This is a genomic window from Cohnella terricola (assembly GCF_007786475.1).
GTDB classification, from domain to species: domain Bacteria; phylum Bacillota; class Bacilli; order Paenibacillales; family Paenibacillaceae; genus Cohnella; species Cohnella terricola.
In genome coordinates this window covers 64,042-121,634 of the sequence record NZ_VNJJ01000007.1, presented here as the reverse complement: position 1 = coordinate 121,634, position 57,593 = coordinate 64,042, and the positions used below count along the sequence as shown (strand labels likewise).

Genomic DNA, 57,593 nt, shown 5'->3' with positions numbered 1-57,593 from the left:
GTCAGCGCGGAAGTCAGGAGTTCAATCCTCCTTGGGACCGCCATATAGGGACGTAGTTCAGTAGGTAGAGCACTCGACTGATATTCGAGAGGTCGCCGGTTCGATTCCGGCTGTCCCTACCATAAGGGTATAGTTCAACGGTAGAATAACGGTCTCCAAAACCGCCGATGCAGGTTCGAATCCTGTTGCCCTTGCCAACTCTATTATGAAAGGAAGAAGCCAACCTTGCGTTACAGGTGACACTCATGAAAAGACGACAATTCCCTACGATTCACGAAAAAGTATTCCGCAACGTCTCCGAGAAAGGCATGACGCTGGATGTTGTGTTCGGCCGCGTTCAGCACTTCATGGAGAGCGATCCGCGCGCAGCTTACCAACTGGTCATCGGAACGGATGCCCAAGTGCATGCCGGTCATACAAAGTTCATCACATCTATTGCGATCCTTCGCCTTGGACGCGGCGCATGGTTCTGCTATCGTCAGGTCATCATCCCGCGTGAGATCAAATCGCTGCAAGAGAAGCTCAGTCTGGAGACGACGTTCAGTCAAGAGATCGCGATGTACTTTGATGCTAAGAAACGGGCATTGCTGGAGGACATTATCCTGCCGCATGTGTACCATGGCGCGGAGCTGCAACTGTTCATCGATATCGATGCGGGGACGGATGCCAAGCGAAACCGCACCTCGGCGTTCGTAGCAGATATGGTCGGAAGAATCGAAGCGATGGGATTATCGGCCAGGGTGAAACCGGAGGCGATTGTGGCTTCGTCCGTATCGAACCGTTATACGAAGACGCCTTACCGTGAACCTACAGTTGCGTCTTCGACTGCGGCATTTGGATAAAATTTCTCTATCGTCATACTTCCGCCATGTTCGGATGGATGTAGATGAGCGAAGATAAGAGCATAAAGCCGATGCCTCTGGGCAAAGGCGAAACAATCGTTGAGGCGCATGGAAGGGTTACTTCGACTTTTAATCGGCGTGTCGTTGGTTCGAGTCCAACTCCCGCCATAAGGCGGGATAGCTCAGATGGTAGAGCAGCATATGTACCTTTCCGACATTTTCCTCAACGATCTTGCAAGCTTTCAAAAGAGCGAGGCGAACGAGAGGGCTGCTTCGTCAAAAGTATGGGGCGGTAATGAGCGGTTATCCGCTGTGCCGCGTGCCTTCTCAACCTTATTCCTCGCTCTACCACAATATCGACTTAACCGGCGAAGCGCCGGGGAGGAGGCTACAAAGATGAGTTTCGCGAAAAAACTGTTTGCGGCCATACGGCCGACGATTGTGAACAAAGACGGCTATCCGGCCTACACTCGCTCCGCTGAAGAGCAGTATGTGCAGACGCTGGTGACTAATACATTCGGCAATACGTTCTATGCGGATCAAAACGAGCTGTTGTCCGAAGCGGAACAACTGCATCACGAGATGGCGCAGCATAATCCGCAGTTCATGGCCAAAGCGCTTGTCTATGCCAGGAATGATGGATACATGCGCCTGCAGCCGCTGTTCGGCTTGGCGATCCTGTCGGCCTATCGTCCGGATCTGTTTGCTAAAGTTTTCATGAAAGTAGTGCGCATCCCTTCGGACCTTACCGACTTCCTGACGATTCTGAAAGGCATGGGTCGGGGCGAAGGCGGCCGGGCGGTGAAACGGCAGGTCAATCGGTTTCTTGGAGGCGTATCCGAATACTGGGCGATCAAGTACAACGGCCGCGGTCGCGGCTATAGCTTGGGCGATGCCATCGCGACGGCTCACCCGAAGCCTGCGGATCTGAAGCAGCAAGCACTGTTCCGTTACTTGCGCGGTCAAGAGGCGAACCTGTCGTTGCTGCCGCAAGTAGAGGCGCTCGAGCAGTTGAAACGAGCCGCTAACGAAGCGGAACAGCTTCACTGGATCGAGACGGGCAAGCTGCCGCACGAAGTCGTGACGGGTGCAGTGAAGCCTTCGAAAGCGGTCTGGGAAGCGTTGATTGACCAGATGCCGACGTTCGCGCTGCTGCGTCACTTGAATACACTCGAACGTGCAGGTGTGCTGGATAACCGTTATAACTTGGAGACGATTGTCGCCCGGTTGACGAATCAGCATGCGCTGCAAAAAGCAAAAATACTGCCTTTCCGCTTTGCCAAAGCGTTCCGTCAGGTTCAGCATCCTGTTCTGCGCGATGCGCTACGGGATGCGGTCGAGTATACGTTCGCAAACTTGCCGGAGCTTGAGGATCGGAAGGCCATCTTCCTCGATATATCGGGATCGATGAACGGGGAGTACTTGCAGATCGGTTCGGTGTTCGCGCTAGCATTGTACAAGAAGACGCAGGGAAACTCTCTGTTCTGGCTGTTCGATACTGAGGTGGAAGATGCGAAGCCGTCCCGTCGGGACAGCATTCTGTCGCAGGCGGACCGAATTCAGGCGCGTGGCGGCACGGATACCGGCGCTCCGGTGCGGAAGCTGCTTGCTGAGCGGCGTAAGGTTGATCAGATCGTCATCATTACGGATGAACAACAGAACAGCGGCAGCCCGTTCTATGAAGCGCTTCTGAAATACCGCGCCAAAGTGAACCCGAACGTCAAAGCGTTCATCATCGACATCGCGCCTTACCGCAGCGCCATGGTTCCGCCGCAGGATCAGAACACATTCTACATCTACGGATGGAGCGATACTGTACTGAGTTACATTGCGCAGACGGCCAAAGGATACGATTCGATGGTGCAGCAAATTGAGGCGATGGATTTGGAAGACGTGCAATAACAGTCGGATGGTCATGGATGCTGCGCATTCATGACCATGTGGCTGGATTGGAGAATTCAAACATGGTTGATATACATATTACGAATTAGGTGATCCTAGATGTTTTCATTTTTCAATAAAGAAGTGTTATATCCTTGGAAGGAAGGCGCTTCGATCTACGAAACGATCCGATCGAAAATCGACGAGCATGGCCGGCTGCAGGACGACAAACTGCCCGACGATGAATCGTATTGGGAGGGCCAGCCCTTTCGCTGGGTAGCCGGGGGACTCGATGGCGCTTTTGGTCATCATGCGGGTGGGGGTAAGGATGAAGCTAATGTAAAAGAGACGATTCATTTACTCACCCAGTTGAGCAGGAAACCAAATCATAAAACAAGACGTTCGGCGTATTTGAAGCTCATGAAGGCAGACGTACTTAGCGTCATTGACCCTTTGTTGGAAGAGGTGCGTAACCATCCAGGGCTAAACGCGCAAAGCTTATACAATGAAGCGCTTTGGTTAGCCGAAAAAGGAGCTCACCGCAATGTGATTAAGTTCGGCATTGCGCTGCTGGGCCAGTTTGATACGGAACACCACCGTGAGCTGATCTTAACACTGGGCAGGCATGACGAGTTTACGCTCTACGCGGCTGTTGCGATTCAAAATAGCTTGAATGCGCCGAATGCCGCGCTATTCGAGCTTGCTCAAGCGGTAGACGGATGGGGTAAAATTCAACTGGTGGAGCGGTTGGATCCTGAAACGCAGGAAATGAAAGACTGGTTGCTTCGTAAAGGGTGCCAAAACAGCGTGATGAATGAATATTTGGCCTACACCTGTGCGCAGAAAGGAGAGCTGCATGCTGCGCTGACGGCAGATGAAGTGGATGAAGCGCTGTATAACGGAGCAGGAGACATCCTCTCGGCTTTGACTCATGGCGGGCCGGAGGAAGATATGGATGATTACGAGCACGCCCCCGTCGTGATCGGAGATTACTTGCGGTTGTCTCGTGCGATGTGCCAGGATGTTTCTCAACTGACCGGTATTCTTGATCTCTTGGATTGGTTGAATCATGAAGCCGAGCAATGGGAGGAACGGTTGTCTAAAGGCTGGACGGAGGAAATGCGTTCCCAATACCGGGAGATCGCCGATAGCATCCTTGCCACGGACGGCTGGGAGGAAAAAGTGTGGACTGCGCTTCGCTCCAGAGACGCTCGGCAGCAGCATTTCTCCATTCGCGTGGCTAAGGCGTTGAGGCTCGAAATATGGGAAGAGCTGTTCGAACAACTTCGGCTCTCTCCGCTTAACGGATCGCTGATCTTTGAGTTGATGAATGCGGTTGATGAACAGCGCGTGCAGACACTGGTGTCTTTTGCGGAGGAGTCGCTGCCTTTAACAGATATCGCATCCGGTCCTGCCGATGAGATGGGGCTTGGTCTGAACTACGAGGCACACAGTGCATTGGATTTATTGGTGCAAGAATTGGATCGTTATCCGGGCGTCGGAAGGAAGTTAATCGCGACGGCTTTGCAGAGCCCGGTCGTTCGTAACCGCAACATGGCACTAAAGGCGCTGGAAGCTTGGCCGCTAGCCGAATGGGAGGAATCGCTGGTATCGGCAGTTAAAAGATTGGCCGAGATAGAACCGGTTCCGGATGTAAAAGAAAGAATTTCGGAAGTGATGGAGGGCAAGAAGATCTAAATCGTTATCCGTAAGCAGAACAGGAGTGTTGGGGAAAATGACTTACCAAACAATAGACGGCGTACGCGTCTGGGGCAATCCCGATCCGGGCGCACTGTCCCAAGCCAAGACGTGCGCGGAGCATGGGAATGTGGTACAGACGCTGCTGATGGCCGATCATCATAAGGGATATAGCCAACCGATCGGCGGCGTAGTGGCGTACGAGGGGCAAATCTCGCCTTCGGGCGTCGGCTACGACATTGCGTGCGGCAACAAGGCGGTACGGACGAACTTGATGGCGGCGGATATCAAGCCACGGTTGTCTGCGATCATGGATCAAGTTGCGCGCAAAGTTTCTTTCGGCATAGGACGTGTGAACAGTGAGAAAGTCGACCATGAGCTGTTCGACGATCCGGACTGGAGCGTCTATGCTGCGATTGGTCGGCAGGAGCACGATAAGCTGAAGGCGCTGGCCCGCGATCAACTCGGGACGGTAGGCAGCGGCAACCATTTTGTCGACCTGTTCGAAGAAGTGGGAACCGGGCGGCTTTGGGTGGGGAACCACTTCGGTAGCCGGGGCTTTGGCCATAAGACGGCCAGCGGATTCATCAACTTGACGGCAGGACGCGAATTTCTGGCGAACGCGCCAGGCGAGAAGATGGATCAGCCACCTGTACTGCTCGATCTGGACAGCGAGCTGGGCGATATGTACTTCCGCGCGATGAAGCTGGCTGGTCGTTATGCTTATGCCGGTCGGGACTATGTCATTGCGCAGGTGCTGTTGATGATCGGAGCGGCAGCGGACTTTGAAGTGCACAACCATCACAATTACGCGTGGTTGGAGTCGCATGGAGGCAAGGATACGGTTGTCGTTCGTAAAGGCGCGACACCATCTGCTCCGGGGCAAGTCGGTTTCATCGGCGGAAGCATGGGTGATATCTCGGTCATCGTACGGGGCAAGGATACGGAAGAAAACCGCGATTCGTTCTACAGTACCGTGCATGGGGCTGGTCGAATCATGAGCCGTACGCAAGCCGCTGGTAAAATGAATTGGAGAACCCGCACGCGTACCGGCGGGCAAATCGCTCCAGAACAAATGCTGCAAGCGGTCCACAACTACGGTGTCGAACTGCGCGGAGCCGGAACGGATGAAAGCCCGTTCGTCTATCGAAAGCTCCAAGAGGTGCTAGACGCGCATTCGGAAACGATTGATGTGTTGCATGTGCTGAAGCCGATCGGAGTGTGCATGGCGGGAGCGGATGAGTTCGATCCATATAAGGACTGAAGAGTAGGGGCCGTCTTGTTGACGGTCTCTATTTGTATTTTTTGTCTAATTATAAAGGTGTACGTGCCCTATAAAGCAGATCCTCAGTTTCTTGCCTATAAATCGTTAGAAGCTTTGGGGGAAATATCAAAAGGACAGGCGACAACCCTTTTCGTTCCGACTGATGCGGTAAACGTATTTTCTGATTCTATGCGTATATTGCTCAAATCAGCTCGTACTACTTTAGTAGGATTACAATCTCCATGATTCTCTCTATAATGCCTTGTAGAGTCGAATAATAGGAGATTTTTTGTCGTGGAGGACGGATTAAATTGCGGAATTTCATGAATTTCGGTGCAAGAAAGTGGCTATACGCGAAGAGTTTTCTACTTCTTGTAATTATTGCGCATGGGTTAAGTTTTTTTTCGGGCGAGGCTTATGCGGCAAATCCTGTAAGCGTATCTCTGACAGGGGATGCGGTCACGATTGCTTATGGACAAAGCGTGACATTAAGTTCAACGGTTACAGATACTTCGAATAGCAGCAATTCCCCTGTGGGCTCTGTTACGTTTACTGATAATGGGATTCCGATTCAAACGGCTCAGACTTTGATCGAGCAAACACCTGTGATTATTACATTAGCTTCGCCTCCAGGCAGTATTCCAAGCGGATACAAACAAGCATGCATGATTGATGGCAGAGATACTAATCCGGTTGGGTCTCCAACCTGTCCAGTTTTGAAATGGGGAGAGTATACGTTCTGGGGATACAGCGATACAAACAATATGGGTTATTTCAATATTGTGCAATACAATAAGGAAGGAGATATCGTCAATCAGAATATCTCCCAAACAGGAGCTCGATATTTGTATAAAATCGAGCTAGACAACACGAACCATACGGTTTCTTTTGTTGGGCAATCGGATCAGAAGGTAACATCAAACTTAAACTCGCTGAAAGCAGCCAACGGTATCGCTTCAATAACGACTCCTCCACTATCGGTTGGCGTTCATGAGTTTAAAGCAGAATTTAATTCAAGCGATGGCAACCATAATCATAATGAGTCATCAATCTTTAGGGTAAACGTTCCCAAAATCACGTCTTCGGTTTCATTGACGAGCAGCGTTGCATCGTCGGTTTATGGGGAGAGGGTGTCATTTGCGGCAGAAGTCCCTTCCGTAAGCGGCCTTGTTTCTAGCGGGGATGTCATTTTTTACGATGGGAACGTAGAGCTAGGGACCGTAACGTTAGGGCAAAGCATCGTAAATTCGGCTGTCTATGAGACGGCAAGTCTTACACCGGGCGTTCATACGATTACTGCGAGATACTCCGGTGATAATAACTTTGAATCTCTCGCATCCTCGTCTTTTACGTATACGGTTAATACCATTGCGCCGAATTTAAGCCTGACCTCTAGTTCGAGCCAAGTAACTTACGGCTTAGACGTAACGTTCACGGCACAAGTGCCTGTCGTAAATGCGGTCCCTGTCACAGGAACCGTAACGTTTAATGATGGAGCTACCCAATTAGGTTTTGTCACTATAGGGACAAACGGCACCGCACAATGGTCAGCCACCGGTTTATCAGTAGGCAGCCATACCATTACCGCGAGCTACAGCGGTGATAATCACTATTTGGCTTCCTCGCAGAGCGTGCTTCTAACCGTGGTTGGAATCAGCGGCGGTTCATCATCAACGCCCTCAAGCGATACAGTTACCTCGACAGTCGGTACGCTAAAGCTTCCCGTTGGTAAACCGGGTCAGGTTAGCTTTGGGGATGCAGTCAAGATCTCGATTCCTGCTAATGCTACAGACAAAGAGCTGCTATTAACGATTGAGAAATTGACGGACTCGATAAATTTGATTACGAAAAACGATGTTCTGGCTAGCCCGATATTCGAAATTCTGAAGAACTTCTCGGAGAATTTCAGCAAAGAGATTACGATGACCTTAACCTTCGATCCGAAAAGCTTGAAGGGCGATCAAGAGCCTTGCGTATTCTACTATGACGAATCGAAACAGGTCTGGGTAAAAATCGGCGGCGAGGTAAACGGCAATACGATCACCGTAAAAGTTAATCACTTCACGAAGTTCGCGGTACTCGGTGTAGGGCAAGATTCAGATTCTACGTCAAACCCGAAGCAGCCGACAAGCTTCAGTGATATCTCCGGACACTGGGCAGAGGATAACATCAAACAAGCAGCTAGCGCCGGCATCGTTAGCGGCTATCAGGATGGCACATTTAAGCCAGATCGTACCGTAACGCGAGCGGAATTTGCGGTCATGCTGATGAATGCCCTCAAATCGCAAGGGGATGAAGTGGCGCTGACGTTCACCGATAAGTCGAAGATCGGCGCCTGGGCGCAGAAATCGATAATGCAGGCGGTATATGCAGGTATCATAACAGGCTATGAGGACAGCACGTTCCGTCCGAATGCCGAAATTACACGCTCTGAGATGACAGCGATGATCGCCAAAGCTTTGGCTCAGACGCTCAATGAGAAGACAGCAACGGGCTTCTCGGACGACAAGTACATTCCGGACTGGGCGAAAGGCGCAGTGGCGGCCATGAAAAAGCTGGGTATTGTCGAAGGTAAAGGCACGAACCAATTTGCTCCGAACGATAAAACGACAAGAGCAGAAGCGGTAACGGTACTGCTGAGAATGCTGGCGCAAAAGAGCAAAAATGAGTAAGTAAAAGATTCACCAAACCGGTTTCTCAAATGCAAAAGTCGAGAATCCGACATGAAATAGTCGGATTCGATTGGGAAAGTAAACGACAACAAACCGAGAAGGCTACCGAGAATACAAATCTGATCCAAAGGATTGCAAAGATTGCCCGCTGCTGGAAACTTGCACACGCTCCCGAAAGTCATTACCCGTCATGTCTGGGAGGATAGCAAGGAGTGGGTTCGGCTGAATCGACTAAGTCGTTCGGGCAAATACCTTTACCGCTTGCGTTATCAAATGATAGAGCGAAGCTTCGCGGATGCCAAAGAGCTCCACGGGCTTCGCTATTGCCGGTTTCGCGGCAAGGAAACAGCATTGGCTTTTCTGTGTCGGTGGAGAAGTTAGGGGGGGGAGCCATAGAGCTCCCATAAAGCTTATTATCCTTTATAAGCTACGTGTTTAAGCACGAAACAATTTCATGTTTTCCCTTGTATTTTACTAATAGATAGGATATGATTCGTCTAGGTGATTTTGAGAATCATTATCAGTGTAATATCAGGGGGTCAAGTCAGACGTGTTAAAGAAGGTTAAAAGTTCCCGGGCAGTCATCATACTAACGCTCATTTTTTCCATTATGATTGCCGGTTGTTCGTCCAATAACAAGAGCAACGATTCATCTGTTCCGGCTCCATCATCAGCTTCCGCATCTCCTATTTCTTCGAATGGAACGGCAGAAGACAAGACGCTTACAATCGCTTGGCCCAAGGATATCGGACCATTGAACCCTCATCAATATGCGCCAAACGAGTTCTTTGCCCAAGGTATGTACTATGAACCGTTGATCGATTATGGCGAGGGCGGCCAGCTTGTTCCTAAACTCGCAGAATCTTGGGACATCTCGGAAGACGGCAAAACATACACGTTCCATCTTCGCAAGAACGTGAAATTTACCGACGGATCGGACTTCAATGCCGACGTCGTAGAGAAGAACTTCGATACGATTCTGGCAAATCGTGATATGCATTCTTGGCTTGGGGTCATCAGCCAGATCGACAAGACGGAGGTCGTCGATGCCGATACATATCGGATTACGCTAAAGAACCAATACTATCCGGCGCTTCAAGAGTTCGCCGTCGTTCGTCCCTTGCGATTCCTTGGAGCTGCAGGTTTCCCGGACGACGGGAATACGGCAAACGAGATCAAGGACCCGGTCACGACAGGACCTTGGGTTTTGACCGAATACAAGAAAGACGAGATCGCCGTCTTTACCCGCAACGAGAACTACTGGGGAACTAAACCGAAAATTAATAAGCTCGTCGTGAAAGTCATTCCCGATCCGGAAGCGCGGGTTCTTACCTTGGAGAAAGGCAATATCGACATGATCTACGGCGAAGGCAACATTAGCCTGGATTCATTCGTTAACCTAAGAGATTCCGGCAAGTTCGAGACGGCCGTGTCCGATGCGCTTGCCAGCCGTGCGCTTATCGTCAATACGTCATCTGGACCGTTCTCCGATCTCAATGTCAGACTGGCGTTGCAACATGCGATTAATAAACAAGCGCTTGTCGACGGGGTCACCAACGGCGTAGAGAAGGTAGCGGATACGATTATTGCTTCCAACTTCCCATATGCAAACGTTGGATTGAACCCTTACGATTACAGTCTAGAAACGGCAAAGTCGCTTCTCGATCAAGCAGGCTGGAAACTGGCCGGAGGAAAGACGATTCGCGAGAAAGACGGCAAACCGCTGCAGATCGAATTGGTTTACATGGGCGACGATGAAGTCGAGAAGCCGATGGCTACGGCGATCCAATCCGATCTTAAGCAAATCGGAATCGATCTGAAGCTCACCGGCTTGGAGAGACAGTTGCGTAATAAGCGAATGGAAGCCGCAGATTCCGACCTTATCTTCTGGAGCACTTACGGGGCGCCTTACGACCCGCATAACTTCGTATCGACCAATTACGAGCCCGGATATGGCATTTTCGAATCGCAACAAGGTTTGCCAATGGCCAACGAACTGCATCAGCAAATGAAGGATGTCCTGCTTACGACCGACGAGACGAAACGTCAGGAGTTCTACACGTCCATCTTCACGACACTACATGAGCAGGGCGTGTACTTGCCGATCTCCTACCTGACCAGTATTGCCGTCTATCCGAAATACGTGACCGGATTAAAGTTCCCGGCACATCGCGACGAGACGCCGTTCGACACGTTGGACATCCAAAAATAAGTTAGGTGTCTCCTCAATGAAAATATCGACATATCTTTGGAAACGAATATGGATGACGGTCCCCGTTTTATTGGGGGCCTCATTCGTTTCTTTTTTGATCTTACGGTTGACGCCCGTCGACCCGGCGAAAGCTTACTTGGCTGTTTCGAATATTAGGCCAACGGAAGAAGCGGTGAGCGCCATTCGCGCGCAATTGGGATTGAATGAACCTTTCTGGTCCCAATATGCGGGGTGGATTTGGAATCTATGCAGATTCGACTTCGGAGCCTCTTTCTATAGCAAGCTTCCAGTCACTAGCGAATTCTATCATCGCCTGCCTATTACGGCTGCATTGGCGTTATCCAGCTTGTTGCTTGCCATCCTTGTCAGCATCCCTTTGGGAATTGCGTCGGCATTGAAAAAGAATCGGATCATCGACCATGCTTGCAGGCTTCTCGCTTTTCTCGGAGCTTCGATCCCCCAGTTCTGGCTTGCCTACTTACTTATCTATTTTTTATCTGTCAAATTGGATTGGTTCCCGTTGCAAGGAGCGGATTCTTGGCGGAATTACATATTGCCGTCGATCACGTTAGCCTTGTCTTTGATCTCCACTTATTCCAGGTTGCTCAGGTCTGAATTATTGAAGAGTTTAGATGAGCCTTACGTGTTATACGCCAAAGCGAGAGGCTTCGGGATGTTCGCCATCTTGACGAGGCATGTGCTTCGTCATGCCATTCGTCCTGTCGTCACCGCCGCGGGTATGAATTTAGGGAAGCTGTTCGCTGGCAGCGTCATCGTGGAACAGATCTTCGGAATGCCGGGCATGGGCGGGTTCTTCCTTGAATCGGTATTTCACCGTGATTATCCGGTCATTCAAGGCTATGTTTTCATCATGGCACTTGTTTTCGTATTCGGAAATTTGCTTGCGGACTTGATACAAGCGTTGTTGGATCCGCGATTAACCCTAAGCAACGAAAAGGGGGGAGGTCGTTGAGAAGACGATGGGTCTTGATCGTATCGCTATCGTTATTGCTCGCAGTCGTTATTTGCGGAGTGTTAGCTCCGTATTTGGCCCCTCATGATCCGAATATCGTAGATCTTACCCATAAACTCGAAGGACCTTCCCTGACCTACCCGCTAGGTACCGATCAATTAGGTCGGTGTTTGTTCTCTCGACTATTGTATGGAACTCGCGTATCGTTAAGCCTAGCACTCGTCATTGTCGTCGCTTGCTTGATTGTCGGAATTGTTATCGGCTGCTTGTCCGGATACGCAGGAGGTTGGATCGATAACCTGATCATGCGCGCTAATGATGCGATTCTTGCTTTCCCTTCACTCATCCTTGCCATCGCCCTGATCGCCATTTGGGGGGCGGGATGGAAGCAGATGGCGATTGCTCTTGTCATCGTCCAAGCGGCGTATTACGTGCGTTTCGTTCGAGGGCTCGTCATCAGCTTGAAGCAGCAAAGCTATATTACGGCAGCAAGGGTTAGCGGAACGAATGCCTACCGCATGATGATCCGCCATATTATACCGAATATGCTTCCTCCGCTTCTCGTTGTCGTCACGTTAGAGATCGGATGGGTGATCATGGACATCTCCGCCTTATCGTTTGTCGGTCTAGGCGTCCAAGCGCCTACGGCGGAGTGGGGGGCAATGATCAACGAGGGCAAGTCGTTCATTCGCAGCCATCCGCGGCTGATGATCGCTCCCGGTATATTGATCTTCATTATGGTGGCACTGCTTAATCTTATAAGCGATGCGGTCACTGAGAAAAAGGGATTAGGCAGCCCATTGCGTAGGAAACGAGAGGCTGCGGAATAGGATAAACGAAGTTGGTAAGGAGGCCGTCATGGATAACCGCCAAAAGGTGCTTGACGTTCGAGCATTAGAGATCGAGATCGTATCGGAACGAGGAAGAATGAAGGCGGTGCAGCACCTTTCATTCGGGATCGAAACAGGTCAAGTCCTAGGAATCGTCGGAGAAAGCGGATGCGGCAAGTCGATGACCTGCATGTCCATTCTTGGCTTGCTTCCCGATTCGGCACATGTGACGCGCGGAAGCATTCGGCTAAATGGTATAGAACTTACGGGACTTTCTTCCAAAAAGCTGATGCAAATCCGCCGCCATCAGCTATCTTTAGTGCTTCAAAACCCGATGACGGCCTTCAACCCGCTGAAGACGATCGGAAGCCAGTTCGTCGAAACCTTGAGATTGAAATCGAATTGCTCCAAAAAGCAAGCATTCGAGCTTGCCACTCAACGCCTTGCCGAGATGAACTTGCCCGAGCCGGATCGGGTGCTTAGCCAATATCCATTCGAATTGAGCGGCGGTATGCTTCAACGCATCATGATCGGGCTAGCGACCGCTAATAATCCTACATTGCTTATCGCCGACGAACCAACGACCGCATTGGATAACGGGAACCGCGAGCACGTATTGAATGCAATTCGCAGAATCAAAGCGAAAGGCGGGACAGCGATGCTGCTTGTGTCCCACGATTTAAGCGTCATTGAGGCTGTTGCGGACACGGTTATCGTCATGAAAAAAGGGCAAATCGTCGAGAGCGGATTAACGAAAGACGTTATTCGTCATCCTCAAGCTGAATACACGAAGCTGCTATGCGATTCCAGACTGACGTGGAGCAACCCTAATCAAGACAGGAGCCAAGAGCGCGTTGAAATTGTCCAAGTTTGATAATCCTTTCAATAAAAGAGCTATGTGGCTCTATATCGTCGCTTTGTTGTTCTATGCAACCAACCATATGCTTATCATTGCGCTGCCGTTTTTCTCGCAATCGCTTGGAGCAAGCAAATCGGGTATCGGATTTATTATGGGAGCCTACATGTTCGTCTCCATGTTTCTGCGCCCGGTTGCCGGCGCGATCGTAGATAAATTCGGCTCGCGCAACATTTTTATCATTGCGCTCGTCCTGAATGCTTTCGTGCTAGCGGCTTATTCGATCGAGACGCTGTGGGCATTCGCGATCATGCGTGCGTTACAGGGCGCGATTCTTGCTTTCTTCTCCATGACGATTCATCTATTGATCATTGATTTGATCTCGGATAAAGCGAGGGGACAGGGGATTTCAATGCTGTCGCTTGCTTCGATGGTCCCTTATACGTTCGTTCCTGCGCTAGTGCTTTATCTGAAGGACCAAGTTACGATGACGCAACTGCTGCTATTCTTCGCCGGTATCGGCGTTAGCAACATTATTATGGGATCGGGATTGTTTCGGACGCTCCGGCCGAGGGCCGGACAGAGAGAAAGGAACGAAAAGCATGTCGACGGGCACGAGGAGTCGGCTCGTTCGGCGAACCGGTCGATTGTATTTCCGTCGATCGTCATGTTGCTGGCTTCGGTCGTGTTTTGCATCGCGCCTACGTTCTTGCCTTTATATTTGGAAAGCAAAGGCCTACATACGGCTCCGCTCTACTTTTTAACCGAGACCGCCGTTCTTATCTTCATTCGTTTCTTTGGACGCAAGCATATTCCGTCTTCGGCTGTGTTCCCTAAATGGCTTCTCGTCGCTCTAATCGTATGTTTCGTGCTTGCGCCGTCGCTTCTTTGCCTGTCGTTGTCGATGCCGGTTCTGCTTGTGTCGGCCGTATTCAATGGACTTGCGTTATCTTTGTTATATCCGACGCTGATGACTTATATTACCTTCATCGTACCGGAAAAATCGCGTGGAGTTTCCATCGGTTGGTTTATCGCTGCAGCCGATCTCGGCACCTCAGGCGGCGCCTACCTCATGGGATGGCTGGCGGACGCGTTCTCATACCAAGCGATGTTGGCGACGGGCGCTTGCATTGGTGTTGCGACGTTGGTGTTTACGCTTCTTTATCGAAGGCAGAAGGAGATTGCCGTATGAGCTTATTAGTTGCAGATAACATTTCTAAAACCTATGGCTCAGCAGGTTGGTTCCGTAAGAGCACGTCCGAAGGGACCGGCGTAAGGAATCTGTCTTTTTCGCTGGAGGAAGGGACTTGTCTAGGCATTCTCGGAGAGAGTGGAGCCGGTAAAAGCACGTTGGGGCGAATCGTACTCGGGTTGTTGCCCCCCGACAGCGGGACGATTACGTTCGAGGGAATCGATCTGTACCGATCCGATCGCAAAGCTCGAAAGCAATGGCGCCGAGATATTCAAGTCGTCTTTCAAGATAGCTACTCGGCCGTAAATCCTCGTATGCGTATTCTCGATATCATCGCCGAGCCCCTGCGTAATTATGAGAGGTTGACTTCCCTAGAAGAGCGGAGAAAGGTTGCGGAATTATTAGTATTAGTTGGACTGACGGCCGACGATATGCATAAACGCCCGGGACAAATGAGCGGCGGGCAGTTGCAGAGGGTCAATATCGCCAGAGCAATTGCATTAAAGCCGAAACTAATCGTATTGGACGAACCGGTAAGCAGTTTGGATATGATTATTCAGAAGCAAATCCTTATTCATCTGAGAGAGCTGAAAGAGAAATATGGAATCTCTTATTTGTTTATTTCACACGATATCATGGCTGTTCATTATTTGGCTGATCGTATCGCATATATCGATCAAGGATCAATCACGGACGTTCGGACGACTTTGGAGTTATCAAACACCGCATCATTAAAGCAACCCTGACCGAATGAGGTCAGGGTTTTCTGTACACTTTAATCAGATACAAAATCTCCCGATAAAAGGATGGTTGACCTGTGCGATTGAAGTGCAAGGCTCTTGCATCGGCTTGCCTTACGGTGCTAATCGGAGCAACATTATCCGGCAACGACTTGGCAGAAGCCAGCCCCCGTGTATCTTCTCCAGTTACCGCAAACGAAGTCGTGCTAGAGCCCGAAGCCAAGAAAGTGACCGAAGAAACCTCCAATCCGCCCTATCTATACGATCTAGGTCCGCAAAAAGGCCGCGAGCAATTGAACAAGACACAGGCTGGGCCTGTTAAGATGCTTCCTGCCGATATTCAGAACGTGACAATCAAAAGCGGGCCGACCGGGAAAGTGCCGTTAACGATTGTTCGGCCAACACAAGCCAAGGGCGACCTGCCTGTCGTCCTATATTCCCACGGCGGCGGGTGGGTGCTTGGAAACTTCGGCACGCACGAACGGCTTGTTCGCGAACTGGCGGTCCGATCGAATTCGGTCGTTGTCTTCGTCAACTACAGCCTTTCACCGGAAGCGAAGTATCCGACCGCCCTTGAAGAAATATACGCAGCATTACGATGGGTTGCCGATAACGGCCGCAAGTACGGGATAGATTCGAAAAAGATCATCGTCGCCGGCGATAGCGTAGGTGGCAATATGACCACGGCCGTCGCCATCCTGGCGAAGGAGCGCGGCGGACCGAAAATCGCCAAGCAGCTGATGTTCTATCCGGTAACGGACGCTTCCTTCGATACGCCATCGTACAAACAGTTCGCCGAGGGCTATTACCTTCGTCGCGATGTCATGCAGTGGTTCTGGGACCAATACACGATGGATCCTAAGCAAAGAGCGCAGATCACGGCTTCCCCGCTTCGCGCAACGACCGAGCAGTTGCGAGATTTGCCGCCCGCCATGATCATCACGGGTCAGGCGGACGTCCTCCGCGACGAAGGAGAGGCATATGCCAACAAGTTGCGGCAAGCAGGTATTCGTGTTGCTCAGGCGCGCATGCAGGGCACGATCCATGATTTCGTCATGCTCAACTCGCTCGCGGATACGGCGGCGGTTCGAAGCGCGATGGCACTGGCTGTCGCCTTCATTCGCTGCGAAATCTAATATGGGGAGGAATGACTAATGGCACAAACGAATCAAATAATCATTCCGCATTTATGGTATGACAAGGAGGCGAAAGAAGCAGCCGAGTTTTATGCTTCCATTTTCCCGGACTCGAGAATTACGAATGCAACCACACTCAACAACACCCCATCAGGAGACAGTCATTTGGTCTCTTTTGAAATTTGGGGGCAGAAGTTCATGGCAATCAGCGCAGGTCCTTTATTCAAGTTTAATCCATCGGTGTCTTTCTTCGTGAATTTCGACCCCTCTCGAGATAAAGACGCCGCAGAGAAACTAAACGAGGTCTGGAACAAATTATCCGAAGGCGGCATCGCATTAATGCCGCTTGGCAAGTACCCGTTCAGCGAGAAATATGGCTGGATCCAGGATAAGTATGGTTTGTCGTGGCAGTTAATCCTGATGAATCCCGAGGGTGAAGAGAAGCCTGCGATCGTGCCGTCGCTATTGTTCGTCGGCGATCAATACGGCAAGGCGGAAGAGGCGATTCATTATTATTTATCCGTCTTTAAGAACGCAAAAATGGGAACGATTGCCCACTACCCGAAAGGGATGGAGCCTGACAAGGAAGGCACTGTTATGTTCTCCGACTTCATGTTGGAAAATCAGTGGTTTGCGGCAATGGACAGCGCGTACGAACATAAATTCAGCTTCAATGAGGCCATATCCTTTATGGTTTCTTGCGACACGCAAGAGGAAATTGATTACTATTGGGAAAAGCTCTCCGCGGTACCTGAAGCCGAGCAATGCGGCTGGCTTAAAGATAAGTTCGGTGTATCCTGGCAGATTGTTCCGACCGCAATGAACAAGATGATGGGTAAGGGCACGCCGGAGCAAATGAAACGGGTAACGAATGCATTCCTGAAAATGAAGAAATTTGATCTTGCGGCATTACAGGAAGCGTACGAGGGTTAAGAGAATTCAGCTTGAAACTCTGACCGAAATATCTGATTAAGGGGCGGCAACCGAGAATCCGCGCATAATCTCCCACCAGGCGGAATCGGAGCCGCGCCAGTCGAAACCTCTTGGAATCGATACCGAAGCGATCCCCGGAAAGCCCCAGTCCTCGTGTCGAATCCGGTAATCGTCTTCATTGGAGTTGATGACGAGCAGCCGAAAACCGCGGGGAGCGATCGAGGACAGCGCCTGGTGCAGTTGAAGCGATTCCGACCTGGAAGTGCCGATCCTGACGAAGCAGATTGGCCCGCTGGCACTGGCCGAGAGCAAGGCTTGTGCGCGACGGTGAAGCTTGCGCGCGACGTCGGGGTAAGCATCAGTCCAAGGCTGGATCAACGGGAAGTCGTGATACGACTCGAGGTTGTAGCCGGTGTCTCGGACGATGTAGTGCATCTCGTCGACGCCTTCCACCTGCAGCCGATTCACATCCAACAAACCGTTGAACCGATTGCGGATAAGCCGGGAGACATCGGAGGCGTTGCGGGAGATGAACCAGTCCAATGGACCTGCGATACGCCTCAGGCCAAGCCTCCGGAGTTGATGGGCAGTCTGACAGGTGGAACCCAAGCTGAAGAACGCCTTGTAGGCGCCCGCGCAGTCGTGCCAGCGCATACGTACCCTCCTCGTGGCCGCCGGCGTGGCGGCGCTAGTGTTGTATCAGTATATCGGAGACCGGGTAGGCGCGACACCGATAACAGCCCGTTTGGTTTAATCAGTAAAAAGACAGTTAGGGCACATTGAGATGCCTTGACTGTCTTTTTATTCATAATAATGAAGGATATTTCAGAGCGGTGCCGAATCTCTTCTCTTAAACTAACTAGTTTTGCGGTAGTAGGGGGTCCAGATGAACGAAACGGTACTGGAGCATGCACTAGAACTTCAGTTATTTGACAGCTTGAAACCGGAGTTAACATCCTTCTGTTATAGAATGCTAGGATCGATCGATGACGCTGACGATGCCGTTCAGGAAACCTTTATTCGTGTGTGGCATAGTTGGGACTCATTCAGACAAGAATCTTCATACAAAACATGGGTTTATCGGATTGCTTCAAATCTATGCCTGGACAAGCTAAGACAAGCTAAACGGAGAACTCGTCCCGTTGACTTTTCCGACCCCGCGTCATCCATTATCGCACCCAATGAAACGTTCCCTGACTCATCCTGGATCTGGCCTGCCCCCGCATTTTCGGAAAATCCAGAAGATTTACTCATTCGCAAAGATACCCTTCAACTCTGTTTTATTACACTCTTGCAAATCTTGCCTCCACGCCAACGTGCAGCTCTCCTATTGAAAGACGTATTTGAGTGGTCCTCCAAACAGATTGCTGATTCGTTAGGCATGACGCCAGCAGCAGTTAACAGCGCCTTGCAAAGAGCCAGAGAAACGATGGATCGGGCGAAACTCCGTTCCGAAGAATACAACTTAATGGATGTCCAGCCTGATCAAGAACTGCTATCACGGTATGTGGAGGCTTTTGAACGATATGATATCCATGCACTGGTAGCCTTGTTTCATGAAGAAGGCCATATGTCTATGCCACCATTTCCTATGTGGGTACAGGGCAAGGACGATTTGTTCAAGTTTTTTTCGCTCGTACGCTCGCATTGTGTCGGGTCCCGGTTTTTGCCGACTGCGGTGAATGGCGGTTACCCGGCTTTCGCGCAATATATGCCGAGTAAGGACAAAACCTGCTTGATCCCCTGGGGAATTCACGTCATTGTGATGAAGGACAAGAAGATCTTTCACATCCAAAATTTCATCAATACCAGATTATTTTCGCGATTTGGGCTTCCTGAACAATTAGACCGATGAGAGCCAGATTGACGCGACTCCCCGATATCGCTAAAATCTTTTTACAGGCTCGACGGTAGTGAATGAGGGGGAGCGAATTGTTTACAATAAAGGAAGCGTCGGAGAAATTAAATTGCCCCGCGCATACGATACGTTTTTATGATAAAGAAGGGCTATTGCCCAATATCCGCAGGGACGACAATGGCAACCGCCTGTTCGATGAGAAGGATTTAGACTGGATTCGATTGATGACTTGTTTTCGCGCGACGGGAATGAGCATATCTGGCATAAGAGAAATTGTCGAGCTTGCCAAGCAGGGAGAAGGGACGATTGCGCGGAGAAGGGCCATCTTGGAGGCGCATCAGGCTGAGATCATCAAAAAGCAGCAAGTACTGAACGAGGCTTTCGAAGCCGTGAGTCAGAAGCTGGAGGTATATAATAACAACCGCAACCCGGAAAAGAGCTTCCTCGATTATTTTGAGAAGTCGGAGGAGCCAAAGGTTTGAAAAGCGAAGTCCTGATCCAATTGATATCACATCGGATCAGGGCCTCATTTTTTGTGTGCAAAGCATTTGACTTAAAGTGAACTTTAAGGGTTACAATAAAAATGGTTTACGCCAAATTATCCGTAAGGGGAGGAAACGATAGTGAATGTGTACGATAGGATTTATATTAACGGACAATTTGTCAGACCTTCGGGCACGGAAGAGCTGGAGTTGATCAATCCTACAAACAAGCAAGCAGCGGGTAAAGTCGTGCTAGGCAACATCGAGGATACGCGCAATGCAATAGAGGCTGCTAAAGCAGCGTTCAAAACGTACTCTAAAACGAGTGTTGAGGAACGCGCCGACATCCTTTCGCGGCTGCGTGAATCGCTGTCGCAACGATATGACAGACTAACTGAGGCGACTGTTGCGGAATACGGCGCGCCGGTTAAAGTGGCTAAAATGCTGACTCAACTTGCGATCAATGCCTTTTCGCATATGAAGGAAACGGTTGAGTCGTATCCTTTTGTACGAGCGGCCGGCACAGCGAAAGTTCGAATGGAACCGGTTGGCGTCGTGGGCGTGATTACGCCTTGGAATGCCAATGCGACGCATCTTGCCAATAAAATCGGGCCGGCTCTGGCCGCGGGCTGCACCGTGGTTGTCAAACCGAGCGAGTTCAGCGCGGCTCAAACAGAAATATTCATGGAAGCCGTCCATGCGGCCAATGTCCCGGCTGGCGTTATCAATATCGTTAACGGCAAGGGAGAAGTAGTCGGCGAAGAGTTGACTCGCCATCCGGACGTTACCGGCATCACGTTTACAGGTTCTACGGCAATTGGAAAACGAATCGCGGCAGGCGCGGCGGCTAACTTAAAAAGGGTTACGCTCGAGCTTGGAGGAAAATCGCCTACCGTTATTTTGGATGACGCCGACTTCACGAAAGCCGTTCCGCTTGCGGTAGGGGCCGGATTCATCAACAGCGGTCAGGCTTGCCTTGCCGGCACAAGGGTGCTCGTTCCGGAAACGCGTCTAGAGGAAGTCAAACGTTTAATGGCCGCGACCGTCGGAGGTTTAAAAGTGGGCGACCTCTGGAACGAAGCTGCGGTTATTGGGCCAATGGTGAACCAGAAGCAGTTCGAAAGAGTTCAACGCTATATTAACCAGGCGATCGAAGACGGAGCTGAAGTGGTCGTCGGCGGCGCAGGCAGTCCTGAAGGGCTCGATGACGGTTACTATGTTAAGCCGACAGTGTTTTCCAATGTAACCAATGATATGACGATTGCGCAGGAAGAAGTATTTGGTCCCGTCCTATCGATCATTACGTATAAGACGGAAGACGAGGCTATTGAAATCGCCAACGATACGCCATACGGCTTGCAAGCGTTCGTCTTTTCCGGAAGCACGGAGCGGGGCAATCGGGTCGCCGAGCAGATTGTGGCCGGACGGATATCGGTCAACGGATTGCACGACGAACCGAAAGCACCGTTCGGAGGGTTTAAACACTCCGGCATAGGCAGGGATCACGGCACGTACGGAATCGAAGAGTACTTGGAGCCTAAGGCGATTCTAGGCCACAGTTCGGTCATGTAACGATGTATAAGCTCCAGGAGCATCGCAAGCGAATGATCATTTTTCAAAAAAATGGCACTTGCCTTAAAGTCGACTTTAAGGATTAAGATCATTCATGAGCGATGCTCAATCCGCATCAGGAGGGAATACAGATGAGTAAAACGATATTAATTACCGGCACGTCAACAGGCTTCGGCAAAGAATTGGCCATTCAATTCGCCAAGCGTGAATGGAATGTAGTAGCTACCATGCGGGATACGCAGAAAGCCGCTCCGGAATTCGGCCAATACGGCAACATTCAGGTGCTGGCATTAGATATTACGAATCAGGGAATGGTTCAACAGGTTGTCGAAACGGTAACGAATCAATATGGGCAAATTGATGTTTTGCTCAATAATGCGGGATATGCTCAGGCGGGCGTTTTTGAAGAAGTAACGGTTGATCAAGCGCGCAAGCAATATGAAACGAATGTATTTGGCGTTATGGGCACGATTCAAGCCGTTCTTCCGCAAATGAGGAAAAACCGTTCGGGCCATATTATCAATATATCGTCTATGGGCGGCGTACAAAGCTTGCCGACCTTGCCGATCTACTGCAGCTCGAAAGCGGCGCTTGAAAGCCTTAGCGAAGGGCTGGCTGCCGAAGTGAAGGAGCTTGGGATCAACATCACGCTGGTTGAGCCGGCGGGCTTCAAAACAGGATTTCAAGGAAATACGCAAGAAAATAAAAGCGAAATTGCCGATTATCAACCGATGTACGATTGGTACAATAAGCTTGCCGAAACGGCGCCTTATGGCAATGTAGAAAAAGCGATGTCGGCAGTCGCCGATATTGCAGGCACGGACAATCCGCCTAGAAGGTTGGCTCTGGGAAGCATGGGGCTCGTCATGGCTCGCACACAGCTCAACTCGATGCTGGATGAATATGCAAAGTGGGAGCACGTTACCGCAAGCGCAGATTAATATGTTTAAGCCAAAAACAGGCTGCGAGCTTTTGACTCGCAGCCTGTTTTTTTAGAGCGTTACTTCGTTAATAGATTGTATAGCACCTGTGCCATTTCTGCCCTTGTAGTCGTGCTTGTAGGGGTGAGCTTTCCGGCGTTGCCATCGATGATTCCCGTTTCGACCAGCAGCGTCATGGCTTCTTTCGCCCAAGGGGCGATCATGCCGGTGTCAGTAAAATCAGAGAGCGTCTTGCCGGAATTACCTTGCGGAAGTTTTCCGATGACCTTCAAGGCATTATAGAGCAAGGTGAACTTTTCTTGACGTGTGATTTCTTTTTCGGGTGCGAACATATTGTTACCCATGCCTGAGGATATGCCGAGCCGCTTTGCCGCTGCGAGATAGCCGGTATAGTAGGTATCGTTTGCGTCGGAGAAGTTATCCGCCGGATAAGTGTCCGCAGCTATACCAAATGACTTCATCAGCATGACAAGGAAATCTCCGCGGATCAGTTGTTCATCAGGTCTGTAATTCCCATTGCTTGTACCTGTGGTAATCTCCCTTGCGGCTAAAAAGGAAACCGCTTTGCCATACCACTTATCTGCCGCCACATCCTTAAAGCTAACTTGATTGTAGCTTACGGCGTAGTAGCTGAAATGGGTTGTGGCAAAGGTCACGGTTCCTGTGATCGGGTCATAATGTCCGTTTGGCACGGTGACCGCCTTGCCGCTGTTGTCGATGTACCAGATCACAATGCTTTCTGGGTGTACAAGCTCGGCCGCTGTCGGTGTATAGGGTATGGATACAATGACCGGTGCCTTGGGGTTATTCCACTCGATCTGCTTTCCATCTATTTTCACGGCCAATTGGATCAGCGGCTTATCGCCTATTGTTGTCTTTACGCTGTCTGGCAGACCTGATTTATCGCCCTGGCCGATGGTAATTTCAGCTTTCAAGCCAACCCTATTTGCCAACATACCCGCAGGAAGGGTTATGCCGCCTTTATTGGTTTTGAAGACCAAAGTACCTTTGCTAACTGGCGTGGACAGGTAGGCGACAGGAATCCCCAGGGTATAGGTATTCACACCAGGGATGGCAGGCATGGTGATCACAATCGTTTTCTCATCTTTGGGCTTATATTCTGCCAGAGTTCCAAAGTCTACCGCTGCGCTGCCGGCATGCGTATCTGTACTAATAGGCAGTGTAGCTCTCGAGATACCGGTTCCTAATACATCCGCATAATAAGTCGGTGTGACATTTGGATTTCCACTACTGCCGCTGTTACTGCTACCGCCACCACCGCCACCATTGTACTGCCACTTAGCAAATAGCGTTAAGCTGCCGGTTACAGTATCTATGCTGAAATTCCATGCGTTAGTCAATGATGATTCCTTATACCAGCCAACAAATGTATAGCCTGATAATGTAGGTGTAGCCGGTGCGCTTATTGTGGAACCTGAGGTAACACCGCTAATATTTGAGACAGAACTACCACCCTGAGAGTCAAAAGTGACCGTGTAGGTTTGTTGAGGAGTTACAGTTGCCGATGACGTATTATTGCTTGTGTCTGGGTCGAACTGGTCAGCGTGCGATATAGTCGCTGTGCTTGTTTGCGCAGCTGATGAAGCAACCTCAGCTTGGAGAATGAGAGCAGCGGCCGAAGTTGTTGTGACTGTTCCGATCGTCCAAGTTCCTGTAGCGGAGTTGTAGGTTCCTTGACTTGGCGTCGCAGAAACCAAAGCGAGACCGGCTGGCAGCAAATCGGTTACAACCACACCTGTTGCACGATCAGGCCCACTATTTGAGACAGTGACGGTGAAAGTTATCGTGTCTCCAACATTCGGTGTTGCGTTATTCACCGTATTTGTGATGGAGAGGTCTGCCTGTTGGGGAGTTACAGTTGTCGATGACGTATTGTTGCTTGTGTCTGGGTCGAACTGGTCAGCGTGCGATATAGTCGCTGTGCTTGTTTGCGCAGTTGGTGAAGCAACCCCAGCTTGGAGAATGAGAGAAGCAACCGAAATTGCTGTGACTGTTCCGACATTCCAAGCTCCTGTTGTGGAGTTGTAGGTTCCTTGACTTGGCGTCACAGAAACCAATGCGAGACCGGCTGGCAGCAAATCTGTTACAACCACACCTGTTGCATTGTGAGGTCCATGATTTGTGACAGTGACGGTGAAAATTATCGTGTCTGCAACATTCGGTGTTGCGTTATTCACCGTATTTGTGACGGAGAGGTCTGCCTGTTGGAGGTTTACAGTTGCCGATGACGTATTGTTGCCCGGGTTTGGGTCGAACTGGTCAGCGTGCGATATAGTCGCTATGTTTGTTTGCTCAGCCGGTGAAGCAACCTCAGCTTGGAGACTGAGAGAAGCAGCCGAAGTTGTTGTGACTGCTCCGATCGTCCAAACTCCTGTAGCGGAGTTGTAGCTTCCTTGACTTGGCGTTGCTGAAACAAATGTGAGACCGGCTGGCAGCAAGTCTGTTACAACCACATTTGTTGCATGATCAGACCCACTATTTGAGACAGTGACGGTAAAAGTTATCATGTCTCCAACATTCGGTGTTGCGTTACTCACCGTATTTCCGATGGAGAGGTCTGCCTGTCGAGGAGTTACAGTTGCCGATGACGTATTGTTACCTGTATTTGGGTCAGGCTGATCAGCATGCGATATAGCCGCTGTGTTTGTTTGCGCATTCGGTGAGACAACCCGAGCATGGAGCGTAAGAGATTCAGCCGAAGCTGCTGTGACTGTTCCAACAGTCCATACTCCTGTTGTGGAGCTGTAGGTTCCTTGACTTGGCGTTGCAGAAACCAATGCGAGACCGGCTGGCAGCAAATCTGTTACTTCCACACCTGTTGCATTGTCAGGCCCATTATTTGTGACAGTGACGGTGAAAGTTATAGAATCTCCAACATTCGGTGTTGGGTCACTCGCCGTATTGGTGATGGAGAGGTCTGCCTCTTGTGAAGTTACAGATGAAGAGCTGTTGTTTGAATCGCCAGAGTAGGTTACATCCCATCGATACGTGCCAGTTACCGCCTGTGCGGCGGTAAGCGTGTATCCTGTTGGAGTTGTATAAGTTCCATTTCCATTAACTGTGACTGTCTCGGTATCAACAAGGACGGCTCCTCCGGGTGCGGGTGCATACAGATTGAACGTTATCGTGCCGGTCGGATAGTATCCTTCGGCTAAAATCGCGGAAGCCCCGAGCAATTGGGAAGACGAGCCGATCGTGACGGAGGTTCGATGGGCGCTGACTGTCAGGGTTGGTGCCGCGGCGCTCACCATTGTCGAGGTCGTGCTGCTGGCAGGAGCGTTGTTTGAGTCCCCTGAATAATCTGCAGTCCAGGTATACGTACCGGTTATCGGTCCACGGAGAGAAAAAGTGAATGATTCAGTAAGTGTCCTATTTCCGGAGACAGCATAGGTTGAAGTATTAAATAATACGCCCCCGGGACCAGTTAGTGAAAACGTAATACTGCCTGTAGGGGCAGATCCCCCGCTTAAAGTCGCGTCCGCAGTGAACGTTACGGTACCGCTGCCTGACAGCGTTACGTTAGGGCTAGTAATTACAAGTGACGGTTGAACAGCTGCAAGAACCTTCCCAGTGCAAGGGAATGCTATAGAAAGAATAATTAAGAATGCGAGTATTTTTCGTAAACTCATAGTTGCTTTAAACAGTTTTTTTTTACTCTCCATTGCAATTCCACCTTTTTCAATGTGGTCAAAAAAATCCCCTAATATTCGACTCTACAAGTCATTATAGAGCGAATCATAGGAGATTGTAGTCCTACTAAAGTAGTACGCGGTAAGCTATAATGCAAACATACCTATAATGAATTGGCGGGAGAGAAAATCATATTATGTCGCACTTACCGAATTGCCCGAAATGTAATTCCGAATACACGTACGAAAATGGAGCTCTATTGATTTGCCCTGAATGTGGCCATGAGTGGTCGGTAGAAGAGGACAACGAAGGTCATGATCTAAACAAGGTGATCAAAGATGCGAATGGAAACGTTCTGAATGATGGCGATACAGTAACGGTTATCAAGGACCTCAAAGTCAAAGGAAGCTCATCGGTCCTTAAAATAGGAACAAAAGTAAAAAATATACGCCTGGTCGACGGAGATCACGATATCGACTGCAAAATCGATGGTTTCGGGGCAATGAAATTAAAATCGGAGTTCGTTAAAAAGGTGTAACGAACGGTTTAATCGCACGCTCGCTGCGATTTATCCTTCAACATTTTCTCCATTGCTTGTAAGACCGTAATGTTCGGTTCTGTATACTCATACGCATAAGCTTCAGGGTAGTTGGTCTTGTACACTACACGGTTTAACATACGAGGCACCATGTCCTGGTAATATGACGTTTGCTGCACTGGGCTGAATAAATCCGCCGCGTCATCTCCGGGGATGATCCGAACCACATCACCTAATACGGCCCTGATCTGCTCATCTGTAAATTGTTCTTTGATAAAATGAAGGATGGCGGCGTATGTTGTTTTGAATGCAGACGCGAAATGACGCCGCCCATTCGCTTCAGGGGATTTCATCAACGCAATATTCATTGCGGCTGCGTCGCGAACATCAACCCCATACAGCTGCGAATCTGCCATAGCTCCATCGCCGTGAAGCATGGCATAAATCATATCATGATGCCAAGGAGCAAAGCTTGGCCCCATGACGTGCGTAGGGTGAATCGTTGTCATGCTTATATTTGTTGTATTTTCAGGGGAGTGGATAAACGACCAGGCAGCTTTTTCTTCCATCGTTTTCGACACCATATGGAGGTCAAATAAGCCTTCCCTGTTTTCATTTGTCCAGTCATCCTCTGTAAACGTCGTTTTGGATGGATCTTCGTTGGCGTAAGCAATGGTGGACTCGGCACTGGTGTGTACGATCTTCATGACGCTGCCAGATTCAACAGCCAATTGGAAGAGCGTGCGAATTCCTTTTTCTTTCGTGCGGCCCCGGTCTTTATATGTTTTATCGTTAGGGTTGAATGCGCTCCCCTGATTAAAAACCCACTTGGCCCCGCTCAGCACTTCTTTCCAATTGTCTTTTTCCCCGAGATTTGCTTTGTATAAGTTCAAATTGGGCAACATCGCTTGAAGCTTTCGCGCCTTTTCCTCATTACGGTACGTTCCAATAATCTGGGTATAGCCCATATCTGTTAACTGTTTGGCAATCCATGCTCCGATGTAGCCTGTTACCCCTATAATGACAATCTTATCGTTTTGTTCCACTTTTACGCGTCCCCTTTCAGCGCCCGGCGGCCTTTTTGGTCCGATGCTTTCGCATAATGAGTAATTATAACGATTCAAGGCGAAAGGGTCCATTTTCTTGACAAATGAGGTTTACTGCAATAGACTTTCTACATAGGGTTTACTTCGATAAACCTATGGAGGAGGAAATCCATCTGGAACCGTACAAATTGTTTGATGCCGAATACAAATTTGCATGCCTGATCTGGGATAATGAACCCATTAATTCTACGGATCTGGTAAAGCTAAGCCAGACAAAGCTTGGCTGGAAGAAGTCCACAACCTATACAGTTCTAAGGAAGTTATGTGAGCGAGGGATCCTTAGGAATGAGGAAGCAACGGTCACTGCCATTGTTAAAAAAACAGATGCACAGAAATATGAGAGTCAGACGGTTGTTGAAAAGGCATTCGATGGTTCATTGCCGCAATTTTTAACCGCTTTTCTAGGTGAAAAGAAACTGTCCAAGGAGGAAGCTGAAGAGTTGAAGCGGATTATTGAGGAGGCAGCTAGATGACGAACTTGTTTCTAATCATCCTTAATATGAGCATAACGGCAAGTTACGTGGCACTTGCGGTAATCATAGTGAGATTTATTTTGAGGCGCGTTTCTAAAGTTTTCTCCTATATCCTGTGGTCGGTCGTAATGGTTAGACTGGTTATTCCGGTTAGCTTAACTTCAAGCTTCAGTCTTCTACGACTTGTTCAGCCCGAACGAAAGGCTGGCACAGGCTTCATGGAGTTTGTGCCGCAGCATATTGGAATACAGGTATATTCTACTGTAGATGCAGGAATTAGCGGGATAAGCCGTTTCATCCAATCATCCCTTCCAGTTGCTGCCCCGATGGCAAGCGCAAATCCTATGCAAATCTTGATGTGGATCGGAAGTGTCATTTGGATATCAGGAGCAGCCATTATCCTTCTTTACAGCGTGGCTTCCTATATGAAAATAATCGCCAGAGTCAGAACGGCGACCCTCGTCAGGGATAACGTTTTTGAGACGGACCAGATTTCGACACCCTTTGTATGCGGTTTTGTGAAGCCGAAAATATACATTCCGACCGGCATGAGCGAACCTGATTTATCTTATGTTTTATTGCATGAACAGACGCATATCAGGAGACGAGATTATCTCATAAAACCTTTTGCATTTATACTACTTATCGTTCATTGGTTTAATCCACTTATGTGGCTATCTTATGCACTCATGAGTAAGGATATGGAAATGTCCTGCGATGAGCGTGTCGTGAACAAGATGGGCAACCAGATTAAAAAAGGCTACTCAACAACCTTGCTTTCTTTCTCGCTACACAGAAGCGGTTTACTGACGGGCAGTCCGCTTTCCTTTGGAGAGAGTTATGTGAAAGCCAGAATTAACAATATTCTCTCTTATCGGCAACCGTCATCATGGATGGTTGTGGGAACTATGCTCGTAATTGCAGTCTTCATTGTCGGATGCACAACCAACCCTAAACCTTTACAGATATCGTCTGAGCCATTCTCGCCCCCATCCTATTCCGGATATGATGTAGATAAGCTAATGAAGAATAAAACACCTTATGTGGGTAACCATGTGAAGGTAGGCGGCCTTATTGGAGGAATGCCCATGCCAATAGGGTTTGAGGGTAAGGGGATTGAACTTCAAACGAAGGCTCAGCCTTATGGATTGACTATCCATTATCTAATGAATGACTCTACGGGTGTGGTAAGTGAGGGGGCGATAAGCGGAGAAACTTTCTATCATAATTCCATTCTTCTCTTAAGTTTGATTGATAACGTCGATAGTATAACCTATTCGATAGTTGATAACACGGGTTTATATGATGGCGCAACCTATAGCTTTACGTTCACACGAGAGCAGATCGACGAACGGCTGGGAGAGGATGTCCGGCATTATGCCGTAGACGAAACAAACCTAAAACAACTGATCGATCGTTTAGACGGTCTGCCTGTTAGTGAAGGTGTAAAGCTATGAGCGAGGACTCAAAGGTTCCGATACACAAGCAGATTACCGATATTTTTCGGATTCTTGCTTTTTCGTACCGGGAAATCTTTATTTTCGAGCTTCTGTATAAGACGTTAACGTTATTTATTTTTATTCCGGTCATTTCATTCCTATTTCGTGGACTTCTCCGCTTAGGCGGGTTTGCCGGGGCTACCAATTATGAGCTGTTGCAATTTGCGATGAGCAAGTATGGCTTGTTATGCATGCTGATACTGATTCCTATTGCCACGCTACTGATTTTTTTAGAGTTTGCGGTTTTAATTATTCTCTCGTATCACGGTCAGGAAAGGCAGCGGATCGGGCTTATTCCCGCTTTGTTGCAGTCACTTTCCTATCTTCCGTCCTTGTTCAAATATGGATTTCTAGGATTGGTGATCTATCTGCTGCTGTTGCTTCCGCTCGGTGCGGGGGTGGGCGCTTCGCTATTGCCTTCTATGGAAATTCCGAACTTTATCTCAGGTGAGTTGGTAAAGACAGGCGGAGGAATACTGCTGCTGATCGGCGTGCTCGGGGTTATGCTATTCTTCAATGTTCGCTGGACCTTCGTGCTTCCTATTGTGGTGATCGAGGGGGTGGCAAGCTTTCGGAAGGCGGCGAAAAAAAGCGCTGCATTTCTTAAGAAAAGACATATCCGCGTAGCCGTGGTCATGGTGTCGGTATTCCTATTGTATCTGGTCGTTGTCAGCCTGCTAATGGTAGTCATTGTGGGAGCTGTAGGCCTTATATACATCCTGTGGGAGCAGCAGACGGTATTTGCTGGCGTAATGAGGGGAGTCGCTCTGAAGAGTAGCATATTATCCCTCTACCTGGCTTCTCTATTTGTTATTCCGCTTTATACTGCCACGATTACCCGGTTATACATGGTGAAAGCGGACCCGGATCATGCCGTGCTGCGTCTTCCCGAGCCGAAGAGTCAGGAAGAACGTTCCATTCAGAATCAAGGATTGCTGCAGAAGCACAAAAGAAAGCTGATCGTACTCGGCTCAGTTACGGTCTTTGCAGCGGCACTTGCTCTAGTGCCAGCGATCAGTGAAGTGCAGATGGAGGATCAGAAGGTTGAGATTATGGCCCATAGAGGATACGTCTCCAAGGGGCCGGAGAATACAATCGAAGCCATACAAGGTGCTATTGAGGCACAGGCGGATTATGCAGAAATTGATGTATTGGAAACCAAGGACGGGGACCTTGCCGTTATACACGATACCAATCTAAAGCGTCTGACAGGTACCCATGCACAGGTGTATGATCTGACAATGAACGAATTACGAGAGCTGCAAGTGAAGCAGGGGAATTTCACAGGACGAATCAGTAGTCTGGCAGAAGTAATGGATATGGCCAGAGGCCAAATAAAGCTAAACATTGAAATCAAAACACATGGCAAAGAACAAAATCTGGTGGATACATTTATCCGGATTGTGCGCGAAAATCATTTCGAGAATGAATGTATCGTGCAGTCGCTGGATTATGAAATCGTGCAGCAAGTCAAAACCGCGGCGCCTGAGCTTCAGGTGGGGTATATTATGTTCGCCGGTGTCCCGGATATGGGGCGGATTCGTGCCGATTTTGTCGTGATGGAAGAATATATGGTCAAAGAATCGGTCATCGCTTCGGCCAAACGGTATCACAAGCCTATCTACGTCTGGACAGTTAATAACACAGAAAGCATGAGACGATTTTTCAGCATGGGTGTCGACGGTATCATAACAGATAACCCCGAGGATGCGATTTCCATTAAAGAAGAACTTAGAACGATGCCGCTGTTTGTGTTGACCCGGTGGTTTAATCATTATTTTTGAGTTGTCATAGGGGGGATGGATATCGAAGCGTTATCGGAGGCGCTGGAGCATTCTGATATTGGTATCACCAGCAAAATCTAACGTTCCCCGTTAGTTGAATAATTCGGCGGCCTCATCAAGGCAATTAAAGCTATTTAATGAGGCCGACTGACAGACCCAATACTCAAGTTATAAATATGTTTAATCGTCACGCCAAATGCAGTTATTTCAAATGAGCTGATTATCCAATGAATTATTTATAATATAATACTATAATATTAGATTCTAATGGATCTTTGTTTGTTGCCTCACCAGTAGTCCAATCTGCCTTAATATACTCCTCCCACCTATCTGCTTTACGAGCCTCCTCGTTTTGGCGAGCGTGCTCGTCTTCGAACATTTGTCTATGCATCTCCTGCTCATCCTCGAGATCCATGTATTCATGCTCAAGTTCCTCGGCATAGCTTAACCCGTACTGATTTTGTCTAAAATTATACCCCGATCCATGATAGGGAAGACCATTTTTCAGAAAACCCGTAAATTCATAAAAGGAATCCCCTGTAAGTTCGAATGCCTCCCCTTCCCATGGTTTATTACCGTTTTTAATCTCCCCTTTAAAAACTAGCTTCCCGTTTCCCCTTAGCTCACCATTCTTCGGGCGGTCGTTTTCCCAGATACCTGAAAAATACTTTTTCCCCTTTCGATAAGATGTACCCTCACCTTCTCTTTTACCATCCATTAGATAACCCTCGTACATCTTCTCGCCTTCGGCATTATAACTAATAATCAAACCATTAACAGGTTCATTATTCTTTATTTCAGCGTTATAGATATCGTTTTCTGCTTTAAAATCATGGATTATTACATTAGTTATTACTGGGAAACCTTCGTCCGACTCTGCTTTTTGAATTTCAATATTGTATGCAACACTTGACGGAGATCCATAGAACCTTTTACCTCCCCGAAATTCAGCTCCGCCATATGTAAAAGAACCCACAAGAATTTTATTACCAAGAGCATCAAATAGCGTTGAAGTGCTCCCTCCTCTAAAATAGGGATACTTATCGACTTCAATATTCATTACGTCCCCTTCGCCGTCAACTTCAATCCAATCCTCTTTAATTTTATTCGAGGGGAAAGTAGCTTTGTGAATCTTTCGGATAATAACAAGGAGTTTCAGTGACATCTTACTCTCTGTACTTAACCAATGTGAATATTGAATTATTAGTTGCAATGGTACTCCCTCTACAAGATACTTCTCAGATAGCTTTTTCACATGTTCTGTTATTTCAACTGGTTCTTTATGTATTTCAAGAATAGATTGTAAGGTCAGAAACTCCTCATAAAACCGAAAAAGATATTTCATTTCTTGCTCTGAGAGTTCATTCCTGAGTGATGCAACATTCTTCATCCAATCAGTACTTAGGTATAGTCGAGATGGACTCGGTTCCTTTTTACTTATAACCAAACTTTTATATAAATCAACTAGATTAGTAATTTGTCGTTGAACATCATAGTATACAATTAATGCGTGCTCTTGAGTAATTGTTTGATCCCTTTGAATTTCTAACTTCTCCGACCTTTCTGTGACTTGTAAAGTACGCACACTTACTTTCCAAATTAAATAGCTAAAAACAATAGTACTAATTAATGAATAGATGCCGAGCAAAGAGGAGATTACCAAAAATAAAGAAGCTACAGCGTCTTTTGTTCTGTTGGGTTGACCACGAAAGCTGTACATCGCTTGAACAGCCTCAGTTAAGTCACCAAAAATTAAATAGGCAACAACTATTGTAACTATAGCTGGCACAGCTATTCCTAAAAGTAAAGCAGTCCATAACAGTCGATTTGATTTCATTTTATTTTCTTTTCTCCTTCACATGATTACTATGTCCTGACAATGGAAATGTTTAATTGTCATAGCCTCTTTCCGATATGCATTGATCATTTCCTTCCCATTGATCATTATTGTAAACTGCCCGTTAGCTCAATAATACCTCCCCATATATAGGACCAAGATACTACGTTTTCTTAAGCTGATCATTTGGTTCATATCTCTTTAGGTATCACGGAGTATCTCGTTATGGAATTTAAGATAGAATCAAGCACCGTCATATCGCTTATTTTATGTTCTGGAGAATCGGATTTTTTGATGTAGGTCACCCATGGATTTGAAACGCTTTCGTTGCCAGAATAATAGAAGGCAAAATTCGTAAAATATAAAGCGTTGAACGGGTCGGGCATAAGTGATTGTTTGCTTTTATAGTTAGCATAAATTTGATCAATATCGTTTTCCCAGGTTTTTTCTGGTTCAATGTCTAGATTCTGAAGATTTACACTTGTTGAAGGAAGATTCATATCGATGAAAATGATGAACGGAATGCCCTCGGGCTTTTGAGTTCTCGCTTTTCTGAACAAGTGCTTAATATTGCCCTTAAAATCAGTTTCCGCATCAAATACTCCATCCTCGTGCAGTACTCCTTTTCTTCGTTTGCTTTTGGCTTCCACACCGATCTTCTGTCCCGATTCTCTATGTGTGGCGATGAACTCACAATGGGCTTCGCTTTTGTGTTTATCATCCAAGAATTCAATATCAAATCCTGCTCTAGCCATGATAGCTGCCACAGCTACTTCGTACCGTACACCTTGAAATTCGTGTGTGTCTTTCAATCTATCAATGAAAAAGTCTGGCAAACGATTTACAGTCTGGAGACAGAATAAATCAAAAGCATGTTGCAAGAGGGACTGTACTTCACCTGTTGATTTTCCGAAATAAATTTTTCCATGTTCTGTTTCAACGTATTGATCAGAATTATTCACGCCCCAATCGCAGTATGCCATCCACCATTTAAATGTAACATGACGATTTTGTGGTAGCAGTGGCAACTGCTGTTCATGGAAGTCTTTACCGTAGGTCATTTTATACGCGAACAGTATCAGAAACTCATGGAATGTTTCTCGTGGTGGTCGAAAATGGAGGGTGTTCCATATTGCACGTATCTTATGGTCTTGATATTCCGTGCTGGGTACGAAGTTGAGGAAGGGCTCGGGGGTTTCGGGAAAGCGAATAGCACTTATGGGAATATAGTTTTTTTTATGTAGGCAACAGTTTTTGTATTTCTTCCCACTTCCGCAAATGCAGGGATCATTTCTTTTTTGTCCGTTGCCCATAAGTTCCTCCATCATGGCATAAAATAAATGCTCTTAATTATATTATAATGGAATCCTCTGAAGCTTGTCCGTTTCTTCGTAACCTGCCCGTTAGCTGAACAAAAAGGCAGCCGATCCATTGTTGAACGGCTACCTCCTAGCTGTGCATTAAACTACTGTTCCCCGTTAACTTCATAATCGGTGCGTTATAGCTTTGTTGTTATCACCGATGCTTTTTATCACTCAGTATAACCGAAATCGGGTTGGCTGTTGCATCAGAATATTCAACTCGGCCATGTGGAAATATTGTGTAGAACGATGTAATATTTTAGGGAAAACACATCTGGGAATTGGTTCCATACATACGGAGGCTAACTATGAAGCTCAAACCAGTTAAGATTATCGCAGGAGCAGCAGTGCTAGCAGCAATGCTTATTGCTCCACTTAATCAGGAAGCAAGCGCAGATCGCGGGCATTGGATGCCTATTGAAGTGAACATCGATGGGAAGATACTGGCTCTTCCAGTAGACCCCGTAACCCAATCCGGAACAACTCTCGTACCGATGCGGGCGATCTTTGAAGCCTTGGGAGCTAAGGTTACGTGGGACAGTAAAACCAAGAAAGTCACCGGTAAAAAGGGAAGCACCACAGTGGAGCTGACAATCGGAAGTAAAACAGCTAGGCTCAACGGGCAAGCTTCTCAACTGTTGGCCGCTCCACAAATCATTGAAGGCAACACGATGATTCCTCTCCGTTATGTCAGCGAGTCGCTGGGAATGCATGTAGGCTGGTATGAGTCAGAGCGTCAAGTCTACATCGCTACGAACGATAAGCCAGTTGAAGGTACAACGATGGCTAGCATTAAGGCATTATACGACAAGTACGCACCTACCTACACCGGGCCTCGTTTTGTAGAAGAACCTTCGCTCGTGGTGCCGTATAAACCTGGCAAATTAGCTGACGGATTTCTGCAGAATGGACTCAAAGCAACGAACTTTGTCCGTGAGATGGTTGGACTAACTCCAGTCATCTTGGATTCTGAAATGAATAAATCTGCACAGTACGGAGCTGTGTTGCTAACTTCTTTGCGTCAATTAACACATACACCTACACAACCGGCTGACATGGACTCTGAATTCTACAATACGGGTTATTATGCTACCACTCATAGCAACATCGGCTCACACCATGAGATAGATGCCCCAGCAACTTTAGTTGATGCTGTTAAGGACTACATGCTTGATTGGAATACTCCATCTCTTGGACATAGGCGTTGGATTTTAAATCCGCACCTCAATAAGATTGGGTTTGGGTTATCTACTTTTATGGATAAGAATGAAGTATTAGGGCCTACCCCGATGAGTTTTGATGTTATGAATGTCTTGGATGAGAGCCAATCTAATCCCTCTGATTATGACTATATCGCCTGGCCTAGCAAGGGCTATTTCCCAGTATCTTGGCTTGGTCATACGTACAAGTGGAGTGTGACTCTTAATCCGGCTAAGTACCAGCAACCCAATCTCGACCAAGTTCACGGTACCGTAACTAACCTTACTGATGGTACTGTTCTAGAGATTAAGCCTGAGAATTGGATGACGAATGGTGTAAATGACGAGAATTATGGGGAAGGTTCCATCATCTATTTCGTTACTATGCCATATGAGGATGATCGCTTCTTCGACGCACCTATTCCTGGTCACGAATTTGTAGTTGAGCTATCTGGAATCTACAAAACGGATGGTACGCCTGCAACTGTAAAGTACACGGTTAAGTTGTTTGCGATGTAGTCTTGATGCACGTGGAGCTGCCCATATTTGGTGTGGTTAGAATTTAGCCGAATGTATCTTTGTATCCACGGATAACACAAAAAATTGAGCCAAGCCACTTGTAAGGTGGGGAGGCTCAATTTTAGTTCATAAGGACAATCCTTAATCCTCATCTTCTTCAAACGTATGTTCATCAACTTTATACGCAGGGTGGGAAAGCCAGTATTCATAAATCCCTGTGGAAAAATCAAGCATGCCGGTGCTTTCACTGAGGGAATATGTTTTCTTTAAAGTGAGGCTGGCTTTACTCTTGTTAAACTGCCAATTTTCAAAATGATAACCAACATCATCTGCATTATCATAAAAGACCGATTGAAACTGTAAGTTGCCGATACTCTTAATATTCTTGCCGTTTATTGTATATAGTGTGTTTTTAACAGCTACTAAATTATTCTGATTCATATAAAATAAATTCACAGACGCTACGCTAGAAGCTTCGCAAGTGTTAATTGCAAGAAGATCGGGTTTGCCGCTCACAACATAGGCATAACTTTTTTTTGATTGAGGGTTGAAATATTGTTTCCCCAAGTTCAAATAAGTCGGTGTCGAAGAGCCTTGTTTGAACACGGCAGCTGTGTAAGTGCCTGTGTAGTAAGGTTCCCCTTTCTTCGCACATGCCCAACTATCCGATTCCACACCTTTGGTTTCCTTTGAAGAGTATATGTAAATGTCGTAATTGGTATTGCCATCACTCATTTTAAAGGTGTATCGGCTCTTTTTGGCAATGGCGGCTTTCGAACTCGTGTTTGCCGCTCCTTCAGCAACCCCAGCACCTAAAGTCAAAGAAACACTCACAATAAAAGTTAACAGACCAATCATCGTCGCTAATACGCCTTTATTAAACGTTGACTTCTTCAGTACATTAGACACTTTGATAGTCTCCTCCAAGTTGTAATTGAGCCTAGTTTTTTCGTTCCAGATTCATATGACTGGTTAATATTGTATAATTAATGGCATAAAATTCCCATGATTACATGCCGTATAACCCGGCAAGCTAGCTGACGGATATTTGCAGAATGGACTCAAAGCAACGAACTTTGTCCGTGAGATGGTTGGACTAACTCCAGTCATCTTGGATTCTGAAATGAACAATTCTGCGCAGTACGGAGCTGTTTTGCTAACTTCTTCGCGTCAATTGACATATACACCTACACAACCGGCTGATAGACTCGGATTTCTATAATACTGGTTATTATGATACTACTCATAGTAACATCGGCTCACACAATGAGATAGATGCCCCAGCAACTTTAGTTGATGCTGTTAAGGAATATATGCTTGATTGGTCTACTCCATCTCTTGGCCATAGGTGCTGGATTTTAAACCCTAGTCTTTATAAGATTGGGTTTGGGTTATCTACTTTTATTGATCAGAATGAAGTATTAGGGCCTACCCCAATGAGTTTTGTTGTTATGAATGTCTTGGATGCGAGACAATCGAATCCCGTTGATTATGACTATATCGCCTGGCCTAGTAATGGTATCGATAAGAGCTAGTTAGTTTTCACCGGCTCGAAAGCCGACTGCATGAGGTCGATTTTTTTGCGTAGAGCGAGGGGCTTTTGATCCCGATTCCGAAAGAGGACATTGGGGTTCGATCGTGCGAGTGAGATTTCCTGCAAAGAAGATCCCATTCGAACGGGAAACCGTCCCGCGACATCGGGAGTAGCCCCTGCTATATTGAAATAATACACCATTATCCAAAGAGGGGAGGGCAATGTTTGGTAAATTCGCAAAAAACTCGCCCTAACAGGCGCGGCTAGCATAACCGGTGGGCTGATTCAGGTGGTGCTTGGTATATTGATTTGGCCTGGCATGGATCCAGACGTATTGCCCTACGGTCAGATTGCCTTTGCAATCGCTGTTTTGTTGATAGCAGGAGGTTTGCTCGGCTTGTTATGGCTGAATGTGTTCGAAAGAGGCAAATGGCTGCTAGCCATTTCGTGGCTTGGCTGCGTGGCCTACGAGATTGCCCATGTTATCATTCTCTATTACTGGGGTAACAATATCGATCAGACCTTCAAGCCACTCGGTGCGATGTTGATCGGCATCGGCATGGTTGCATGCGAAATAGCAGCAATAAGAGCAAAAGTGTGGATGGGTTGGAGCAGATTAGCTCCCCTGCTGCTGGGCGTATATTTCTTCGTGGGTCCGTTAGTGGTTCGACTCCCCTAGCCTCATCTGGTTCACCTCCACAACGAGGAACCCGACTGCACGAGGTTGTGGATATTGCTTTTTTGATTTCTGAGATAATCTGTAGAAACATAAGAACAGTAGAATAGTCACGCCATGCGTGACTATTTGCTAAAATGGAAAATCTAGGGTTAATTAATGACTATACTCAGAAACGTCCAAGTTTAGTGTGGAGACGCTTTGAATGTTTATTGATACTCCCTATGTTTTGTGTTAGCTTCTTGAGAAGCTTTGAATGAAGGGAAGCATCATTTGCTCCATTCGTTGCTCAGAACTTCTGCTTGTTTCATTACGAGATCAATGGCTTCGGGGGCTTTATCTGGCGGATACTTATGCTTTTGAAGAGTACGACGCACCAGAATTTTCAATTTCGCACGTACGCTCTCACGAATCTGCCAATCAACAGTAGTGGACTGTCGCAATTTCTCTGTGATTTCCACTGCGATCTTCTTCAGTACCACATCACCGAGCAAACGCACTGCGCTTTCGTTGTTTGCAAGTGCATCATAAAAAGCCATTTCATCAGGTTTTAGCCCTAAGTCAACTTCTCTAGTCATTTCCGCTTGGAAATCCTTTGCCATTTGAATAAGTTCTTCAATGATTTGTGCCGTTTCTATTGCGCGGTTATTATACTTGCGTAATGTCTCCTGTAAACGATCAACGTATTTTTTTTCCAGAACAATGTTGTTACGGGTTCTGGCCTTAATGTCGCCTTTAAGTAGTTTTCCTAACAATTCAACAGCTAGGTTTTGATGTGGCATCTGGCGAACATCCTCCAGAAACTCATCAGAAAGAAGACCGATATTCGGTTTTGTAAGACCACAAAGTGCAAATACATCTGCAACTCCTTCGGCCACCACAGCATTATCAAGAATCTGCTTAAGAGCTGAATTTTTTTCCTCTAAGGTGCGTTTCTTATCTACAGATGTAAACTTGCTAATAGCTGCCTTGACGGCTGAATAAAAAGCAAGTTCTTTGCGAAGTTCCTTTGCTTCATCAAGGGTGCTACAGATCGAAAAGGATTTTATTGCAGACAATACCAAATCAAGAAATCGAGTTTTGCCATCTTTCAGACCTAGCACATAGTTAGCTGCAGTCACTAAAAGTTTGTGCGCCTCCGTTTCAAACCTACTAAGGTCAATACCATTACTATGAGGCGTTTTGGCAAACAAGCCACGGATTGCATCTATTTTCTCGGTACAGATGGCATAGGCTTCTTCCGCACGCAAAGTCGGCTCGCCTTTTCCATTCGAGTTGATGTAAACTTTTAATGCTTGCTTCAATTCATTTGCGATACCAATGTAATCAACAACCAAGCCACCCGGTTTGTTTTTAAACACGCGGTTAACTCTGGCAATGGCCTGCATCAGATTATGGCCTTTCATGGGCTTATCTACATACATCGTATGGCAACAGGGGGCATCAAAACCAGTGAGCCACATGTCGCGCACAATTACCAGTTTAAGAGAGTCATTGACATCCTTAAATCGTTTTTCCAGGCGCTTCTTCGTTTGCTTATTGTAGATATGAGGTTGTAATAAAGGTTTATCAGAAGCTGAACCTGTCATAACGATCTTTATGACACCTTTCTCAGGATCGGGATCATGCCATTCTGGTCTAAGGAAAACAATTTCATTGTATAAATGCGCACAAATATCACGGCTCATTGTAACAATCATTGCTTTTCCATCCATAGATTGAGTTCGTTCTTCGTAGTGAGCCACTAAATCGGCAGCTACTTGTTTCAATCTTGGTGTAGCGCCTACTAACTTCTCAAGGCGACTCCACTCGCCCTTGGTTCTTTCACGAGTAGCAAAATCTTCTTCATCTTCGATTACCTCATCAACCCGTTCTGATAAGGTGTTGATCTCATCGAAATTAAGTTCAAGTTTAGCAAGACGAGATTCATAATAAATTGGAACAGTCGCGCCATCAACGACTGCATCTTGAATGTCATAAATAGATACATAATCGCCAAAGACTGAGCGAGTATCTTTATCTTCCTGAGAAATCGGCGTACCTGTAAAACCGATGAATGAGGCATTTTTTAATGCATCGCGCATGTGCTTAGCATAACCGAATGTGTACTCGCCATTTTTGGATAGAACAGCTTTCAAACCATACTGGCTACGGTGAGCTTCGTCTGAAATTACCACAATATTATGGCGACTATTCAATAGAGGATGTTCTGTTTCTTCTTCAAGTAAGGCAAACTTTTGAACCGTGGTAAAAATAATACCACCTGACTCACGCTCAGCTAATAATCGACGTAATTCGTCACGATCATTAGCTTGTATAGGCATTTGCTTCAAGAGCTCCTGTGCGTTGCAAAAAGTAGCATAGAGCTGGCCATCTAGGTCGTTTCTGTCTGTGACTACTACAAGTGTCGGGTTATCCATCTCGGATTGCTGCAATAGCTTTCCCGCATAACAACACATTGAAATACTTTTCCCCGACCCCTGAGTATGCCAGACAACACCGGCCTTTTTGCAACCAGGAACAACTTCTTTACCGTAAGTTGCCCTTGATTCTTCAACTACATCCTTTACAGGCTTTCTAGCGGCAATCACAGTTGCCCGAACAGCTTCACGCACGGCGTGGAACTGATGATAACCCGCTATCTTCTTGATAATCTGTTCACCGTCTGCTTCGTAAATCACAAAGAAGCGGATGTAATCGAGAAAGAGTTCACGGTCGAAGAAACCACGCACTAAAGTTTCCAACTGCCATTCAAGTACAGGCTTGTCGCTTTCATGCTTAATTGTACGCCATGGTTGGAAGCGTTCTTGATTGGATGTTAATGATCCTACGCGTGCTGTGTAGCCATCACTTATTACTAGGGCTTCATTATAAAGAAAGAGATCGGAGATTTCATCTTTATATGTTTGTAGCTGATTAAATGCGTCCCAAATATCGGCATTTTCATCATTTGGACTTTTTAGTTCTATTACAGAGAAAGGAATGCCATTGATAAAGCAGACTATATCTAAACGTCGCGGCTGTTTTGTACTAACAATTGTCAGCTGATTTACAGCAACAAATCGGTTTTGTTCGCAATGATCAAAATCAACTAAAAACGCATGATCATATATAATTGCATCATCGCGCTTGAACTCGACAGGAACTCCTTCCAACAAGTATCTATGAAAATTACGGTTGTTGGTGACTATATCTAAGCTATCTGGATTCTTCAGTTTGATTATGACTTGTTCAAAACATTCTGATGGCAGGTGAGTATTAATGCGAGAAAATGCTTCTTTCAAGTCTGTTTCGAGTAAAACTTGACCAAAATCACTTCGCATAGGGTTATCACCATCTGGGGCAATATCTGGCCCGTACAAGGTGACCCATCCATTATCTTTGAACCATTCAAGACAGAGGTTTTCTAATTGTTCTTCATTCATTAGTTTATCCCCTCTGCTAATTTTTCTAATAATGCTTCAATACACTTGTTGTGATCATCTTTGTACCAAATAGGATAAATATTTGCAGCAGCTAATATATCTCGACGTGTTAATCGTTCATCTTCATCCTGAAGCTGAAGAAAGGCATAGTGCCTTGGAACATTTTCACTACCCTTCCTTTGAACTATGTTTGTAAGAGCTTGTATTGTTCTATCAACCGATAGACTACACCCAATGAAAAGTAATGTTCTGTTGCTAATGACTTCAATTACATTTTCCAAGACTGATTGATTTGAATAATGATGTTCGTATTCAGACTTTGTGAAAATGCGGTTTCGTGAAGAATCCGCTTCTCCATGAAGCTTGACTAGTACACGCTTGTTTTCACCTAATTCTCGAGACAAATACTGCGCATCCGCACCCAACAATTCTTTATCAAATTCAAGCGTCGCATTTAAATAGCTTTTAGAAATAATTCCATCAAAGTTGGTGGTAATTACTGTATTTTTAAAAAGGTAGGGCAGTCGCTGGACTGGTCCGGCAATATCTCTTTGAGTACCGAATTCATTTTCAATCTGTTCAAGAAATGAACCACTGGGCAGATCGTCAAATAGCATCTGTGCCGCTTCCTCGTATGCTCCTTTTGTGATAAGCGTATCAAAATCAGCTTTGGAAATACGGGTTTCACTGAGAATTCTATATAAAAAAGCTGTCCAGCTTGAATAACCGCTTGGCATGGATAATCCTGCACCAACGAATGGTATGATAGCACCACGACGGTGAATTTCCTGTAGTTTTCTGAATCTACCATTATTGTCATAACAAGATAGTATTTCGTCAGCACAAGATAAGTTTTCTTCTTGTCTTTGTTGTAGCCATTCGTTAAAAGCTTCTTGATAACCATCTCCCTCTAAATCCCTAAGAATTACGTCTCGGTAAAAAGTATATCCAGCAATTCTCACTTCTCCTTCTTCATTCAAAAAGTCATGAAACTGTGATTTTAAATAGTCCATGAAAATTAATACTCCTCATCAATTAATTCAATTTCGCCAGATAGAAGTTTGGGTAGAAGAGATTCCTTTAACTGAGAGAGAGTCATTGACTCCTGGATATTTTGTTCGATTTTAGAATAAATAAACTTGACATGGTTAGTGAACTTTTCAATTACTTCATACATTGGAACTACAACAGGTATTGGATTGAAGCTTTTCTTACTAATTTCAGCAAAGGTAGTACCGCTTGCTCTTTGCTTAATTTCATCCATTTGAAAACTACACCACTGTAGCACATACTCAGACGATAATATCTTATTACAATTCATTGCAATGAACCCTTGATTTATTGCTAATGGTACTTTCGCAATTGCAAGGTAACCTACTGGTGCCCGAGAGGACATTAAAACTGTGTTAACTGGAAGCAATCCTGAACTAATTCTTTTTAGACCTTCCTCTGTAATTTTCCTTTCTGTATCTATCAAAACTTTTTCTCTTAAATTCGACAAATCTTTTGGAGTTGCCCAAAGAAAGATTCCCCCATCCCAGAATTCATTATTTTTTGTTGATGGTGTACCTCCACCAACTACAGTAACTTCATTACCAATTTCAGAAATTGTCCAACCCTCTGGTATACATCCTAAATTTGACTCTTCCATGGTAGAAGGGAATACCGCTGCTGTCTTAGTTAGTTCTACGAAATATTCGGGCTTCTGTTGCTGTAGTTGTTTTAACTCCGTTTCATCCTTGCCAGAAATCGCTCTCATGGCCGCATGCTCGGCTTCATTATTAGAGTGACCTGCTTGTAGCGCTCTCATTTTGGCTTTTACTGGTTCAAAATCGACAAACCAGCTTTTAAAGATTGCTTGGACGATGGATTCTAGGGTATCGTTAATCTGGTTATTGAGTTTGATTTTATCATCCAAAGCTCTTAGCTTTTTAGAGATCCCTTTTTGAATATATAAAGGTGGAACTTTAATTTCTGCCTTGCGGAGATCTTTTAAAACAACTCTTGGAATAGCAGCGCCAGAAATAAAATTATTCTTCAAATACTCGATGACTTGCTTAGATGAAAAGTAATATTTTAGAAAATCAGAATCTAATTTATCTTTATGTGGTCTTAATATTGCCACTGATGATAACAATACAACATTAGTTGGCTCGTCTACGGTACAAACTGTATCCAATGCACTGTTACCATCTTTAGCAATAAGCACATCACCAACCTCTGGCTGACAACCTTGCTTTACTAATTTTTCGAAATCCTCTTGTGAAATTAACCTTGCATTGCTTAAATCAATACCAAAACGAGTAAGGTCTTTGACCGAGGCCATTGGCTTTCCGTGATCTACCGATTTTGGACTATTATGAGCACCGTCGGTTATCTTTTCACAAACCTCTCCAAGCGTTTGAATTGGCCAATCAACACTCATAACCCAACGCCTCCATACTCTTTTTGATCTCTGCTACCAGGTGATCACTCTCCTCAAGCTGGATTTTCAGCTGTTCAGTGAGTCTTGCCATTTTATTGGCAAAAGGCTCGCCATCGTCTTCTTGCTCGGCTGCACCGACATATCGCCCTGGAGTTAGTACGTAGTCATGTTTTTGCATGTCTTCTATCTCTGCCGAAAAGCAGAAGCCGGGCTGGTCTTCGTATCCTTCTCCACGTTGCCATGCATGGAAGGTGCTGGTGATTTTATCAATATCCCGCTCTTTATCAAAATCACGTAATACGCGATCTTTCATGTAGCCGAGGTTGCGAGCGTCAATAAACAAACTCTTACCGGTACGATTAACTTTGCCGTTGCCATCTTTCTTGTTTTTGGTCAGAAACCAGATACAAGCTGGAATCTGAGTATTTGTAAAGAGTTGCCCTGGTAATGCAACCATGCACTCGATTCGATCCGCGTCAATCAATGCTTTGCGTATCTCGCCTTCGTTATTGGTATTGGAACTCATTGAACCATTGGCGAGCAAGAGTGCCATTGAGCCATTGTCGTTGAGGTGGTGTAGCATATGTTGAATCCAAGCAAAGTTAGCGTTGCTCTGTGGCGGTGTACCGTATTTCCATCGAATATCATCTTCTAGTTTTGCATGCCACCAATCTTTAACATTAAACGGGGGGTTGGCCATGACATAGTCTGCACGCAGATCTGGGTGCTGATCATCGAGAAAGGAGTCGGCATTCTTTTTTCCAAAGTTGAAGTCAATGCCACGGATTGCCATGTTCATAGCTGCTAGTTTCCAAGTAGTAGGGTTGCTCTCTTGACCGTAGACAGAAATATGCTTTTTCTGTTCTGCCGCGTTATAGTGCTTCTCATCGGCATGTTCTTCAATAAACTTTTCACTAGACACAAAAAAGCCACCTGAGCCCATAGCAGGGTCGTATACTCGGCCATTGTATGGTTCAAGCATTTCAACTATTAACGTAACGATACTTTTAGGAGTGTAATACTGGCCACCCTGCTTACCTTCGGCAAGAGCAAACTGTCCAAGGAAGTATTCGTAAACATGGCCCAGAATATCTTTACTTTGTAGTTCTAGTTTTTGCCCATTGTATTCAGGGTTTCTAAAGCTGGTATCTGAAAAACTATTAATGAGACCAATCAATTTGTCGTTTTCTAATTGGTGCTGACTAATACGGTTAAGAATGCCTTTAAGTTTGGTATTGGCTTTTTCAATGTCATCCAAGGCATTATCTACTAGCCAAGAGATTGAACGCAATTTTACGTCTTCTCCCTGTTCGTTTTTCCAAATTACTGAACCAATAGGCAAGGAGGCTGTACTTTTTAATGTACTCCAACGAGCTGCTTTTGGTACCCAGAACACGTTTTTCTCCTGATAGTATTCAATGATCTCTAATTCTTTGTTTATTGCTTGTTGGTAGTCTTGATCCGATTCATAGTCATCTCGGGGCATGAGATAAATATTGTCGTCAGCATCCTGCTGGAACAGATCTTTTAGCTCGTTCTGGCGTTCTTCGAACGCGTCTGATACATACTTTAGAAAAATCAATCCCAGAACAATATGTTTATAGTTGGCGGCATCTAGGTTATTCCGCAGTTTGTCTGCCGCTTTCCATAGCTTGTCATCAAGCTCTTTTAAGAATTGCTGTTCGGTGTTGTTCATGAGAAATTCTCCTCTTGGTTATTACTTATTTATAATCTCTTCCCATAATAAGCTAATTTCACCAGAATCTGTTTCAAATGATGCGCAGTTGTTTATCAGTTCGTTTATTAATTCTCACTAGATTGACTACGATTCTTAGTGTATATAACAAAACAAAATATTTCGCAATAATCTCATTCATGCACTTCTGAATTATTGATATAATTTCATATCAGGCTAAATATTATACAAATTAATCAAAGAACACATTAGAAATACAAGCTTAGCAATAAGTTTACAACATTTATATTCAACCTACCACCTTGGTGAGAATAAGGCCAATTTAAAGAATTCCTACACTTTCCGAGACTGTAAACTACCCATTCCGGTTGAATCAGATATTAACACCATTCATTGTGACCGAGATGCAATTGTTTAAAGAACTTGAGATTCACTATTATGGTGAAGTGTCGGGTTGGCAAATATCTAGACATTCAAGACGGAAATGGCCGGAAAGATGTCTATACGTTAAGTTTTGGTATTAGTCCATCAGGCAATATCTCAGGGATTACCGTAGTACAAGCTGCTTTTGCCCAGGCTATGGTAGACCGGTACACCAAGTTCGACCCGAACAAGCTGACTTTTACTGAGTGTGAATAACTGGAATTATAGGCCGAGATGACAAACGGATTTCGTTGGGTATGGCACGTGAGCTAGAGTCGCCAGTGTCGTTCTATTCCGTTTCTGCGGTCGCTTTCCGAGATGCTAGTGGTGACGGTAAGAAAGATATCATCGTGATCGCCCATCTAAGATAATCTTCTTGTTACAATGTCGATAACATTTGGGTTTTTCAGTAGAATTGAACCTTTCCCTTAGTTTATATGGATATTTGTTAATCGCAGAAAAGGCTAAAGATTTGAAAAAAAAGAGAAAAGCCTTATGAGATAAAGGGAATTACGATGTATGTACGATATCTATATTTGAAAAAAACAGGCTATAAGAATCATTTCTTTAATAGTATCCAGTCAATTACAATTCTGAGAAGAGTAGCAGCGAAAACAAAAGGAACTGATATAATCTGAAATGTCAATTGAAAATATGATCTTAATTGTTCTGTTTCAGTACCTGAAAAGATAGGAATCAACTGTTTAAACAAACTAAAGTCATTTAACAATTTCCCATAGATTGCACTTGTTGCAACGATAACAACAAAGGCTAAACGAATAATATCTAACGAAATCTTTGAGTGATTTAAAAAGGTATTACGATTCTTCTTTCTATTGATAATATACATGATATAAAAGTTTGAAAGGCATAAGATGAAAACTAAAACCAAAGATAATTGTATTGAGGAATTCAAAAGTAGTCCTATTATTATGGAGATAGTGAACGGTATTGAAAAATAGGTATAAAAAGACATGAAGAGTATATTTGTGCTGAGGATTGCTTTGATTCGAATAATTAATATTAGAGGAGATAGGAGGACAACCATGATTAATGATGGATATAGATCGGTTGTAGTAATTGTAACATATCTGAAAGCTATGCTCAGAAGCATTAGTGAATTAATAGACCAAAGTAAGTATTTTCCAAATAGTAGAGAGTACATTTTCTTATAGCTTATCGCGAGACGATTCATACTAATACCATGCTCCTTTTATTTTTTATGTTGATACTATCATGAGTGAACTTGAGATTTACAGTAAAGAATTCAAACATCAGAATTATGTGGTTCAAGAAGTAAGGTTTATGAAATAGTCACTTTTGCGAAATATAAGAATTAAAGAACTGGTTTAAACAAAGCAACCTTTGCGAAAGAAATAATTTTAAGTTAAATGAATATTTCTAGTGTGGGAACCCTCCTTATAGAGGGTTTTTTGCTAAGTGAAGCAAATAAAGGGATGTTGTCCCATTTTGAAGAATAATGAATGAATAGATCAAGTGGGAGTTGAATAACAAAATGTAGAATTGTACTTGGTAAATTGTATGAACAATTAGAAAGCAGAATACTTTTCGAATATGGAGTTCCTGAAATAATGAGTTAGCAATTCGAAAGTGATATAAAGAATTTCTGAGAAGAGAATTCCATGATGGCATTTTATCTAAACGATCATGATGTAAAGAAACTTATGAAAGTAAATATTGGGATTTAGTTGAAGGAAATAACGCATTTAATTAAATAATGGTTTTAACGGGAAAGGCGAGTGAAATGATGTTCGATAATATTGATGGGATTCAATTAGTAATTGCAGCAATAGGATTATTAGCACTTATCATATCTTTTCTTGTTTATCGGCAAACTAAAAATCAAAACAAGAGATTTTTGTCAGTCGAGCTAACCAATGGGTTCATTGTCTATGAGAATAATTCATTAAGCGATGATGTGTATTTCTTCATAACTGTACGTAACGCCTCATCTAAAAACATTGTAGTGAATTCTTTTAATCTACTCAACATCAGAGTTAGAGGAAAAAAGTATGCCCTAATTCCACCCCAGTCAAATATTGTATTTCCGCATCGACTTCAAGAGGGAGATAATTGTCAAGTATGGATTTCCAGAGAAGACTTTTTAAGAACCGTAGAAAGAGATGGATTTACTAAATCATCGTTAAAGATTAGAGCACAAGTAATGGATGGAACAGGAAATAGATATCATTCAAATATCTTTAAGATTAGAATGAATTAGCATTGAAACGATTGATTTCATTTAGAAAAACAAGGAGCGAATTATATGAATCGAAAAAAATGCACAAAGAATATTTGACAATATGATTAAGAAGCATGGATGGGCTGCGCATTACGTTCTGCATGATGATTTTCATATCAACTATCACACTCATGGATTGAAAGAAAACTACAATCACAGGGATTTGCAGATTGTATTACCAGTAAGCATGGGAACAGTTCGAGGAAATATTGAAGATATAAAAGAAGGTAAAGAGTTTCATGAAGGATTGATTATATTGGGTATCTTGGAAGCATCATCGTATCCATTTCGAAGAAATTTTTGAGTGCGAGCGACCAGTGTTAAGAATTCTTTTTCTTGATAAGAGTGGAAGAATGCCTTTCGATGTAAGTTGCGATGACGGGTTTAAGGCACAACTAGATGTCCTACAAGATGAAACAGAATAAAACGATTTTTATAAGGGATGGAGCGTTGAGATAATGTATCAATGGATAAGTGCCATAAGCGCAATTGGAATGTTACTACTCACAGGAATTTATATTTATTACACCAAAAAGATAGAAAAAGCTAATAGTGAACTTTTAAATCAGAATGTAAAAATTCACAAAGAGAATAATATGCCTAATGTAATTATTTACTTTGATATGAAGATAACGCAAATTCTTGAGGTTATAGTTGAGAACATTGGAAAAAATCCAGCAATAAATACAATTGTAAGATTTGAACCAATCAATGAGGTAGTTGGCATAGAGTTATCGGAGAAAGCTTCTATTTTTAAAGGGATTTCTTTTCTTGCTCCCCAACAGCAAATAAGAATATTTGCTGGGAGTCTTATTGGTATGAGAAATTCAAAAAACGAGTTCCCTATCTATAGAGTATTTGTAGAGTTTAATGGAATTGATGGGGAGAAATATCTACATGAATACATCATAGATTCAAATATGTATGATGGTAACGGTATAGTACAACACAATACGGTACATGATTTGACTAAAGAACTAAAGTCCATTAAGGATATAATGAGTAAGATGTCTAAACAAAAAGATACGATGAACTGACGATTTTATGAAGAGATTGTGAAACCATTGGTATTCTGGAAAAAGAAAAAACCACCTATAGACTATCAAAAATTCGTAAATGAATTATTCAATCAAATTTATGTTATGGTTCATGAATCAAGTAAGATTATCGCCGAAAGAAATCCAGATAATCCTGAAATACGGAGCAAAATGGAATATTGGATTTTTTACAGTATTATCGCATGCGCTTCAAGTTCTTTATATGCTAATTCTTTGCAGATAGAGGATAGGTTAGAAGAGGCTCTCTTCTATTTAAAGCAAAGGGTGGATCATTGGGACAATCAAGGTTCTGAAGGGATGGATAATATTGCAGAATATGTTCATTCAATAACAAGTAGAACAGTTCCAGACTTTAATGTATATGTCGAAGCAGTAGCGGCATGGCTATATATTAATGTAAGAGATGAAACAGTTATTGATATTGAAAAGACAAGACCATATATGACTATGGCTAATATGGCTTCGTCTTATAATAGCTGGTTAGATGAATATGTATTCAGATGAAAACACTGCTTTCATGAGGTGAATAACAATGAGACATTTAAATACAATACAGTTCGTTGAATATGACTATGGATCTAAGGAAGAAATGGACGCTCATCATGAAGAAATGAAGAAAAAAGGATGGCAGCCAACAAAATATTCTTATGAAGATCTATTTGCAAGCTTTATGTTACTTGAGATCCATATAAAGAAAAAATCCAAATGAGGATGGGTTATTATGTCTTATAGCAAAGCAAAACAAGTGTGGACTAAGATTAAGCCAGTGATTGAAGTATGGGATAAAGTTAAGAATGATAATGCATTGAAAAGGTAATTTTATAGCAAATCAAAATCAGAGCATAAGGTGACTAGCGTGAAAAGAGTTCATTATAAACTATTAGCCGTAATAGTTTTACTTGTGAGTCCATTAGCTTTTGTCTTATTTTTTTTAATAAGCATAATTAAAAATCCTAAAACAAGATTGAATAAACATTACACATATAGTTATACAAATGGAAAGTACTACTTGCATCATAGCCCTTATTATTTTTATACTTGGACTTCATCTGAGAAATTTTATAAAGTCAGAGAGGATGCGATCTCTAGGTTTAAAAATAAACATCAGTTTAAGAATTTGTACACTCAAACCATGACTCTCCAAGAAATTTATTGTAAACAAGGTTTGGTAGGAATGAACATTGACAAAAAGTACTCGATATCATCGAGCTCTTATTATTGTGTTCTATTAAATATTCGTAATCTATTCAAACTAAAAGTATGTAGGCTTTATAAGAGAATCGATGAAACAGAGCCTCTGGAGTATCAGATTTTGTAACAAAAGGTAATTCTAATAGATTGATAAAGCAAATAAAGAGTAATGGGATGAAGAAGCGATGAATAAAGGAGGAGTCAATATCGGCAGCATTGAGTCGGGGAAAGCTGCTCCTTCCTATGCGGAAATGATTTTTAAGGATGGCAATTATGAATTGTCTTTCGACATGATATCTAGCAGCGAATTGTATCTTCGTGACAATGGCGAACCATATTACGGACATAACGTGTTCGTAAATGGAACTTACACGCTCAAGTGATCCGCCGTAATACAAACTAAAACCTAAAGGACGAAATAGAATGAACGACGAATCGAAGTACGAAAAGCATTATTCGGATGATGGTTTTTGGAAGAAGCTAAAGAAGGTTGCAATTGCTGCGGGATTAAAAGTAGTCTACAGTGGCTTGACGCTATACTACGCTCTTGAAAGCCCTAAAACGGATGCAAAATCTAAGGCGATTATTTATGGGGCACTCGGCTATCTGATATTCCCGATAGATGCTATTCCAGATGCAATTCCAGTAATCGGTTATGCTGACGATCTTGGCGTGCTATTATTCGCGGCAGGACGTGTCGCCATGAGCATTGATAGCGTAGTAAAACAAAAAGCAAAAGATAAGCTGGTCGATTTCTTTGGCGAAAGCGCAATAAATCAAAATGAAATCGATGAGGTAAATAAGCAAATTGATGGTGACGAAACATAGATGCGGAGCAGTCTGAGCACGCAGGGGATTGGCAGGGGGGATATGTATGGATTGGGAAACCCACATCGAACGGTGGACCCGAACCGCCGTTAGACTGCTGGATATTCGACAGTACTGTGCGGGGAATGGAACTGTCCCTGATCGCTATGTGGCACATACTAGCTTTTTTGTAGTGACTACCCAGGGAGAGGCAAGAGTGAGTCTGTCGGGAACGGTCTATCAGACCCGTTCACTTCACATTCTGCACGGGGGAAAGGAAGTGGAACTGGGGTTTATGCCGCAAGGAAACGACTTTGCCTGCTATCTGATCCTATATAAAGCCGCTTGTGAATCGCCGGAGGAGCTGGAAAGCTTCCATATGTCGTATGCATTCACTCCTTATGCGTTGCTGCCTCTGCAGGAAAAGTGTCAAGCCATGTATCGCCTGTGGCAGCAAGCAACCCCGATGGACAAGCTGCAGGCGCAGTCTGCCTTTCTTCCGTTCGTGTACGAGGTTATGCGGCAAGTCCGCACGTCAGCAATGGAAACCGGCAAACCCAACTTGATAACCGAAGCGATTCACTATATTCATGAGCATTACAAGGAGTCGATCACAGCCGAGGATTTGGCCGGGATTTATAGTTGCAGCGCGAGCTACTTGTCTCGCTTGTTCAAAAACCAGATAGGTGTAGGGCCGATTGAATATCTGATTCATGTACGTATTCACAGATCGAAGCAGTTCCTGCTGAGATCGGAGGCTCGTATCCAGGAAATAGCGAGCAGCGTTGGCTATGCGGATGTTTATTATTTCAGTCGCTTGTTTAAGAAGCATACTGGCTACTCTCCGCTTCAATACCGGAAAGACAATCGGCAGACGGTTCAGAATAATCCATTACGTCTGTTAGAATCGTCTATTGTGTCTCAAAATCTCACTCCCCATAATGAGAATGAGAATTATTATCAACTCATTAGAGAAGGGGACACATCGATGTTCAGATTTTCAAGACCAAAGTTCGGAGCAATGATGCTATTATGCACAACCATGCTTCTAAGTGCATGCCAGGCAGGCAGCGACACAGGGACGCCGGCCTCCCAGCCTGCTTCTACGGATAACGCTGTGGACAACGCAACTGTGGAAATGCGTATGTACAAGCATTTAAAAGGCCAAACGGAAATTCCTGTGAAACCTCAGCATGTGGTGAGCCTCTTTCATCTGGGCGAACTGATGGCCCTTGGGGTAAAACCGGTAGGCGCTACTACCTTCATTCTGAAAAATCCGCTATTAAGCGATATTTCCGATATTGCAGATATTGGAGTTCCGCCTGATGCAGAGAAGATTCTGTCGCTGGAGCCTGACCTCATCGTTACAACGGGACCATTCGCGGAGGTAGTAGAGGGCGGTTACGAAGCACTGAGCCGGATCGCGCCAACAATTGTTGTGGAACAGTACGACGATCCGGTCAAGGATGTCGAAATGTTCGGCGATATTCTCGGCAAGCAGGAGGAAGCGAAGCAATGGAATGAGGCATTTGCTGAAAAGATAGTCGAGTACAGGAAGAAGATTAGCCCGTTTATTGGAGCTGATGACACCTTCTCGATCTTGAATGTGCGTCCCGGTGCGGTATTTGTTTACGGTGATACCAATATGGGAGGCAACATTATTTATAAGTATCTGGGTTTGAAGCCAACCGATAAGGTTAAGACGGACGTCATTAATGGGGAAACGTGGGAGATATCTGCCGAGGCGATCCCCGATTTCATAGGCGATCGGTTATTTCTAGCTGTGAATGAAGGAGCAGAGGAGAAAATGAAGGAAGTGGAGAAGCTTCTTCGAAATTCGCCAGCATGGAAATCGGGAAGGATCTACAATATCGATTTTAATCAATTTCTTCCCAGCGATCCGATCTCAGTAGAACAACAGTTGGATATTATCGTTAATTTGCTGGTAGATAACAACAAATAAACGGATACCAATAAAAACTCTGACCGCACGCGCACGAGGTCAGAGTTTTTATGATGGGTAATGAGCTAGTCTTGTGTTTTTAGCAAGTGGATTATTCGCTCATAGTCGTAAATGTTATGCGTTTTGAATTCCAATTTCCCAGTGTTATTTCCTTCATGGAAACTAAAAACAAAATAGTCGTTGTTTCTTTCATAATGGGGTGAAAGATCGCTCTTGTTGATTACTTTAACAAGCTGCGCATCGGAATCGGACTGGAACATAGACTTCTTTATGACTCTGACGTCGGATTTAGTAATCCACAATTGACCTTTGAAACGTTCGCCATTGATAAGAATCGTTAATTCCTTAATCTTTGTTTCGGATTCTTCAATTCTCGTCTCGACTTCGTCAATGTTCGAAGCAGCAGCGGATGAGGACAACGGAGTAGCACCGCTATTTTGATCTAGCAACTTTTGCAATAAATTTACGATCTCAGCCAATCCAATAAAGAAAAATCCCGCGATAACTGCTGAAAGCCACCAATACATTGCGATTTCAATCTGAAAATCCCCATATATATCCCGTGCAGAAACAATTCCGGCTATGAAGCCGACCGCAAGTAAGAGTCCCCCAATTCCCAAAAGACATACGGAGACGGTGTTTCTCATAGCGTATACCCCTCATCATGTATTTTGAAATATCCTCCAAAAAAACCATATCATAACCCCATACATTAAACTAGATATTTTCATCCCTTGTCATGATCTTTGAATCTTGCAAGATCCTTGGCCTTAATCATGCCCCAAAAAAGCGATTAGTAGTTTCTAATCGCTTTTTTGAATCGTTCTATTAAGGGTTCGTCGACCAAAGTCCGGCATGTTTTAATACAACACGTGGATGAAGTTTTAGCTGTGCCACCATTAAGTCGGCTAAATCTTCTGCTTGCATCACTTTGTCCGGATTGCCGTCAGTTAAGTTGAGTTCAACAGCCATGTCTGTTGCAACCGTACTTGGTGTTAGTGTCGTAACGCGAATATTTTTTTTGCGAACTTCAAGCATTAATGACTCGCTTAATCCGATCACTGCGGCTTTTGAAGCAGAGTATGCGCTTGTAATCGGTGCACCTTTTTGACCGGCTGTTGACGAGATATTAATGATATCGCCCGTATTGCGCTCTAACATTTCCGGCAAAACCGCTCGTGTCGTGTAGTACACGCCTTTTACGTTGACATCGATAATATTTGTCCATTCTTCAGGCGTTAAGTCCATGAAGCTGCCGAATTTACTAATGCCGGCATTGTTAACTAAAATATCGATGGCACCGAGTTTGCCGCGAATGGATTCAACCGCTGTGGTAATCGAGTCTAGATCCGCGACATTTGCCGCAGCGATTGCTACCTTCACATCGTACTGTTTAAGTTCTTCCGCTACTTTTTGTAAGTTTTCAAGCGTACGTCCAACAAGGCCTACGTGGATACCTTCTTGCGCAAATGCAATTGCTGTTGCACGTCCTATTCCGCGCCCTGCTCCCGTAATTAACGCCACTTTTCCTGCGATGGTTTGCATGTTTTTTGCTCCTCTAGATGAGATAGTTGTATTGTAGGCGATATAAAGGTGATCTAAACATCTTTAAGTCTAATTTCATTCTACATACGATATTCAACATTGTGAAGAATTTAGTAAGCTAATGAACTGCATACGAGTGCTAGAATTAACAGAGGGATTCCCTCTGTTTTCGTATGATTGGTTCAGTAAGAGATTTTCTGATAAATTGATTATTAGGAGTCCCGATCTGAAGGCGAAAAAACTAATAACCTAAAGGATGACAATAGAATGAATGACGAATCAAAGTACGAAAAGCATTACTCAGATGAGGGTTTTTGGAAAAAGCTAAAGAAGGTTGCAATTGGTGCAGGGTTAAAAGTAGTCTACAGTGGTTTGACACTATATTACGCTCTTGAAAGCCCTAAGACTGATGCTAAGGCTAAGGCAATTATTTATGGGGCACTCGGCTATTTGATATTCCCGATAGATGCTATTCCAGATGCAATTCCAGTAATCGGTTATGCTGACGATCTTGGCGTGCTATTATTCGCGGCGGGACGTGTCGCTATGAGCATTGATGGCGTAGTAAAACAAAAGGCAAAAGATAAGTTGGTCGATTTCTTTGGCGAAAGCGCAATAAACCAAAATGAAATCGATGAGGTAAATAAGCAAATTGATGGTGACGAAACATAGATGCGAAGCAGTCTGAGAAAGCAGGCAATTGACAGGGGGGACATGTATGGATTGGGAAGCCCACATCAAACGTTGGAGCCGAACCGCCGTTAGACTTCTGGATATTCGACAGTACTGTGTGGGGAATGGAACTGTCCCTGATCGCTATGTGGCACATACTAGCTTTTTTGTAGTGACTACCCATGGAGAGGCAAAAGTGAGTCTGTCGGGAACGGTCTATCAGACCCGTTCACTTCACATTCTGCACGGGGGAAAGGACGCGGAACTGGGCTTTATGCCGCTAGGAAACGACTTTGCCTGCTATCTGATCCTATATAAAGCCGATTGTGAATCGCCGGAGGAGCTGGAGAGCTTCCATATGTCGTATGCATTCACTCCTTATGCGATGTTGCCTCTGCAGGAAAAGTGTCAAGCCATGTATCGCCTGTGGCAGCAAGCAACCCCGATGGACAAGCTGCAGGCGCAGTCTGCCTTTCTTCCGTTCGTGTGCGAGGTGATGCGGCAAATCCGCACGTCAGCAATGGAAACCGGCAAACCCAACTTGGTAACCGAAGCGATTCACTATATTCATGAGCATTACAGGGAGTCGATCACAGCCGAGGAATTGGCCGGGATTTACAGTTGCAGCGCGAGCTACTTGTCTCGCTTGTTCAAAAACCAGATAGGCGTAGGGCCGATTGAATATCTGATTCATGTACGTATTCACAGATCGAAGCAGTTCCTGCTGAAGTCGGAGGCTCGTATCCAGGAAATAGCGAGCAGTGTGGGCTATGCGGATGTCTATTATTTCAGTCGCTTGTTCAAGAAGCATACAGGCTACTCTCCGCTTCAATACCGGCAAGACAATCGGCAGCCGGTTCAGAATAATCCATTACGTCTGTTAGAATCGTCTATTGTGTCTAAAAATCTGACTCCTCATAATGAGAATGAGAATTATTATCAACTCATTAGAGAAGGGGACACATCGATGTATAGATTTTCAAGATCCAAGTTCGGAGCAATGATGCTATTATGCACAACCATGCTTCTGAGTGCATGCCAGGCAGGCAGCGACACAGGGACGCCGGCCTCCCAGCCTGCTTCTACGGATCACGCTACGGACAACGCAACTGTGGAAATGCGTATGTACAAGCATTTAAAAGGCCAAACGGAAATTCCCGTGAAGCCTCAGCGCGTGGTTAGCCTCTTTCATCTGGGCGAACTGATGGCCCTTGAGGTAAAGCCGGTAGGCGCTTCTAGCTTCATTCTGAAAAATCCGCTGTTAAGCGATACTTCCGATATTGCAGATGTTGGAGTTCCGCCTGATGCGGAGAAGATTCTGTCGCTGGAGCCTGACCTCATCGTTACAACGGGACCATTCGCGGAAGTAGTAGAGGGCGGTTACGAAGCACTGAGCCGGATCGCACCAACAATTGTTGTGGAGCAGTACGACGATCCGGTCAAGGATGTGGAAATGTTCGGCGATATTCTCGGCAAGCAGGAGGAAGCGCAGCAATGGAATGAGGCATTTGCGACAAAAATAGCCGAGTACAGGAAGAAGATTAGCCCGTTTATTGGAGCTGATGACACCTTCTCGATCTTGAATGTGCGTTCCGGTGCGGTATTTGTTTACGGTGATACCAATATGGGAGGCAACATTATTTACAAGTATCTGGGTTTGAAGCCAACCGATAAGGTTAAGACGGACGTCATTAATGGGGAAACGTGGGAAATATCTGCCGAGGCGATTCCCGATTTCATAGGCGATCGGTTATTTCTAGCTGTGAATGAAGGAGCAGAGGAGAAAATGAAGGAAGTGGAGAAGCTTCTTCGAAATTCGCCAGCATGGAAATCGGGAAGGATCTACAATATCGATTTTAATCAATT

The 57,593-nt window shown here is 45.2% G+C and carries 45 protein-coding genes, 3 tRNA genes and 1 pseudogene; 37 read left to right on the top strand and 12 right to left on the bottom strand.

Going from position 1 to position 57,593, the window contains the following annotated elements; genetic code table 11:
- Nucleotides 1-46 precede the first annotated feature (46 nt).
- The 17 genes and pseudogenes from FPZ45_RS14230 to FPZ45_RS14155 all read left to right on the top strand — a co-directional run bounded on the left by FPZ45_RS14230 (nt 47) and on the right by FPZ45_RS14155 (nt 17,229).
- Nucleotides 47-122: transfer RNA gene (locus FPZ45_RS14230), tRNA-Ile, on the top strand.
- 1 nt (nt 123) lies between these two features.
- Nucleotides 124-197 (top strand) — tRNA-Trp (locus FPZ45_RS14225).
- 48 nt (nt 198-245) lie between these two features.
- Entirely contained in the window at nt 246-842 is a 597-nt protein-coding gene (locus tag FPZ45_RS14220) for a ribonuclease H-like YkuK family protein (RefSeq protein WP_144702936.1), read from the top strand.
- Nucleotides 843-945: 103 nt separating this feature from the next.
- Nucleotides 946-1,010, top strand: a tRNA-OTHER gene (locus tag FPZ45_RS25360).
- A 228-nt stretch (nt 1,011-1,238) separates the two neighbouring features.
- Entirely contained in the window at nt 1,239-2,744 is a 1,506-nt protein-coding gene (locus FPZ45_RS14215; RefSeq protein ID WP_144702933.1) for a TROVE domain-containing protein, read from the top strand.
- A 99-nt stretch (nt 2,745-2,843) separates the two neighbouring features.
- Nucleotides 2,844-4,421, top strand: coding sequence for a limonene hydroxylase (locus FPZ45_RS14210; RefSeq protein WP_144702930.1), 1,578 nt, complete (start codon nt 2,844-2,846; stop codon nt 4,419-4,421).
- A 37-nt stretch (nt 4,422-4,458) separates the two neighbouring features.
- Nucleotides 4,459-5,685 (top strand): RtcB family protein, encoded by a 1,227-nt coding sequence (locus tag FPZ45_RS14205; RefSeq protein ID WP_144702927.1) that lies wholly within the window; start codon nt 4,459-4,461, stop codon nt 5,683-5,685.
- 311 nt (nt 5,686-5,996) lie between these two features.
- A complete protein-coding gene (locus FPZ45_RS14200; protein WP_144702924.1) occupies nt 5,997-8,357 on the top strand; it encodes an Ig-like domain repeat protein in 2,361 nt (786 codons plus the stop codon).
- Between the two features lie 85 nt (nt 8,358-8,442).
- Nucleotides 8,443-8,708, top strand: a pseudogene (locus FPZ45_RS14195) (transposase); the annotation flags it as partial.
- Nucleotides 8,709-8,967: 259 nt separating this feature from the next.
- Nucleotides 8,968-10,569 carry a nickel ABC transporter substrate-binding protein gene (gene nikA / locus FPZ45_RS14190; RefSeq protein WP_144703220.1) on the top strand — a complete coding sequence of 534 codons (1,602 nt, stop codon included), beginning with the start codon at nt 8,968-8,970 and terminating at the stop codon, nt 10,567-10,569.
- Nucleotides 10,570-10,585: 16 nt separating this feature from the next.
- Entirely contained in the window at nt 10,586-11,542 is a 957-nt protein-coding gene (gene nikB, locus FPZ45_RS14185) for a nickel ABC transporter permease (protein WP_186438403.1), read from the top strand.
- The gene (locus tag FPZ45_RS14180; RefSeq protein ID WP_246120454.1) at nt 11,539-12,372 is read left to right on the top strand and encodes an ABC transporter permease; all 834 of its coding nucleotides are present in this window, start codon (nt 11,539-11,541) and stop codon (nt 12,370-12,372) included. Before nikB ends, FPZ45_RS14180 begins: the two co-directional genes overlap by 4 nt.
- A 28-nt stretch (nt 12,373-12,400) precedes the next feature.
- Nucleotides 12,401-13,246: an ABC transporter ATP-binding protein gene (locus FPZ45_RS14175; protein WP_144702918.1), complete on the top strand. Its 846-nt coding sequence runs from the start codon at nt 12,401-12,403 to the stop codon at nt 13,244-13,246.
- On the top strand, nt 13,227-14,420 hold the full coding sequence (gene cntE / locus FPZ45_RS14170) for a staphylopine family metallophore export MFS transporter CntE (RefSeq protein ID WP_144702915.1): 1,194 nt from the start codon (nt 13,227-13,229) through the stop codon (nt 14,418-14,420). The genes FPZ45_RS14175 and cntE overlap by 20 nt, the downstream gene beginning before the upstream one ends.
- Nucleotides 14,417-15,166, top strand: a complete 750-nt coding sequence (locus tag FPZ45_RS14165; RefSeq protein WP_144702912.1) for an ABC transporter ATP-binding protein — start codon at nt 14,417-14,419, stop codon at nt 15,164-15,166. Before cntE ends, FPZ45_RS14165 begins: the two co-directional genes overlap by 4 nt.
- Before the next feature lie 146 nt (nt 15,167-15,312).
- Nucleotides 15,313-16,296 (top strand): alpha/beta hydrolase, encoded by a 984-nt coding sequence (locus tag FPZ45_RS14160; protein ID WP_144703214.1) that lies wholly within the window; start codon nt 15,313-15,315, stop codon nt 16,294-16,296.
- An 18-nt stretch (nt 16,297-16,314) separates the two neighbouring features.
- Nucleotides 16,315-17,229 (top strand): VOC family protein, encoded by a 915-nt coding sequence (locus FPZ45_RS14155; RefSeq protein WP_144702909.1) that lies wholly within the window; start codon nt 16,315-16,317, stop codon nt 17,227-17,229.
- A gap of 36 nt (nt 17,230-17,265) precedes the next feature.
- Here FPZ45_RS14155 and FPZ45_RS14150 read toward each other — a convergent pair whose 3' ends face one another.
- Nucleotides 17,266-17,883, bottom strand: a complete 618-nt coding sequence (locus FPZ45_RS14150) for a DUF1796 family putative cysteine peptidase (protein ID WP_144702906.1) — start codon at nt 17,881-17,883, stop codon at nt 17,266-17,268.
- A 232-nt stretch (nt 17,884-18,115) separates the two neighbouring features.
- Here FPZ45_RS14150 and FPZ45_RS14145 point away from each other — a divergent pair, with 232 nt between their 5' ends.
- The 4 genes from FPZ45_RS14145 (at nt 18,116) to FPZ45_RS14130 (ending at nt 22,082) form a co-directional block, all read left to right on the top strand.
- On the top strand, nt 18,116-19,084 hold the full coding sequence (locus FPZ45_RS14145) for a sigma-70 family RNA polymerase sigma factor (protein WP_144702903.1): 969 nt from the start codon (nt 18,116-18,118) through the stop codon (nt 19,082-19,084).
- Between the two features lie 77 nt (nt 19,085-19,161).
- On the top strand, nt 19,162-19,569 hold the full coding sequence (locus tag FPZ45_RS14140; protein WP_246120453.1) for a MerR family transcriptional regulator: 408 nt from the start codon (nt 19,162-19,164) through the stop codon (nt 19,567-19,569).
- A 141-nt stretch (nt 19,570-19,710) separates the two neighbouring features.
- Entirely contained in the window at nt 19,711-21,141 is a 1,431-nt protein-coding gene (locus FPZ45_RS14135) for an aldehyde dehydrogenase family protein (protein ID WP_144702897.1), read from the top strand.
- A 131-nt stretch (nt 21,142-21,272) separates the two neighbouring features.
- Complete coding sequence (locus tag FPZ45_RS14130) at nt 21,273-22,082, top strand: SDR family NAD(P)-dependent oxidoreductase (RefSeq protein ID WP_186438401.1); 810 nt, start codon at nt 21,273-21,275, stop codon at nt 22,080-22,082.
- A 59-nt stretch (nt 22,083-22,141) separates the two neighbouring features.
- Here FPZ45_RS14130 and FPZ45_RS14125 read toward each other — a convergent pair whose 3' ends face one another.
- Nucleotides 22,142-25,765, bottom strand: a complete 3,624-nt coding sequence (locus tag FPZ45_RS14125; RefSeq protein WP_144702891.1) for an S-layer homology domain-containing protein — start codon at nt 25,763-25,765, stop codon at nt 22,142-22,144.
- Nucleotides 25,766-25,929: 164 nt separating this feature from the next.
- On the opposite strand from FPZ45_RS14125, the gene FPZ45_RS14120 reads away from it, so the two are divergent.
- Nucleotides 25,930-26,271, top strand: a complete 342-nt coding sequence (locus tag FPZ45_RS14120) for a zinc ribbon domain-containing protein YjdM (protein WP_144702888.1) — start codon at nt 25,930-25,932, stop codon at nt 26,269-26,271.
- An 8-nt stretch (nt 26,272-26,279) separates the two neighbouring features.
- Here FPZ45_RS14120 and FPZ45_RS14115 read toward each other — a convergent pair whose 3' ends face one another.
- Nucleotides 26,280-27,317: an NAD-dependent epimerase/dehydratase family protein gene (locus tag FPZ45_RS14115; RefSeq protein ID WP_186438400.1), complete on the bottom strand. Its 1,038-nt coding sequence runs from the start codon at nt 27,315-27,317 to the stop codon at nt 26,280-26,282.
- Between the two features lie 173 nt (nt 27,318-27,490).
- Here FPZ45_RS14115 and FPZ45_RS14110 point away from each other — a divergent pair, with 173 nt between their 5' ends.
- Genes FPZ45_RS14110 through FPZ45_RS14100 form a run of 3 tightly spaced genes read left to right on the top strand, consistent with a single transcriptional unit; the run spans nt 27,491 to nt 31,133 of the window.
- Nucleotides 27,491-27,850 (top strand): BlaI/MecI/CopY family transcriptional regulator, encoded by a 360-nt coding sequence (locus tag FPZ45_RS14110; RefSeq protein ID WP_144703211.1) that lies wholly within the window; start codon nt 27,491-27,493, stop codon nt 27,848-27,850.
- Nucleotides 27,847-29,307: a M56 family metallopeptidase gene (locus FPZ45_RS14105; protein WP_144702882.1), complete on the top strand. Its 1,461-nt coding sequence runs from the start codon at nt 27,847-27,849 to the stop codon at nt 29,305-29,307. Before FPZ45_RS14110 ends, FPZ45_RS14105 begins: the two co-directional genes overlap by 4 nt.
- Entirely contained in the window at nt 29,304-31,133 is a 1,830-nt protein-coding gene (locus FPZ45_RS14100; RefSeq protein WP_144702879.1) for a glycerophosphodiester phosphodiesterase, read from the top strand. Before FPZ45_RS14105 ends, FPZ45_RS14100 begins: the two co-directional genes overlap by 4 nt.
- Nucleotides 31,134-31,365: 232 nt before the next feature.
- On the opposite strand, the gene FPZ45_RS14095 is transcribed toward FPZ45_RS14100, so the two are convergent.
- Nucleotides 31,366-32,970: an MORN repeat-containing protein gene (locus FPZ45_RS14095; RefSeq protein ID WP_144702875.1), complete on the bottom strand. Its 1,605-nt coding sequence runs from the start codon at nt 32,968-32,970 to the stop codon at nt 31,366-31,368.
- A gap of 191 nt (nt 32,971-33,161) precedes the next feature.
- Nucleotides 33,162-34,283 carry an SEC-C domain-containing protein gene (locus FPZ45_RS14090; RefSeq protein ID WP_222430780.1) on the bottom strand — a complete coding sequence of 374 codons (1,122 nt, stop codon included), beginning with the start codon at nt 34,281-34,283 and terminating at the stop codon, nt 33,162-33,164.
- 356 nt (nt 34,284-34,639) lie between these two features.
- Between FPZ45_RS14090 and FPZ45_RS14085 the strand changes: the two genes are divergently transcribed.
- Nucleotides 34,640-36,049, top strand: coding sequence for a stalk domain-containing protein (locus tag FPZ45_RS14085; protein WP_144702873.1), 1,410 nt, complete (start codon nt 34,640-34,642; stop codon nt 36,047-36,049).
- Nucleotides 36,050-36,190: 141 nt separating this feature from the next.
- Here FPZ45_RS14085 and FPZ45_RS14080 read toward each other — a convergent pair whose 3' ends face one another.
- Nucleotides 36,191-36,958, bottom strand: a complete 768-nt coding sequence (locus FPZ45_RS14080) for a hypothetical protein (RefSeq protein ID WP_144702870.1) — start codon at nt 36,956-36,958, stop codon at nt 36,191-36,193.
- A 929-nt stretch (nt 36,959-37,887) separates the two neighbouring features.
- On the opposite strand from FPZ45_RS14080, the gene FPZ45_RS14075 reads away from it, so the two are divergent.
- On the top strand, nt 37,888-38,262 hold the full coding sequence (locus FPZ45_RS14075) for a hypothetical protein (protein WP_186438399.1): 375 nt from the start codon (nt 37,888-37,890) through the stop codon (nt 38,260-38,262).
- Nucleotides 38,263-38,528: 266 nt separating this feature from the next.
- On the opposite strand, the gene FPZ45_RS14070 is transcribed toward FPZ45_RS14075, so the two are convergent.
- From FPZ45_RS14070 to FPZ45_RS14055, 4 genes are read right to left on the bottom strand one after another with little or no spacing between them, the layout of a single operon-like run.
- Nucleotides 38,529-41,684 carry a type I restriction endonuclease subunit R gene (locus FPZ45_RS14070; RefSeq protein ID WP_144702864.1) on the bottom strand — a complete coding sequence of 1,052 codons (3,156 nt, stop codon included), beginning with the start codon at nt 41,682-41,684 and terminating at the stop codon, nt 38,529-38,531.
- The gene (locus FPZ45_RS14065; RefSeq protein ID WP_144702861.1) at nt 41,684-42,697 is read right to left on the bottom strand and encodes an SIR2 family protein; all 1,014 of its coding nucleotides are present in this window, start codon (nt 42,695-42,697) and stop codon (nt 41,684-41,686) included. Before FPZ45_RS14065 ends, FPZ45_RS14070 begins: the two co-directional genes overlap by 1 nt.
- Nucleotides 42,698-42,702: 5 nt before the next feature.
- The gene (locus tag FPZ45_RS14060) at nt 42,703-44,109 is read right to left on the bottom strand and encodes a restriction endonuclease subunit S (protein ID WP_144702858.1); all 1,407 of its coding nucleotides are present in this window, start codon (nt 44,107-44,109) and stop codon (nt 42,703-42,705) included.
- Nucleotides 44,099-45,805, bottom strand: coding sequence for a class I SAM-dependent DNA methyltransferase (locus FPZ45_RS14055; RefSeq protein ID WP_144702855.1), 1,707 nt, complete (start codon nt 45,803-45,805; stop codon nt 44,099-44,101). The genes FPZ45_RS14060 and FPZ45_RS14055 overlap by 11 nt, the downstream gene beginning before the upstream one ends.
- A gap of 2,188 nt (nt 45,806-47,993) precedes the next feature.
- Here FPZ45_RS14055 and FPZ45_RS14050 point away from each other — a divergent pair.
- The 8 genes from FPZ45_RS14050 to FPZ45_RS14020 all read left to right on the top strand — a co-directional run bounded on the left by FPZ45_RS14050 (nt 47,994) and on the right by FPZ45_RS14020 (nt 53,510).
- On the top strand, nt 47,994-48,470 hold the full coding sequence (locus FPZ45_RS14050; protein ID WP_144702846.1) for a hypothetical protein: 477 nt from the start codon (nt 47,994-47,996) through the stop codon (nt 48,468-48,470).
- Between the two features lie 82 nt (nt 48,471-48,552).
- A complete protein-coding gene (locus tag FPZ45_RS14045) occupies nt 48,553-48,795 on the top strand; it encodes a DUF4262 domain-containing protein (protein ID WP_144702843.1) in 243 nt (80 codons plus the stop codon).
- A 154-nt stretch (nt 48,796-48,949) separates the two neighbouring features.
- A complete protein-coding gene (locus FPZ45_RS14040; protein WP_144702840.1) occupies nt 48,950-49,528 on the top strand; it encodes a hypothetical protein in 579 nt (192 codons plus the stop codon).
- A gap of 18 nt (nt 49,529-49,546) precedes the next feature.
- Entirely contained in the window at nt 49,547-50,053 is a 507-nt protein-coding gene (locus FPZ45_RS14035; RefSeq protein ID WP_144702837.1) for a hypothetical protein, read from the top strand.
- Nucleotides 50,054-50,081: 28 nt separating this feature from the next.
- Entirely contained in the window at nt 50,082-50,258 is a 177-nt protein-coding gene (locus FPZ45_RS25355; RefSeq protein ID WP_186438398.1) for a hypothetical protein, read from the top strand.
- A 667-nt stretch (nt 50,259-50,925) separates the two neighbouring features.
- A complete protein-coding gene (locus tag FPZ45_RS14030) occupies nt 50,926-51,123 on the top strand; it encodes a hypothetical protein (protein ID WP_144702832.1) in 198 nt (65 codons plus the stop codon).
- A gap of 40 nt (nt 51,124-51,163) precedes the next feature.
- Nucleotides 51,164-51,568 carry a YkvA family protein gene (locus FPZ45_RS14025; RefSeq protein ID WP_144702830.1) on the top strand — a complete coding sequence of 135 codons (405 nt, stop codon included), beginning with the start codon at nt 51,164-51,166 and terminating at the stop codon, nt 51,566-51,568.
- Between the two features lie 46 nt (nt 51,569-51,614).
- A complete protein-coding gene (locus tag FPZ45_RS14020; RefSeq protein WP_144702827.1) occupies nt 51,615-53,510 on the top strand; it encodes an AraC family transcriptional regulator in 1,896 nt (631 codons plus the stop codon).
- 65 nt (nt 53,511-53,575) lie between these two features.
- Here the strand turns inward: FPZ45_RS14020 and FPZ45_RS14015 are convergent, their stop codons facing one another.
- Both FPZ45_RS14015 and FPZ45_RS14010 read right to left on the bottom strand, forming a co-directional pair.
- Complete coding sequence (locus tag FPZ45_RS14015; protein ID WP_144702824.1) at nt 53,576-54,157, bottom strand: hypothetical protein; 582 nt, start codon at nt 54,155-54,157, stop codon at nt 53,576-53,578.
- 181 nt (nt 54,158-54,338) lie between these two features.
- Entirely contained in the window at nt 54,339-55,055 is a 717-nt protein-coding gene (locus tag FPZ45_RS14010) for a 3-ketoacyl-ACP reductase (protein WP_144702821.1), read from the bottom strand.
- A 267-nt stretch (nt 55,056-55,322) separates the two neighbouring features.
- Here FPZ45_RS14010 and FPZ45_RS14005 point away from each other — a divergent pair, with 267 nt between their 5' ends.
- Together FPZ45_RS14005 and FPZ45_RS14000 are read left to right on the top strand one after the other, a co-directional pair.
- Complete coding sequence (locus FPZ45_RS14005; RefSeq protein WP_144702818.1) at nt 55,323-55,727, top strand: YkvA family protein; 405 nt, start codon at nt 55,323-55,325, stop codon at nt 55,725-55,727.
- A 46-nt stretch (nt 55,728-55,773) separates the two neighbouring features.
- On the top strand, nt 55,774-57,593 hold a 1,820-nt coding region (locus tag FPZ45_RS14000), incomplete at its 3' end, for an AraC family transcriptional regulator (RefSeq protein WP_144702815.1).

What these genes read in the sequence shown, in the direction of transcription:
- FPZ45_RS14220 (WP_144702936.1), top strand. Translation starts at nt 246, where the DNA reads ATGAAAAGACGACAATTCCCTACGATTCACGAAAAAGTATTCCGCAAC.
- FPZ45_RS14215 (WP_144702933.1), top strand. Translation starts at nt 1,239, where the DNA reads ATGAGTTTCGCGAAAAAACTGTTTGCGGCCATACGGCCGACGATTGTG.
- FPZ45_RS14210 (WP_144702930.1), top strand. Translation starts at nt 2,844, where the DNA reads ATGTTTTCATTTTTCAATAAAGAAGTGTTATATCCTTGGAAGGAAGGC.
- FPZ45_RS14205 (WP_144702927.1), top strand. Translation starts at nt 4,459, where the DNA reads ATGACTTACCAAACAATAGACGGCGTACGCGTCTGGGGCAATCCCGAT.
- nikA (WP_144703220.1), top strand. Translation starts at nt 8,968, where the DNA reads ATGATTGCCGGTTGTTCGTCCAATAACAAGAGCAACGATTCATCTGTT.
- nikB (WP_186438403.1), top strand. Translation starts at nt 10,586, where the DNA reads ATGAAAATATCGACATATCTTTGGAAACGAATATGGATGACGGTCCCC.
- FPZ45_RS14175 (WP_144702918.1), top strand. Translation starts at nt 12,401, where the DNA reads ATGGATAACCGCCAAAAGGTGCTTGACGTTCGAGCATTAGAGATCGAG.
- FPZ45_RS14165 (WP_144702912.1), top strand. Translation starts at nt 14,417, where the DNA reads ATGAGCTTATTAGTTGCAGATAACATTTCTAAAACCTATGGCTCAGCA.
- FPZ45_RS14155 (WP_144702909.1), top strand. Translation starts at nt 16,315, where the DNA reads ATGGCACAAACGAATCAAATAATCATTCCGCATTTATGGTATGACAAG.
- FPZ45_RS14150 (WP_144702906.1), bottom strand. Translation starts at nt 17,883, where the DNA reads ATGCGCTGGCACGACTGCGCGGGCGCCTACAAGGCGTTCTTCAGCTTG.
- FPZ45_RS14145 (WP_144702903.1), top strand. Translation starts at nt 18,116, where the DNA reads ATGAACGAAACGGTACTGGAGCATGCACTAGAACTTCAGTTATTTGAC.
- FPZ45_RS14130 (WP_186438401.1), top strand. Translation starts at nt 21,273, where the DNA reads ATGAGTAAAACGATATTAATTACCGGCACGTCAACAGGCTTCGGCAAA.
- FPZ45_RS14125 (WP_144702891.1), bottom strand. Translation starts at nt 25,765, where the DNA reads ATGGAGAGTAAAAAAAAACTGTTTAAAGCAACTATGAGTTTACGAAAA.
- FPZ45_RS14120 (WP_144702888.1), top strand. Translation starts at nt 25,930, where the DNA reads ATGTCGCACTTACCGAATTGCCCGAAATGTAATTCCGAATACACGTAC.
- FPZ45_RS14105 (WP_144702882.1), top strand. Translation starts at nt 27,847, where the DNA reads ATGACGAACTTGTTTCTAATCATCCTTAATATGAGCATAACGGCAAGT.
- FPZ45_RS14100 (WP_144702879.1), top strand. Translation starts at nt 29,304, where the DNA reads ATGAGCGAGGACTCAAAGGTTCCGATACACAAGCAGATTACCGATATT.
- FPZ45_RS14095 (WP_144702875.1), bottom strand. Translation starts at nt 32,970, where the DNA reads ATGAAATCAAATCGACTGTTATGGACTGCTTTACTTTTAGGAATAGCT.
- FPZ45_RS14090 (WP_222430780.1), bottom strand. Translation starts at nt 34,283, where the DNA reads ATGGGCAACGGACAAAAAAGAAATGATCCCTGCATTTGCGGAAGTGGG.
- FPZ45_RS14085 (WP_144702873.1), top strand. Translation starts at nt 34,640, where the DNA reads ATGAAGCTCAAACCAGTTAAGATTATCGCAGGAGCAGCAGTGCTAGCA.
- FPZ45_RS14070 (WP_144702864.1), bottom strand. Translation starts at nt 41,684, where the DNA reads ATGAATGAAGAACAATTAGAAAACCTCTGTCTTGAATGGTTCAAAGAT.
- FPZ45_RS14065 (WP_144702861.1), bottom strand. Translation starts at nt 42,697, where the DNA reads ATGGACTATTTAAAATCACAGTTTCATGACTTTTTGAATGAAGAAGGA.
- FPZ45_RS14060 (WP_144702858.1), bottom strand. Translation starts at nt 44,109, where the DNA reads ATGAGTGTTGATTGGCCAATTCAAACGCTTGGAGAGGTTTGTGAAAAG.
- FPZ45_RS14055 (WP_144702855.1), bottom strand. Translation starts at nt 45,805, where the DNA reads ATGAACAACACCGAACAGCAATTCTTAAAAGAGCTTGATGACAAGCTA.
- FPZ45_RS14050 (WP_144702846.1), top strand. Translation starts at nt 47,994, where the DNA reads ATGATGTTCGATAATATTGATGGGATTCAATTAGTAATTGCAGCAATA.
- FPZ45_RS14045 (WP_144702843.1), top strand. Translation starts at nt 48,553, where the DNA reads ATGATTAAGAAGCATGGATGGGCTGCGCATTACGTTCTGCATGATGAT.
- FPZ45_RS14040 (WP_144702840.1), top strand. Translation starts at nt 48,950, where the DNA reads ATGTATCAATGGATAAGTGCCATAAGCGCAATTGGAATGTTACTACTC.
- FPZ45_RS25355 (WP_186438398.1), top strand. Translation starts at nt 50,082, where the DNA reads ATGAGACATTTAAATACAATACAGTTCGTTGAATATGACTATGGATCT.
- FPZ45_RS14030 (WP_144702832.1), top strand. Translation starts at nt 50,926, where the DNA reads ATGAATAAAGGAGGAGTCAATATCGGCAGCATTGAGTCGGGGAAAGCT.
- FPZ45_RS14025 (WP_144702830.1), top strand. Translation starts at nt 51,164, where the DNA reads ATGAACGACGAATCGAAGTACGAAAAGCATTATTCGGATGATGGTTTT.
- FPZ45_RS14020 (WP_144702827.1), top strand. Translation starts at nt 51,615, where the DNA reads ATGGATTGGGAAACCCACATCGAACGGTGGACCCGAACCGCCGTTAGA.
- FPZ45_RS14015 (WP_144702824.1), bottom strand. Translation starts at nt 54,157, where the DNA reads ATGAGAAACACCGTCTCCGTATGTCTTTTGGGAATTGGGGGACTCTTA.
- FPZ45_RS14010 (WP_144702821.1), bottom strand. Translation starts at nt 55,055, where the DNA reads ATGCAAACCATCGCAGGAAAAGTGGCGTTAATTACGGGAGCAGGGCGC.
- FPZ45_RS14005 (WP_144702818.1), top strand. Translation starts at nt 55,323, where the DNA reads ATGAATGACGAATCAAAGTACGAAAAGCATTACTCAGATGAGGGTTTT.